Origin of the sequence: Mammaliicoccus fleurettii, assembly GCF_002018435.1 — a bacterium.
GTDB classification, from domain to species: Bacteria; Bacillota; Bacilli; order Staphylococcales; family Staphylococcaceae; genus Mammaliicoccus; species Mammaliicoccus fleurettii.
Genome location: NZ_MWJM01000004.1, coordinates 1 through 57,671, shown reverse-complemented (window position 1 = coordinate 57,671; position 57,671 = coordinate 1). Strand labels below are relative to the sequence as shown.

Genomic DNA, 57,671 nt, shown 5'->3' with positions numbered 1-57,671 from the left:
CATTAGAAAAGAAATTAACAATAAAAGCTCATAAATTCTCAGCTTCAGCAATTGAAGCAATCGAAGGTAAGGGCGGAACGCATGAGGTGATCTAATGTTTGAAACGATCGTTAGTTTTTTGAAGACTAAAGATATTCGTAACAAGATATTATTCACACTAGCAATGCTCGTTATATTTAAAGTTGGAACTTATATTCCAGCACCTGGTGTTAATCCAGAAGCTTTTAATCAAAATAAAGGTTCGCAAGGTATTACCGATTTGTTTAATACATTCGGTGGAGGTGCCTTGCAGAACTTCTCTATATTAGCAATGGGTATTATGCCTTATATTACTGCTTCAATCGTAATGCAATTATTACAAATGGATGTTGTACCTAAGTTTACTGAATGGGCTAAACAAGGTGAAGTTGGTCGTAAAAAGATTAATCAATTTACGCGTTACTTTACGATTGTTTTAGCATTCGTTCAAGGCTTAGGTATGTCGTATTCATTTAATAATATGCTGGGTGGTAATTTGATTCAAAATACTTCAGTGTTAAATTATTTGTTAATAGCATTAGTTTTAACCGCAGGAACAGCTTTCTTAATGTGGTTAGGTGAGCAGATAACTCAATTCGGAGTTGGTAATGGTATTTCTATTATTATCTTCGCTGGTATTTTATCTTCTATGCCAAACTCATTAATTCAATTTTACCAACAGAGTTTTGTTGGTGCAGATGATACAACTATGGCTTGGTTAAAAGCGGTTGGCTTATTTGTTGGAATGATCTTACTTACAGTCGGTGCAGTTTATGTACTTCAAGCTATTCGTAAAATTCCTATCCAATATGCTAAGCGTCAACAACAAGGTACTGGTGGTTCATTATCTGCAAATGCAACATATTTACCTTTGAAAGTTAATGCAGCTGGTGTAATTCCTGTAATATTTGCGATGGCATTTTTCATGCTTCCGAAGACATTAACATTGTTCTTCCCTGATCAAGATTGGGCGCAAACAGTTACGACTTACGCAGATCCATCTCATAATATCGGTATGATTGTTTATGTTATTTTAATTATAGCGTTCGCATACTTTTATGCATTTGTTCAGGTTAATCCTGAGAAAATGGCAGAAAACTTACAAAAACAAGGTAGTTATGTACCGGGTATTAGACCTGGAGAACAAACTAAAAAATACATCACTAGAGTGCTCTATCGTTTAACGTTTGTGGGATCAATATTCTTAGCTTTAATTTCTATTATTCCAATATTAGCTATTAAGTTAATGAGTTTGCCTCAAGCAATACAAGTTGGTGGTACAAGCTTACTAATCGTTATCGGTGTTGCAATTGAAACAATGAAGACTTTAGAAGCTCAACTCAATCAACGAGAATATAGAGGCTTTAGAAGACGATAAGCAAGTAGGAGGGTTTTAATGAACATCATTTTAATGGGTTTACCTGGTGCAGGTAAAGGAACTCAAGCGAGTGAAATTGTTAAGAAATACCCTATTCCTCATATCTCAACTGGTGATATGTTCCGTAAAGCTATCAAAGATGAGACTGACCTTGGTAAAGAGGCTAAATCTTACATGGATGGTGGGGAACTTGTTCCAGATGAAGTGACTATAGGTATCGTTAGAGAAAGACTAGCTGAAGAAGATGCAAAAAAAGGATTCTTGCTAGATGGTTTTCCTCGTACAGTAGAACAAGCTGATGCATTAAATGAAATCTTAAGTGAATTAGACCGCAAAGTAGATGCTGTTATTAACATTGAAGTTGCTGAAGAAGAACTTATGAATCGTTTAACTGGCAGACGTATTTGTGAAGTATGTGGCACAACGTATCATTTAGTATTTAATCCACCAAAAGTTGAAGGTGTTTGTGATCTAGACGGAGGTAAATTATACCAACGTGAAGATGATAACCCTGAAACAGTAGCAAATCGTTTAAGTGTTAACGTTAAACAAACAAAACCACTTTTAGATTTCTATGAAAATCAAGGTGTCCTTAAAAACATCGATGGTTCTCGACAAATTGATAATGTTACTGAAGATGTTATTCAAATTCTTGAATCATTATAGTAATGACGCTTTCACCCCGAATTCGCCTAACTTTAGGTGGTTCTTGAACGCGTGAATGCGTTCAATTTTAAGAATCAAGATAGTATTTAGGTTTTTGAAATACAATCGGAGTGATTACGAGAAGCGATAAGTATTTGAAGTGTTGTCGAATGCAAATCTTAAGTATTAAATCATCCCAATTTTATAAACCTGTGCTTATTCTATGTGATTTAATCACCTAAAGTATGTCTCTAATTTTGGACCAGGTTTTATAACATGAAATACATCCGTATTTCACGAGAATGAATAGAAAAAGGGGGAAATGATCATGGCTAAACAAGATGTAATCGAATTAGAAGGTACTGTATTAGATACTTTACCAAACGCTATGTTTAAAGTAGAATTAGAAAATGGACATGAAATTTTAGCACACGTTAGTGGTAAAATCCGTATGAACTATATTAGAATTCTACCTGGCGACAAAGTAACAGTTGAAATGTCTCCGTATGACCTAACACGCGGAAGAATCACTTATCGTTATAAATAATCGTCACTCCAAATACAAGGAGGTATACAAAGATGAAAGTAAGACCATCAGTAAAACCAATTTGCGAAAAATGTAAAGTAATTCGTCGTAAAGGTAAAGTAATGGTGATTTGTGAAAATCCAAAACACAAACAAAAACAAGGCTAATAAAAGAGAGGTGTAAATAAATGGCTCGTATTGCAGGTATTGACGTACCACGTGAGAAACGCGTAGTAATTTCGTTAACTTACGTATATGGTATCGGAAAAACAACAGCACAAAAAATTCTTAAAGAAGCAAATGTATCTGAAAGCACACGTGTTCGTGATTTAACTGATGACGAATTAGGTCGTATCCGTGAAGTTGTAGATGGTTACAAAGTTGAAGGGGACCTTCGTCGTGAAAGAAACTTAAACATCAAACGTTTAATGGAAATCGCTTCATATCGTGGAATTCGCCACCGTCGTGGTTTACCAGTTCGTGGTCAAAACACTAAGAACAATGCGCGTACGCGTAAAGGACCAGTTAAAACAGTAGCGAACAAGAAAAAATAATAAGTAAAGGAGGCACATATAAATGGCACGTAAACAAGTATCTCGTAAACGTAAAGTGAAAAAGAATATTGAAAGTGGAATGGCTCACATTCGCTCAACATTCAACAATACAATCGTAACGATCACTGATGAGTTTGGTAATGCATTATCATGGTCTTCAGCAGGTGCGTTAGGATTCAAAGGTTCAAAAAAATCAACTCCTTTTGCAGCTCAAATGGCTTCAGAAACAGCTTCAAAAGCTGCTATGGAACATGGTTTGAAAACTGTAGAAGTTACAGTTAAAGGTCCTGGCCCAGGTCGTGAATCAGCGATCCGTGCGTTACAATCTGCTGGATTAGAAATTACAGCTATCAGAGACGTAACACCAGTTCCTCATAACGGATGTCGTCCACCAAAACGTCGTCGTGTATAATTTTTGTTAGTTCTAACGTTCAAGAGTCACTGGATAGAAATTAATAAAGTTTAATCGACGTTTATAAGGAGGATATATTTAAATGATTGAAATCGAAAAACCTAGAATTGAAACAATAGAAGTTAGTGATGATTCTACATTCGGTAAGTTCGTTGTTGAACCGCTAGAACGTGGTTATGGTACAACACTAGGCAACTCCTTACGTCGTATCCTATTATCTTCATTACCAGGTGCGGCAGTTAAAAATATCGAAATTGAAGGTGTTCTTCACGAATTCTCAGCAGTTGAAAATGTAGTTGAGGATGTTACAACTATCATTATGAACATCAAGAAATTAGCTCTTAAAATATATTCAGAAGAAGACAAAACACTGGAAATCGATATTAAAGATGAAGGTGAAGTTACTGCGAAAGATATCATGCATGATAGTGATGTTGAAATTTTAAATCCAGATTTAAAAATTGCAACTGTTTCTAAAGGTGGACACCTAAAGATGCGCTTAATTGCTAATAAAGGTCGCGGATATGCTTTAGCTGAAAAAAATAACACAAGTGATTTGCCAATTGGTGTCGTTCCAATTGATTCACTTTATTCTCCAGTAAATCGTGTTAACTACACAGTTGAAAATACGCGTGTAGGGCAAAGTAGTGATTATGATAAATTAACACTTGATGTTTGGACAGATGGATCTTTATCTCCTCAAGAAGCAGTTTCTTTAGGTGCTAAAATCATGACTGAACACTTAAACATTTTTGTTAATTTAACTGATGAAGCACAAAATGCTGAAATCATGATTGAAAAAGAAGAAGATCAAAAAGAAAAAGTACTTGAAATGTCTATTGAAGAATTAGATTTATCAGTACGTTCTTATAATTGTCTAAAACGTGCAGGTATTAACTCTGTACAAGAATTAGCAGACAAATCTGAGGCAGATATGATGAAAGTTAGAAACTTAGGTCGTAAGTCTCTTGAAGAAGTTAAATATAAATTAGAAGATCTTGGTCTTGGTTTAAGAAAAGAAGACTAATAAAGGAGGTTAATTCATGGGTTACAGAAAATTAGGTCGTACTTCTGATCAACGTAAAGCAATGTTACGTGACTTAGCTACTCAACTTATCGTTTCTGAACGCATTGAGACTACAGAAGCTCGTGCAAAAGAACTACGTAAAGTTGTTGATAACTTAATTACTTTAGGTAAAAAAGGTGATTTAGCTTCACGTCGTAGAGCAGCTGAAACTTTACGTGACGTTAAAATCTTAGAAGATGACAAAACAATTACAGTATTACAAAAATTATTCAATGATGTTGCGCCACGCTATGAAGAGCGTCAAGGTGGATATACTCGTATCATGAAAGTTGGTCCACGTCGCGGTGACGGTGCTGAATCAGTAATTATTGAATTAGTATAATTTATTCTTTATTGAAGTGGCGTAAGTCACTTCAATCATTCTTTATAAATACAGTTTATTTAACACACACAAAGCAAATGAGTGCAATGATAATGTTTACCACACATAGATATTGTCTAGCTCAGAGTACTCCACCACATTTGAATGACTTATCGCGTGAACTCGTCTATGGTGGAGTGCGCGCTTTTTTATTTTCAAATCCGTTTATACGGATTTTTTTTATGCATAAATTTATCTGCTATAACTCATCATACTTTTGAGGCAATTAATGATTACATTTTCGTATGTATGCTGTAAAATAAAGAAGTAATTAACTTGTTGAAGGATGAATTTAAATGGTGCAGGAAAAAATTATTAGGTTCGCTAATGTTACATTTAAATATGATGAAAATGAACCAGCTGCACTACGCGATGTTACATTTGATATCGAAAAAGGTAAGTGGACGTCAATTGTGGGGCATAATGGTTCAGGGAAATCTACAATTGCTAAATTATTGATGGGTATTAATCAAAAATATATTGGCAACATTAATGTAGGTGAACTAACACTTTCTGAAGACTCAATAGATGAAGTCAGAAAACATATTGGTATAGTCTTTCAAAATCCAGATAATCAATTTATTGGTTCTACAGTAGAATATGACGTTGCTTTCGGTATGGAAAATCAAAGTGTTGAGTATGACATCATGCATCAAACTGTTGACTTAGTATTAAATGAAGTCGATATGACTGATATGAAGTCCTTTGAGCCGAGTCATTTATCTGGTGGTCAAAAACAACGAGTAGCGATTGCTGGTATTTTGGCAATGTCTCCAGATATTATGATTCTTGATGAGGCTACAGCTATGTTAGATCCTGAAGGAAAAGAAAGTATCATGAATTTAATTAAATCTATTCAAGATCAACATCAGTTAACTGTAATATCTATCACACATGATTTGGAAGAGGCTATCAATGCAGATGAAATTATCGTAATGAATAAAGGTCAAGTATATAAACAAGATGTGCCACAAGAAATATTTAAAGACGGCGCATATTTAAATGAAATTGGATTAGACTTGCCTTTCTCAATGAGAATGAATTATTTGTTGCATAACAACTATAAATTCACGACTTTTGAACAGTTGGTGAATCGTCTATGAAAATAATCTTTGATAATGTAACTTATGATTATAGTATAAAAACACCGTTTCAATATAGAGCTTTAAAAAACATTTCAACAACATTCGATAAATCTAAATTTTATGCAATAGTGGGCCAAACCGGTTCTGGTAAATCAACATTGATTCAACATTTAAATGCTATTTTAAAGCCGACTGAAGGACAACTTATAATTGATGATACGATTATTACTAAAAAGACAAAGTCTAAAAAGTTAGCGCCAGTTCGTAAGAAGGTTGGTATCGTATTTCAATTTGCTGAACACCAATTATTTGAAGATACAGTAGAAAAGGATATTATATTTGGTCCTCTTAACTATGGAATAGAAAAAGAAGCTGCTATTAATAAAGCTGAAGAATTAATAGATTTATTAGGAATGGAAAGAAGTATTTTAAAGAGATCTCCTTTTGAGCTCTCAGGAGGCCAAAAGAGAAGGATTGCAATCGCAGGTGTATTAGCTATGGAACCTGAGATACTTGTCCTTGACGAGCCTACAGTTGGCTTAGATCCAAGAGGACAACATGACATGATGGAATTGTTTAATGAAATTCATCAAACTCTAGGTATTACAATAATACTCATTTCTCATCAAATGGATATTGTACTTAAGTATGCAGATGAGGTTAAAGTTATAAAAGCTGGTGAAATAGTAGCAGAGGATAAACCTGTTAATATATTTATGAATCAAGAACTACTTAATCAAACTCACCTGCAAGCGCCTAAAATTATTCAACTTCAAAGAGCAGTTGAAAATAAATACAATATGAAGTTTGATCAGATAGCAACTTCTGAAGAGATGTTTAAAGATATGTATGAAAAGCAGGTGAAACGTTATGACTGATAAAATGATAATTGGTCGTTATATACCTGGAGATACAATCATTCATCGTTTAGATTCTAGAATGAAAATGATATACGTATTTTTATTTATGGTATTAATTTTCTTTTGTAACACTTGGGCTTCATATGCATTTATGCTCTTGTCTGTATTCGTTATTATGTATTTATCTAAAATAAGATTTTGGTTTCTTATTAAAGGTTTAACTCCGGTTATGATTTTATTTATTTTTACATTTATTATGCATTTAATTGTAACTAAAGGTGGACCTGTTGTCTTAGATTTAAAGATATTTACAATTGAAGAGAACGGTATTAAGCAAGGTGCGTTTATTGTATTAAGACTTGTATTATTAGTGATGATTTCAACAATTATGACATTAACTACAAGTCCTATAAGCTTAACAGACGCTATAGAATCTATGCTAAGACCACTTAAAAAAATAAAGTTTCCAGTACATGAATTAGCTATGATGATGTCTATATCACTAAGATTTATTCCAACTTTAATGGATGAATTAGATAGAATTATTAAAGCTCAAACTTCAAGAGGATCAGATGTAACAGCAGGAAGTATTTTTAGTAGACTAAAAGCTATTATACCTTTATTGATACCGATGTTTATTTCAGCGTTTAAAAGAGCTGATGATTTAGCAGTGGCCATGGAATCTAGAGGCTATAATGCTTCCAATCAACGAACAACATATCGTAAACTAAAATGGAAATTACGAGATAGCCTTGCATTAGCAACTATTCTACTAATAGCCATATTATTATATTTATTAAGGAATTGAGGTGCAAACTTTGAGGATGTTAGTTAAAATTTCATATCACGGTGGTCAGTTTATGGGATTTCAAGTTCAACATCATGAGCGTACCGTGCAATATGAATTTGAAAGAATTCTAAAGAGAATGCATCAGACATTTGTTAGAATACACCCTTCAAGTAGAACAGATAAAGGTGTTCATGCAATCGAACAATATTTTCATTTTGATACACATTTAAATATCGCGCCAGATAGATGGATGTATGCTTTTAATTCTGCATTGCCTAAAGATATATATGTACAAAGTGTCGAACAAATTAAAGATGATTTTCATTGTAGATATGATTGTGTAGGTAAGAAATATCGGTACAAAGTGTATATAGACGAAGCAAAACATATATTTGAACATGATACAAAAGTTCAACAAAAGAAACCGGTAAATATACAAGAGATGAAAGAAGCAGCAAAACACTTTTTAGGAACACATGATTTCACAAGTTTTTGTTCTCAAAAAACGGAAGTGCAAAATAAAATTCGTACAATCTATCAAAGTGAAATAAACGAAACACAAGATGGGTTTGAATTTGTCGTAACTGGGTCGGGTTTTCTTTATAACATGGTCCGTGTGATGGTTGCCTATCTAATACTTGTAGGTGAAGAAAAGAGAAGCGGCAACGAAATTCATACTTTACTTGAAGAGCGCGATAGAAAAAAAATACCCCATACAGCTCCAGCACATGGACTGTATTTAGAAAAAATATATTTAGACAAAGAAGAACTAATTAATGAATTTGGAAGAAATATCGAAATATATAATAAAAATTCATCAGAAAATGTTTAAAACCAATTGACAAAAAGCTAAATAAATTATATTATAGTTAACGGTATTGTTTTATATCCACCACCACGATAAGCCCCGGAATCTTATTGTGTTTTAAGATATAGAAGCAGGAATCAGATAACGGAATTTAAGATGTATGTTTTTTTCTTTGGTACAGGTTAATTCATACATCTTAACCAAGAACTTTTTTAAATTTTAGGAGGACACTACAATGCGTCAAACATTTATGGCTAATGAAGCAAACATCGATCGCAAATGGTATGTTGTTGATGCTGAAGGACAAACGTTAGGTCGTTTATCATCAGAAATCGCAACAATCTTACGCGGTAAACATAAAGTAACTTATACACCACACGTTGATACAGGAGATAACGTTATTATTATTAACGCTGAAAAAATCTACTTATCAGGTAACAAAGAACAAGATAAAATTTACTACCGTCACTCAAATCACCCAGGTGGAATCAAATCAGTTTCTGCTGGTGAATTAAAAGAGAAAAACCCAATTCGTTTATTAGAAACATCTATTAAAGGTATGTTACCTAAAAATAAACTTGGTGAAAAACAAGGTAAAAAATTATTCGTATATGCTGGTGCAGAGCATCCACATGCTGCACAACAACCTGAAAACTACGAGTTACGTGGTTAATTAAGAGGAGGATACTACATTGGCACAAGTTGAATATCAAGGCACAGGTCGTCGTAAAAATTCAGTAGCACGTGTACGTTTAGTACCTGGTGAAGGTAACGTAACAATTAACAAACGTGACGTACGTGACTACTTACCATTTGAATCATTAATTTTAGATTTAAACCAACCATTTGATGTAACTGAAACTAAAGGAAACTATGATGTTTTAGTTAACGTACAAGGTGGAGGTTTCACAGGACAAGCACAAGCTATCCGTCACGGAATTGCACGTGCATTGTTAGAAGCAGATCCAGAATACCGTGGTTCTTTAAAACGCGCTGGATTACTTACTCGTGACCCACGTATGAAAGAACGTAAGAAACCTGGTCTTAAAGGTGCTCGTCGTTCACCACAATTCTCAAAACGTTAATATTATTTCAAATATATCATCGTTTTGGACGATTATATGGTGGAAATTGGTGTAATAATCAATTAATCATCTATATATTAAGAAAAGCATCAGCATAATTGCTGGTGCTTTTTTATTTAATATTAAATAATATTCTAAGTTATACGTACAGAAATTATCTCGAATTTATAGCATATACATACGCTATATAATTTGCAAGATCACCTACACGTTTTCGATGAATATTTTCTTTTTCGTCTCCTAAATCAGAATTAATTTTGAAGACATTAAACCAATCTACATCGAGATTTTTTGACTCAAATAGTCTCTTAATAATGTTTAGCTTTACAAGTAGTCCATCATGAATAGCACTTCTGTTTTTATCACGATCAATTCTTTGTTGTTTGCTTAACAATAACCAGCTACTTCTTTCTTTTGTATACTCAGAACATGCATTGATAAGGTCATTCCAATATTCCATTTCTTCAGAATTATTTAAATCTATATCTTGAACAATAGTGCTATAAATTTTCTCGCTTTCTTCAAAAGATAAAACATCTTTATCTTTTGTTAAATAAGTTGGTATCAAATTATTCTTCCCCCTTTAAATATTCATTCTTTTAGAACTAATATATTAATATTATACATTAAAAATGTTTAGTGAAATTAAAGTTTATCAATTAAATAAAGTCTATTTTTAATTAATTCAGTTTGTGGTAATGTTAATGGAGTGATAAACAGTATATTTTCTTTTACTTCTTTATAGTTAAAGAAGTATATATAACGACCGTTAAACTCAATAACTTGTTTATTAACTAAAAGTGATTTATGCCAAGATTGATTAGGTTCAAGTTTAGATGTTGGTACAATCAAAATATTATCTTGAAAGTAAAAGTTAAATTCACTTGAAAAATTGTCGTCAGTTAGAGTTTTGAAGTTTTCTCGTGAAATAGGTATCTGTTCAAATTCTTGTGTATGTGCATCGAATCTATTAGTAATTTTATTTATACCAAAAGCAAATGTAATATTATCCATAGGTAACCTCCAAGTAATTTGATATTATTACTTTAATGAATTTAATAAATCTAATGCATCAGCATCTTGCTGGTGTTTTTTTTCGGGCATTAATTCTAAATAATAATTTTGTGTTGTTAATATTGAACTATGTCCTAAACGTTTTGAGATATAGTCTAACCTCAAATTATCGTTTGAAAACAAAAATGATGCATGTGTATCACGTAATCCATGAAAAGTTGTATGTTCAATTTTAAGTTCATCAAGCATTTTAGCCAATATTTCAGATTGCTTAAAACCGTTTCTTCCAAAGATATAGCCATTATTTTTCTCTTGAACTGTTATTAAAAGATCATGGACTTCTTTATTGATACTAACATCGCGTTTAGAGTGCTTTGTTTTTAATAGTATATCATCACTATGAGGACTTATTGAGCGTTTAATACGTATACCATATTCATAAATATCCTCTTTCTTAATTCCTAGTAATTCGCCTCGACGTGCACCTGTTTCTAATGCAAGAAGTACTAAAATATGAAAATCATTTTTCGGATTGTTAAGCAAGTAAGATCGTAGCCTTTTAAAATCTGTTATAGATAGTGCTTTATTTCTTTTGTCTAATTCTTTACCTCTAGTTTTTACAAGTCCAGCAAAGTCAGATGAAAGTAACCCACGACCATATGCATAACGTAGGGAAGTTCTAATTTTTAATAGTACCTCAGTAGTAGTTTTTCTTGAATGAGTTTTACCGTATTCATCTATCTTCATTTGGACAACAATATCATTTAAATCACTTAACTTTGTATCTCTAAATAATTGTTTTACAATAGGTATCGTTCTAGTATAGTTTATAAATGTAGCAGGTCTAACATCATTCTTTTTAACTAAATGAACCCAGTTTTCAAAAAAGGTAGCAAATGATTCATTCCTACTAGCCAGATCAACTCCATTTCCTTTAGCAATTTCATTTTGCATTGCCCAACGTTTTGCTTCTGTAAGTGTTTTAAATGTCTTTGAAATACGATTGTTTATACCATTTTTATAGTTAGATATTTGTACTCTGTATGATTTACCTCGTTTTGTTATTGTTGCCATAATAGTAATACCTCAATTCTTAATTTATTGATTGTTCAAGAATGAAGTTTTCCAATTCTTTTATTGTGTATCGTTCATGCTTTCCAACCATAAATCTTTTTAATTTATCTGAACTTCGAATGTATTTATCAAATGATTTTGGATCTACACCTAAAAATTTTGATGCTTGCTCTCTTGTTAATAAAAAAGGTAATTTTAAATCTTCCATAAAATCACTCCTTTAATTTTATCAATGTTATAATTTGATTTTTTTGTATTTGACTTTGTTATTAACTAGCTTTCCGTTTATATATGCTTTCGAATTGTAACTTGTTTCATAAACCACATGTTGATTTTCAAAAAGCTTTTCATCAGATAAGACTTTAATTTCTTCAATTTTTTTCAAGTTTCTTGAAGAGTAATATGATTTAGTACCCATACTTTCAAGTAATTCTTGTGCAATTCCTTTTTCCATATATTTAGCTACATACCTTCCAGCATTAGAGGAATCATCTATTTCATGTATTTTATTAATCCTAACTGAGCCATGTCCCCATATTTCCAATAATTTATTATGAGGTACAAAAGGAAAACTAAATAACATCATGTGTACATGCCAAGCACCACGCTTTTGCTTTTCTAATACTGCAATGTATTTTATTAATCGCTTTTTAGTACCTAGTACTTGATAATTTAATCTGGTTACGAATTTATCAAACATTTTATTAAAAAGAAGTCTGTCAGTTATATTTTCTTTAGTAGTAAGAGTTAAGAAACTGGTTTTATTATCAAAATTTATATCAACTAAACGTATAAGTTTCCATTTAGCTTGTTGACGTGTTTTTGCTAATCTTTTTAATTTTAAATCTTTTTCATCACTGTTTAATTCATCAAATTGCAAATTGCTTTTTTTCTTCTTTTTATTACTAACTTTAAAATCAGATACAATAGGGTATTCATATTCATAAATTTCAATATATGAACTTGTACGGATTATTTTTTTGTTATACGTCATATAAATAATCCTCCAATTCTAGAAACGTATGTCTATATATTAAATAAACAGGAGGGCAGAGCCCTCCATACTTCTAAATCATGATTACCTATGCAACGCTCCGCTAACACGCTTCCAGCTTGCCGGCTGTTGCCGTCAGTTTGCATAGGGGTACATAATAAGAAGTATTTATTTTGTTTTGGACAAAACGTCAGAACAACTAAACCATAAATTACCATTGAATTGCCCAATTTGAAGATCCTTTAGTATAACGGGTATTGTTTTATTATTTTTTAAATCATTTACTGATAGAGTAGGGTTTAAATTTTTGACTTTAATATTTATCATCTCCATAAAAAAAGGGGACTCGTCATCTTGAATGCTTATGTTAAGTTTATAAGCATCTAATTTTCCTGTTTCATGATGTAATACTTCCGTATATCCTTTAACAGCTACAAAGTCATTACCTAAAGCTTCTGCATTTAAAAAATCGTTTAATTTAATCATTTATATAATCCTCATTTCATAATTTAATATGTTTATTTTTCAGCAAGCTGACTGCCCTTATCACTCGGCAGACTCCGTGATGATCTACTTTTTTATTCATTCGATAAACCGTTGAATGAATAAAAAGAGTAGATTTAATTGTTTTATACCTCTGGAATATATTTCTTCAATTCCTCTATAAAATCATATTGCGCTGTATCAATAAGTGGACTTTCGTAATACTGTGCTTGTTCTTTGCCACTGCCATGTAAGTAAAGGAGTCCAGCACCTTTCACCTCAATTGGAATAGTTACATCTGGGGTAGCAGAACCAAACATCATACGTAGACCTTCTGAACTGTTAAAACCTAGTGAGACTCTTAGAGAAAAGTTATCTCTTAATTCTGTACTTAAGTTATTAGCATTGATTTGTTGGCCAGCTATTAATATAAAACACCCAGCTTGGCGACCTAATAAGATGATTTGCTTGATTCCGTCCATAACTTCGTTGATAAGTTCTTTAGATTTTTTATCAGTACCATAAGCTTGAAATGCACCTATCTCATCAAACAAAATCCATAATGGCTTAAAACCATGAGTTTCATAGTTTGAACCATAGGTGAAATTATTATTCATATATTCATATCTTTTTTTCATTTCTTCAACGGCTTCACGTATTACACGGGCTATATTGTTGGGAGTGGTTGCAACATATTTATCGCCGAAATAATTTGATAATGAGCCTAAATCTGAGTTCTTAGGATCACATAAGTAGGTAGTAGATCTTTGCCTTTTGAATTCTATTAACAAGAAACTCATAAACATGCTCTTACCACTCCCAGTGCCACCAGAAATTAAAATGTGAGGTGATTTAGCTGGGTTATATGTCACACCATAACCAAGATTAATATCATTAGAATTATTGTATGTTGTCTCTTGAGTAGTGACATTTAATCTTTGTGGTTTATTTATTCTAAAGTGATAATCAGTTGAATTATGGCGTATTATCTTTTCATAAATAGGTAAATCCAATAAACCTTGTAATTCAACCTCTATATTTTGTAGTTTGTTATCAAAATAATTTCCAGACATCAAAGCTTGAATGACTATTTCATCATTTGTAATAGAATAAGAAAATCTTGATGAAGTAATAATCCCATTAGAATCCTCATTAAATAACTTGTTGTTTATGATGAACTCTAATAATTCATGGTGTATAAAATACTTGTTATTATACTTATCCTTGATAGAACTAATAAATTTGAAATGTTTTACAAACAAAATAATTCCTATAATCCATAGTACAAATGTAAATATAGCGTTATCCAGCATGAATGAAATAATAAATATACCAAGAATGAGATATAGAATTATTAACCTAAGGTATTTAATGTAATTAGGTAGAGATAAGAATATGAGATCTTTTTGATACATACTAATTATTGGCAATTTATCTTTTTTAAAAAAATAAAGTAATTTATACATAGAAATTACCTAGTAAATCGATTCTTAATTTTTATTAATTCGATTTTAAAGAAGTAATATAGAGTAACGATTAATGATATTGATGAAACAGTATAGATGAATATATTATTTGTAATAACAGATACTGATACATAGCAAAGTAGTGCAGTGATTACTAATGACATCCAAAATTTTAAGTGTATATTCATTTAATAGACCTCCAAGTTAAATTGATATTGAAGCACTTAAAATTGCATGGTCTGGATAACCAACTTGTTCTTTGTAATCTGAATTGTTGATAAAACCCCAATCATATTTTAAGTCGCTTACTTCAGACACAGCATTCGTTATAATGTGATCTAGTTTACAATAAGTATTTGAATTTCCTTTCCATGAATATGATTCATTAGGTGTATGCACTATAAAGTTTTTGGACTCAAAATCTTTTTTCATTAAATAATAATTATAGTATTCTCTAGCTACACCTTTATACGTTTTATCAATATCATATTCGCTATGTTTTCCGTTATTAAAATCACCAAGTATTAGTGTGTAACCCTCTAGTTTAGAGGTGAAATCAATCAATTTCTTTAACTGATTTCTACGATCAATAAAATCTTTATTAATTTTATTTTGATTTTTAGAATAACCACCAATTTTAATGCGAGTGCCTATTATATTCATGTCATTTATTTTTAAATGTAATAGATTTGGAAGTGTGTTTACATTATCGAAATAATTAATATGAATTTCACTAGAAATCAGTTCATTCTTTACAGCAATTAATATTTGATTAGAATTAATGTCGTATTTTGAAGTACGTACTGAATAATGCTCATTTATTAAGCTGAGAATTAAATCTTGATAATTATCTGATTCATAAAATTCAGTTAAAACAATTATGTCTAAATTTCTTTTCATCAATTCTTCAAAGACTAAAGCAGGTATATTTGTATTTTGTGAACCTGCTCTTTGGTTGATATTCCAACAGCCAATATTTATAGATTTTTTATTCATAATTTTCTCCTTTAAAGATAGGTGGGTTTCCCCACCTAATTTTTATACTCTGTTTGCAAAATAGCAGTAATATGAACCACGTACTGGAGAGACTTGTTTATAAATAACTTTGTCTAAAGTTTCTTTAGGTGTTAAACCAGTAGGAAGTATAACATTGTAAAAGTCGTTTCTGTTTTTAACATATGGTCTTAAAGATTGAATGGTTGATTTAATCATTTTAATCACCTCCTTAAATATCACTTAAATAGTATATAGTTGATAGTAATAGTGGTAAAAAAAATCGATGAAATTAATCAACAATTTTTTTAAAGTCCAATAAGTCACTTTCTCTATTCGTTATATATAAATATGTTTTATTGTCATCTAATTGTCTTCTATTTAAAAAACCTTTGTTAAACATAGTGAGTAATAATCTAGCTACATTAGGTGCTTGCCATTCTAAATATTGAGCTATTTCTTTAGATGATCTCTCTTTTTCAAAACAAAAGAATACTACTCGTACTTCTGATTTGCTTAAATTATTGTTTCTTAATAAATTATCAATTAGTAAAAAATTATCCATGACTTAAATTCACTCCTGTATATCAACTGAACACTATCAACCTGATAGTAATAATATATTAATCCTCTCTACCTGTCAATAAATTTAGTGAAAATTTTAATAATATTAATTTACAGAGCATCTAAAATTATTAGATATTCTAAGATTTGATTAATACTATATTCACTTCAAAACTAACTAATTCAACTTTAAAATAGATTTATAATATACACTAGGGAGAAAAAAGCTTAAATTCTTATTAGAACTCATTTTATTAATTATATAATGTATATCTAACAGTTATAATTTGTTAAAATTAATCCATAGGTATATTTAGATGTTTTTAATCCACTACATTATGTATACATAAAATTATATTATTGATTGAAATAACAGATAAGGAGAAATTTAAAATGGTTGTTGATGAAAAAGATATTATTATAGATTATATTTCAGGGGTTAGTTTAAAAGCGACGCCAGAAGAAATTGAATCAGTCCAAGTATTTTCGAAGATATTAGTAGAAGATTATGGTTACCCTAAAACACATATTCAAACAAGACCGCAGTTTCGTGTTAAAAGTAGACCTTCCGATACTAAAAAAAATTATCCAGTCGATATAGCAGTCTTTAACGATAAAGAAAAAAATGATAGTAATTTAGAGATAATAGTTGAATGTAAGAAAAAAACTAGAAAAGATGGATTATCGCAATTAAAAAATTATCTAACTTTTTCAACAGCATATTTAGGAGTATGGTTTAATGGTGATGAGAAATTATTTTTAAGAAAATATGAAAAAGATGGGAAAGTTATTTTTGCAGAAATTCCTAATATCCCTAAATATGGACAGCGAATTGAAGATGTAGGACTTTTTAAACGTAAAGATTTAAAGCCTGCTATCAATTTAAAATCTATATTTAAAACTGTTAGAAATTATTTAGCAGGAAATGTAATAGGAGCAACAAGAGATGAAGTATTAGCACAGCAACTTATTAATTTGATATTTTGTAAAATCTATGATGAAAAATTTACAAAACCAGAAGATATTGTAAAGTTCAGAAGTGGAATAGATGAAAAACCCGCTGAAGTAGCAGATAGAATACATGATTTATTCCAGTTAGTTAAAAGGAATTATGATGATGTGTTAGATTTTAACGAAGAAATTACTTTAGATAGTAAATCACTTCATTATGTTGTCGGGGAGTTACAACAGTTTTCGTTAATGGACTCTAATAGAGATGCAATAGGCGATGCATTTGAAGTATTTATAGGACATGCCTTAAAAGGTGGTCAAGGACAATTTTTTACGCCGAGAAATGTTATTAAAATGATAATAGAAATTTTAGATCCATCTATTAATGATAAAATACTAGATCCAGCATGTGGAAGTGGTGGATTTCTTGTTGAATCTCTTAGGTACATATGGAAAAAAGTTGAGATCGAAGGAAGAGAGCTAAACTGGCCTGACTATGAAATAGAAATTGAAAAACAAAAAGTTGCAATAAAAAATATTAGGGGAATCGATAAAGATTACTTTTTAAGTAAAGTGGCTAAAGCTTATATGGCATTATTAGGTGATGGACGTGGAGGTGTATATTGTGAAAATAGTTTGGGAGAATTTAGTAGTTGGCAAAGTAAAACCAGAAATGAAATAAAACCTGAGACTTTAGATGTAATAGTTACAAATCCTCCATTTGGATCAAAAATTCCTATTACAGGTACTGAACTATTAAGACAATATAGTTTTGGGCATATATGGAAATATGATAAAAAAGAAATGAATTGGGAAAAAGGAAAATTAAAAGAAAGTGAATCACCACAAATCTTATTTATTGAGAGATGTTTACAATTACTTAAACCTGGAGGAAAACTAGGAATCGTTCTACCTGATGGCATTTTAGGTAATGACAAATTAGGGTATATTAGAGAATATTTATTAAAAAATGCAAAGTTAATGGCTGTAATAGATGTACCAATTGAAACTTTTATGCCACACACAAGTACTAAAACAAGTGTGATAATTCTTAGGAAATTGTATGTAAATGAAAGTAATGATCAAAATTACAATGTTTTTATGGCTATTGCAGAAACTTGTGGACACACTAGACGAGGAGTTTTAACTGAAGACGATGATATATTAGATGTTCCAAGAATTTATAAAGAATGGATAGCGAATAATGAATAAAATAATCACTGTACCTGTTAATGATGTGAAGTTAGAAAATAGATTTAACCCAAAGTATTTTCATTTCTATGAAAGTAAAAAAGAAATGAAAAAATCCAGTAAATTAAAATTTGAAGAATTCGGAAATAAAGAATATATTAATGTTCTATCAGATGGGATTCATTCTGCAGTAACTCTTCAAAAAGAAGGAGAAATAAAATATCTTTATGTAAAAAATATTACAGAGGGTTTTATTGATACAACAGATAATATTTACCTTGCCCCTTCCGATTTAATGAAAAACTTATCTAAAAAACTTGAACCAAAAGATGTGTTATTGACGGTGGTTGGTAGATTAGGTGAATCAGCAATGATATCAGATTATATGAAAGGTATTATCAGCTTACCGAGAAATATCGCCTTTATGAAAACTAATTCAAATTTATTAAAACCAGAATTCCTAACTTGTTTTTTACTTTCAAGATTTGCTAAAGAACAGAGTATAATGTCTGGTGGTGGTAATATACAAGGTCTATTATCATTGACAAAACTAAAAAAATTTATTTTTCCTGTACCATCAATGGAGGTTCAAAAAAGGTTTGCAGATATGTATAATGAGACATTACATTATCAAAACGAAATATTGCAAAATATCGAATCAGCTAAGAGATTATTAAGAGATACATTAAGTAACGTTAGAAATACTAGTGATAACAAATTAGGCTATAGTGTAGATATTAATGAAATAAAAGAGAACTCAATATGGACTCCTACCTTATATAATAAAAACACGTCTCAACTATTAGAAAACTATAAAAATAATTTTGAAACTTTTACTATTCAAGAGCTGTCAGAATCTATTAAAAAGGGAAATGAAGTTGGAAGTATAAATTATAAAGATTACTTATCAAAAGGAAAAGAAGATATTCCTTTTATTAGAACGTCTGATATTCAGAATTATGAAATTTCCTCATTCCCATCATATTATGTAAATTACGATTTAAGAGATGAGTTAAATCAAGATTTTCATACTGGAGATATTATTGTAAATAATGATGGAAGAATTGGTTATACCGCTATAATTACTAGTAAAGATGAGGGAGTTTTTCAAAGCCATGTTCATAGAATTAGACTTAGAAATGATTACAAACATTTGAGAAACTATATATATATATGTTTATTGTGTGAAGATATTGGTGGAGTTCAATTCGAAAAAAATACGGTAGTACAAACTACAATTCCTACATTAGCATCAAGATTGAAAAATTTTGTAATACCTATAGTTGATAGCGAAACAATTACAATTATTAATGAAAAAGTCGAAGCAAGTCTTAAAGCTATTGTATTAAAACATAATAAAATCAAACAAATAAAAAAAGAAATAAATGAATTATTAGCTTATGATTAATATTAAGAATGAATTTTATAAAGTATGGTGTAACGTGGTGAAAGTTAAATCCTTTTATAAGTATTCTCGCCCTCTCAAAGCCAAGATATTGTTATAATGATATTGATGTAAAAAGCAATAAAGGGTTTTATAAGGATAAAAATAATTGATTTATTTCTCAAAACGTTAGGCTGCAGCTGTTGCAAGTTTACTTGCTTACAGATGGAGTCCGCAAATTGCACAAGCAATTTGTGTTCAATTGAAAATACGTTTAAAGCACTTCTCGATTTATTCGAGGAGTGCTTTTTTGTATGTACTTTTATAGCGTCACTCTATGTAGGTATCATTAAAATATTAAAATTAAATAATGATGTATAATACAAGTGAGATATACATAGGAGGCTATAAATGAATATTTATCATACAGATGTTTTCTTATACAATAACGAAGGTGGTAATCCTTGTCCTGTCATTTTAGATGCAGATGATATGTCTTTTGATGCAATGATAAATGTCGCTAAAGAGTATAATGTTGAAGTTGGTTTTGTGCTGAAAAGTAGTGATGCATCATGCGATTACCAATTTAAATACTTTGTACCTAAAAGAGAAATGGAAATGTGTGTGCATGCTACGATAGCATGTGTCACGGTTCTAAAAGAAGAAAGACTATTAAATAAAGACCATTTATTAGTCGAAACTTTATCTGGAACGTTGAGTATTGACGTTATCGGAGACGACTCTGATTTTAAAGTACAAGTAAAACAAGGTGAAGCGAAAATAGGTAATAATAATATTGATAAGTCAGTAATTGCAAAAGCATTAAATATTTCAGAAAATGAAGTCTCAAACAATCCAATAAAAAATGTTTCAACATCTAGATTTAAAACGATTATTGAATTAAATGATATTGAAATATTAAATAATTTAAATCCTCAATTTGATTATTTATGGGAAGTATGTGATCAAATTGGTTCAACAGGATTTTATCCATTTGTTCGAGTAGATGAAGGCATATATCATGCAAGGCAATTTCCTAACAATAATGGATATAACGAAGATCCAGCAACAGGTGTTGCAGCATCAGCATTAGGGATATATATAGAACAAGTACTTAATCATAAATATGATGAAATTACTATTTACCAAGGATTTGCGATGAACAGACCAAGCAAAATATTAGTAGTTCCAAAAGGGAATTCAAACTGCGTAGTTGGACAAGCGGTTATCAGGTAGGGTAAGTGATGAATAATAATGTATTTATCGAAAAACAATAACTTTTATTGATAAACAATAAATAAGATGTTACAATTTTATTGAATAACGATAAAAGGAGAGGAAAATATGAATACGACCAATAAATATGAAAAAAGAAATTACTGGTTTATACTAGTTACAATGATATTAAGTATTGCAATTTTAGTTGTGAATCTAGTTGCCTTTTTTAAAAAAGTACCTTTAGATACAGTTTTTGATATGAAAAATGGTGTGTTTTTCTATTTGATATGCTTTATTATTCAAACATTATTAGTTATTACATTTTTTATTATAGTTTTAAGATTTTTAAAGGTTATAAATAAAAAGGATTTCTTTAATTCAAGGAATTATAATAAGATATTCTTTTCTTCGATATTAATTATTGTATATGCTACTTTGAATTCTATGAAAGGGATTATAGATATTGATGTAACATATAAAGCGTTATTAAATACAGCGCCTTTTACGACTATTTTGTTATTGAATATTGCGTCAATGATGCTAAACTTTCTATCTATATACAATGAATCAGAATCCATTAAAAAGGAAAATGATTTAACTATTTGAGGGTGAGAAAATGATAAAAATCAAATTAGATGAAATTTTGAAACAAAGAAATGTATCTTTGACTGAACTCGCCCAATCTGTTGATATTACGATTGCTAACTTATCTATTCTGAAGACTGGTAAAGCAAAGGCTGTGAGATTTAGTACGCTAGAGGCGATATGTGAATATTTGGATTGCCAACCTGGTGATATTATAATTTATGAGAAAGATTCTGAATGAAATTTTATATTTGTATTTTTTGCACTTCATTTTTATATAGCGTATTCTTAAGGTATTAAATGAATGTAGGTGATGTTTATGATAGAAAAGTTACATCAAGTTATGTTATATGTTGATAATCAAGAAAAAGCTATAGAATTTTGGAAAGATGTATTAAACTTTGTAGTTAAGTCTGAAGATGAGTTACCTGATGGGTTTAAATCTGTAGAGATAGCACCTAATGAACATGCTGAGACTTCGTTTGTATTATTTGATAAAGCATTTATTAAAAAGTACAGTCCTGAGGTTAGTATGGAGACACCGTCGTTAATGTTCAAAGCATCAAACTTTGATGAGTTGTACAAGTCGTTAAACGAACAAGGATTAACAGGTCATGATATCATTGAAATGCCTGAGGGTAGAGTATTCAACTTTCATGACAAGCAAGGTAATTACTTTGCTATAACAGAATAAGCTGGAGGGAATTTACATGTTAGAACAACAGTTCCAAATTTCATATAATATGCTATCAAATATTATTAAAGACGTTGATGAGAAACAAGCAGATTTTCAGTTAGAATTGGCTAAAAATAATATTAAATGGCAACTTGGTCATTTAATTATGGCGAATGAGTCATTCGTATTTGGTAGTAAAGAAGAAGGAAATATACTTGGTGAAAAATTAGGTAAATCATTCTCACCGGGCACTTCACCAGAAAGTTTCACGGGTGTTGAACCAACTTTCCAGGAATTGAAAGGTATTTTAAATCAACAGTTAGAAAGAATATTAAATGCTTTAGATGTTCAAATGGATAAATCAAGAAAAGAACCATTAGCAAATATGACTACATTTGGTGAAACAATTTCATTTGCTATTACGCATACAAATTATCATATCGGTCAAATTAATTTAATGGAAACAATGTTAACTAAATTAGATCAAGGCGTATAAAAAATAGAAAAGAGGCTGTGACATTTATTGTCGCAGCCTCTTGTTATATTATAGGCAGTAGATTTCTGTGTAACTTCTATTATAGGCATGCTTTTTAAAGAAGTTGGTATAAAAAGACGGTGCATTAAAAGCAGTTCCTAGCAAAATTGCTTATAAGGGGTGCATTAAAAGTAGTTCCCAGCAAAATTGCTTATAAGAGGTGCATTAAAAGTAGTTCCCAGCAAAATTGCTGATAAGAGATGTATTAAAAGCAGTTCCCAGCAAAATTGCTGATAAGAGGTGTATTAAAAGCAGTTCTCAGCAAAATTGCTTATAAATCAGTCCATATGCACATAACTTGAGTGAATTGTAACTTTTGATATGATTGTTACACTAAAAAAGAAAGAGCCTTAAACACTAATTTGTTTTAGGCTCTTTCTCATTTTTCTTTGAACATTCGAAACATAAGAGTGTTTTATCTTCTTGTACGACGCCTTCAATAAAGCCACTATGACAATAAATATTTGAATTGCATGCTTTACATTTTCCGACAAATTCTTTTTCCATTTAATCACACCTTAAAATTCTATTTTTGTTCTTAAAAATGATATGATAATTATATATAGACTAACATATTTTTTATTGGAGTGATTGAAATGGCTTTAGAAATGAAATCGAATTGCGAAAAATGTGGTTATGAATTTCATAGTAAGAGTAACGCATTTATCTGTGTGAAGGAACATACATTTTGTAGAGAATGTGCGGAAAATTTATTTTACGTATGTCCTGAATGTAATGGTGAACTTGTTGTACGTCCTAAAGTTCAAGCTGATGAAAATAAAATAATTAGAGATAGATAATATATAGATGAGGTGATGTATTGAATATTTCTATTTTAAATGTAGAGGATGTAAATAAAATAGTTCCAATATTTGATGAATATCGCGTTTATTTTGATCAACAATCTAATATAGATGCTGCTTATGATTTTTTGTATAATAACTTATCTAATAATGATGCTGTTATTTTTGTTGCTGAAGATGAAGAAGGTGTAATTGGATTTTTACAATTATATTCGATGCTGTCTTCGATGAAAATGTCAGAAATGTTGATTATAAATGATTTATATTTAACAGATGCAGCTAGAGGTAAACACATAGGAGAGCAGTTAATGCATCAAGCATTTAAATATGGTAAAGATAGTGGCTATGAGACAATATATTTAGAAACTGAAAAATCTAACATCGGTGGTAATCGGTTATATACGAAACTTGGCATGCAAGTCGACGATGAGCACAATTATTATAGTAAAGAATTATAAAATTAAGGTGAGAGGTGAATTTTAAATGAAAGCAATTGGATTTAAAAGAACTTTTGATTTGAAAGAATCAAATGAATTTGAAGAGCTTGATTTACCTATTCCCAAAGCTAACGGACGAGATATATTAGTAAACGTGAAATCAGTTAGTATTAATCCAGTAGATACAAAATCAAGAGTTACCAATGAAGGTGAATTTAAAATATTGGGTTATGATGCTGTAGGTGTTGTTGAAGCGGTAGGAGATAAAGTTGAATTGTTTCATGTAGGTGATGAAGTATATTATTCAGGTTCAAACATGCGTCAAGGATCTAATGCAGAATATCAATTAGTTGATGAGAGGCTTGTAGGTATTAAACCTGAATATTTATCTTACGCCGAAACAGCAGCATTACCTTTAACAGCAATTACATCATTTGAAGCACTTATTGAAGGATTAAGTATATCGACTAATCCAGAAGATAATAAAGATAAAAAGTTACTCATAATAAATGGTGCTGGAGGAGTAGGGTCAATTGCTACTCAAATTGCTAAAGACCTTGGATTAACTGTTATAACGACAGCATCAAGAAAAGAAACGAGAAGATGGTCTGAAAAAATGGGGGCTGATATTGTATTAAATCATAAACACCATTTACCAGACGAATTAAAAGCACATAAAATCAATGAAGTAGATTATATATTTAATACGCATAGTAGTGATGCTTACTTTAATGTAATGGCAGAAATGATTAAGCCTAGAGGTAGAATCGTTGCGCTTGTTAACTTTATGAACAATGTTAATTTAAACTTATTAAAAGATAAAAGTGTAACATTCTCATTTGAATTTATGTTTACAAGACCAAAATACGAAACAGAAGATATGAAAGCACATCATGAATATTTAAGAAAACTGACATATTTACTTGATAGAGGAACAATCAAAACAACCTTCCATACTAAATTAAAAGGACTAAGCGTAGAAAGTATAACAGAAGCGCATAGATTAATTGAAGAAGGCAAAAGTATTGGAAAAATTGTAATAGAATATTAGAGATATGTACGTTTTATCTGATATCTATATATGTTTAAAAAATAGCCATTTGCAACGATTTTGTAAAGTGCGGACGCCTGAGGGAATAGTATGCGTGAGAGACTACAGGCTCGAGCCATACCCCTAGGCAAGCATGCACGTACAAAATCGTAATATTATATAAAAAATAAGCATATCACTGTAATACTGAAGAAATCAGTTTAGTGATATGCTTATTTATTTTGAGTTAGGATTCATGTCCTAACTTTTTTAAATACATATTAATAGTCGTTTTCGTTTGCTAGACGTCTCAAGTGTGGATACTTAGAACGTACTACATATACTAGAAGTGTAAGAGCTGCGAAAACAATCGCAATAAGTCCTATTATTAGCATTGATTGTCCATACGATACATCACTTGTGAAGTTAAAGATATTTTCTCTTAAAGCTTTAATGACATAACTCATTGGCGAGAATGGATGTAAGTCTTGGAAGATCTTACCTGATAATTGTATTGGGAAAGTTCCTTCACTAGAACCTAATTGTAGTATCAGTAAAATGATTGCTAAGAATTTACCAATATTACCAAGTACTACAGTTAAGAACGTTACAATCATATATGCTGCGATACTCCATAATAGTAAGGTTAAAGTAAAGTAACCCGGATTAGCTATTTCAATTTCAAATCCGTATAAGCACAATATAGTTAATACTAAGGCGGATCCAATAGCTTGCATCATAAATATAGTAAACTTACTTAACCACCATTTAAATCCAGTTGATTCTCCAATTCGTTTGTCGATAGGGTATACTGCTGAGAAAGCAACTGCTCCAACATATAAACTCAATGAAAGGATATATGGTGCGAAACTTTGACCATAGTTGTCTACTTCGGTTAAATCATCTTCGTTTGAAACAACAGGACTGTTTATCGCTTTAACATTTTTCTCGTTAAAGTTTTGGTCTTCTGATTGTTTGATTGCTTTATCAATATTTTGCTTTAATTTATCATTATTTTGTTGTAAATCATTTAAACCTTGAGATACTTGCATACTTCCTTGTAAAAGTTGCTGTCCTTCTGCTCCAGCCATTGGTGCTAACTGTTCTAATCCAGATTCAACTTGTTTATTTCCATCGATAAGTTGTGACTCTGCATCTGACATTTGGCCTAGCGCTTTAGAAGTATCTTTATAACCATCTGTAAGCTTGTTTATACCTTTAAATGATTCGGAAATATATTTTTCACGAACAGAAGAACTTAAATTGTCTTCAACTGCTGTTACAGCTTTAGAGGCAATTTGAGAGCCTGTGTAACTATATCCTGGATTAGTCTTTACATTAAAGTCGATTTTTTTAGGATTCTTGTCTAACATTGAACCAGCATGTTTAGTAGTATCAGAAGGAATTGAAATAACTGCGAAAGAATTGCCTTCTTCTAAATGTTTATCTGCAGTTTCTTGGTTAACAAATTCCCATTTGAATTTATCGTTGTCTTTTAAATTATCTTCTACATCGTTACCTATATTTGTTTTCTTACCATTTACTTCTCCGCCATTATCGTTATTAACGACAGATATTTTTAACTGATCTGTCTTGCCATAAGGATCCCATAAAGAGCCTACGAAAACAGAACTATAAATAAGTGGTATTAGCATGATTGCAATTAAGGAAACAAGTAAGAATTTATGTGTCCACAGATTTTTTATATCATCAAACATGTTTAGCATCGTCCTTTCCTGTTATAAGATTATTAGCTTTCTCAAGTTGTTTAACAAATGTGATGATTTCTTTATCTGAGAAATGAGAAGAAAGTTTACGATTAAATGTTTCATAAATAATATCTTCAGTACGGATAACAAGCTTCATTCCTTTTTCAGTTAACAGAACGGACTTCTCTCTTTTATCTTCACCTTGTTCAATTGAAATAAGTTCGAGGTTTTTTAATTTGTTTATTCTATTTGATATAGCTGTTTTAAAAACACCTTGTTTAGAAGCGATAAAACCATAAGTACATTTAGGAAAATCTTTAATTATTTTTAAAGTTTGATATTGTTCTTTAGAAATAACTTCATCTAATCCAGTATTATTTAAAATTTTACCTACTTCACTATGAATATTAATAATAGATTCTTGAAATAAGTTAAATGCCTTTTTTAATTCGTGTTCCATTTTAGTACACCTCCTGTACTTAATACAAAGAATATAGTACACCCTATGTACTATAAAAGCAAGAGTTTTAATTAAATTGAATTATATTTGAAGTTTTACCCATATTGTTAACGCTTACTTCCATATTCGTTTTATAATAGAAATGTAGAATTGATAACTCAACGGGAGGTTATTTTATGAAAAAGTTAATGAAAGAAAAGACGAATTTTGTTGCTGACATGCTTAAAGGTATTGAAGTAATGGATAACTCAGTTGAAATTATAAGTGATAATGTCGTTGTTCGAAAAAAAGTTAAAGCAAGTGGCGTCGCTTTAGTTTCTGGTGGTGGATCGGGTCATGAACCGGCACATGCTGGTTTTGTTGCTGAAGGAATGTTAGATGCTGCTGTTTGCGGTGAGGTATTTACTTCGCCAACACCAGATAAAATTCTAGATGCAATTAAACATGTTGCTACAGATGATGGCGTCCTACTGATTATTAAAAATTATGCTGGAGATGTCATGAATTTTGAAATGGCTCAAGAAATGGCGGAAATGGAAGGTATTTCATGTCAGTCTGTAATAGTCCGTGATGATATTTCTATAGATAATGAACAAGATAGAAGAGGTGTCGCAGGTACTGTTTTAGTCCACAAATATGCTGGATACTTATCTGATAATGGATATAATTTAACTGAAATTAAAGAAAAAGTAGAAGCGTTTATTGAAAGTATTAGAACGATTGGTATGGCCATTTATCCTTGTTTAGTGCCAACTACTGGTCTATATGGGTTTGATTTAGATGACAATCAGATGGAAATTGGTATTGGTATTCATGGTGAAAGAGGTATATATCAAGAAAAAATAGAAACGGTTGATGAAATTATAAATAGATTAATGCATGAACTTGAAAAAGAAATTTCTGATAAGTCGTTAATCGTTATGATTAATGGAATGGGTGCGACTCCAGATTCAGAACTTGCGATAATTGCGCATTATTTCAACGAATATGCATCAAATAATCAACTTGAAATCAAAAAATACTTTGTTGGAAATTATATGACAGCACTTGATATGCAAGGCTTTTCTATTACACTTGTTCCTTATCAAGAAGAACTAGAAGAGGCATTTAATGCACCAACTGAAAGTAAATATTTTAAATAGGAGGCATTTTTAATGAATGCAGAAACACTATTGAAGAATCTTAAGGATTTAAAAAATACATTTGAAGCGGAAGAACAAAATTTAACTAATTTAGATAGAGCAATTGGTGATGGAGACCATGGTGTTAATATGTTAAGAGGTTTTAAAGCGGTAGATGAGAAAGTGACTGGAGAAACAATCAGTGATGTCTTAAAATCTACAGGCATGACACTAATGAGTTCTGTAGGAGGTGCGTCAGGTCCACTCTATGGCTTCAGCTTTGTTAAAATGGCTGGACTCGATCATGATGAAATGACTCAAGACAATTTAATAGAATATATCAATACATTTAAAGAAGCTATTGCTACAAGAGGAAAAGTAACAGGCGGAGAAAAGACAATGTATGATGTAATATTAAAATCTTCAGAACATCTAGACAATGGGAATAAATTAACTGAAGAAAATTTACAACAATTTGCTGAAGATACTAAAGACTTAGAAGCAACTAAAGGTAGAGCTTCTTATTTTAAAAAGGATTCAATTGGTCATATGGATCCAGGTGCACAAAGTATGGTTTATGTATTAAAAGCTTTAAGTAAGGATGTGTAAAAATGGCTACTATAGGAATTGTTAGTCACAGTAAAGATATTGCACAAGGTGTTAAAGATTTATTAGAACAAATGTCTCCGAACGTAACAGTTATTGCAAGAGGTGGTACGAATGAAGGAGAAATTGGGACGAGTATCGACACTGTAAATGAAATTATTAATGAACTAACAGAAGATGCTATGATATTTTATGATATAGGTTCATCTGAAATGAATCTTGAGATGGCATTAGATTTATATGATGGACCTTACAAGTTATATAAAGTTGATGGTCCAATCGTTGAAGGTTCATTTTTAGCAAGTGTATCCTTATCAACAGGTGCGACATTAGAAGAAGCGATTGATAGTATCAAGAGAGAATTTTCGTAAAGCGCTTTAATTATTTACGAATTAATAAATATTAAATGATATAATTGCTCTACTAATGATTTTAACAAGGTGGAGAAATTGGAATGAAGATATCGAACAAGAAATTATATGAAAAAGTTGCAGATGTCATCATATTGGATATTAATGAAGGACGTTTAAATATAGGAGATCGTTTACCATCTATTAAAGCTTTATCTGAGAGCTTTGGAGTAGGTCAAGCAACTATAAGAGAATCCTTAAATGCATTAAGAGCTATGGGTTTTGTAGACATCAAACATGGACAAGGAACATTTATTATAGAAAGAGAAGAACCGCAATTTAACTTTGAAGCAATAAGTGGAAATGCTAAAGACATTGAAAATTTATTAGAAGTAAGAAATATAGTAGAAGTAGGCGTTGCAAGATTAGCTGCTAAAAATAGAACTGATGAAGATTTATTAGCTATAGAATCTGCATTGAAAGATATGCAATTAGCAATAAACGAAAATGAATTAGGTGAAGCATCTGACTTGAAATTTCATCTTGCCATTGCTGATGCAGCAAAAAATGATATCTTAAAGCAATTGTTATTAAACGTTTCCGATATTATGAGACATACGATGAAAGAAACAAGAAAAATTTACTTATATACTAAAAGTAAATCAATAGAAAAATTGTATAACGAACATAAAGAAATCTTTGAAGCAATCAAAAGCAAAAATGCTAAACTAGCACAAAGTAAAATGACATTTCATTTAGAAGAAGTGGAGAAAGTTGTACTAAATAACATTAGACACTCGGATAGTTGACTAATGGTAGGAGAGCTTAGGACATAAATACCCATTCTTAAATAAAAAGAGCTAATCCATATTTTCGGATTAGCTCTTTTTTCTTTATTTATAAAATCTACGATTTTGTACGTGCATGCTTGCCTAGGGTATGGTTCGAGCCTGTAGTCTCTCACGCATACTATTCCCTCAGGCGTCAGCACTTTACAAAATCGTGACAAAATATCCATTCTTATACAAAAAAATAAAGCACTTTCGTATAATTTAATTAATAACCACAAAAAATAAATTAACGAGGTGCTTTATGTATAAAAATTATAACATGTCTCAATTAACGCTACCACTAGATATTGAAGTTTTAATTCCAAAAAATGATATTGCGTATTTTGTAAATCAAATTGTAGAAACGATACCTAATGAAGAATTCTACGAATTTACTCACGCTCGTGGTGCATCCTCATATCATCCTAAATTAATGTTAAAGATTATACTCTATTCATATACACAATCTGTTTTCTTTGGAAGAAGAATTGAAAGACTTCGATTAACTTGTGACTTAATCTACAACTTGGCAAAACTCTTTGATTAACTAGTGACTTAATCTACAACTTGGCAAAACACTTCGATTAACTAGTGACTTAATCTACAATTTAGCTAAACTCTTAGATTAACTAGTGACTTAATCTACAACTTGGCCGAACACTTCGATTAACTAGTGACTTAATCTACAATTTAGATAAACTCTTCGATTAACTTCCTAATTAATCTACAACTTAGCAAAACTCTTAGATTAACTAATGACTTAATCTACAACTTGGCCGAACTCTTCGATTAACTAGTGACTTAATCTACAACTTGTTCAAACTCTTCGATTAACTAATGACTTAATCTACAACTTGGCCGAACTCTTCGATTAACTAGTGACTTAATCTACAACTCAGCCGAACTCTTCGATTAACTCCTAACTTAATCTACATCTTATTTCATTTTTTTTAAAATTATTTATGTGCCATTCTCTTTTAGTCATAGGACATTTATGTCTAAGCCTTTAACTTTTTAATTGTAAAAATAATAAAAGCGATAAGCTTCAGGAGGCTTATCGCTTTAGGGTGTGTAACCCCATCCGTTCCATTTCATAATCATATATAAAGACTTCTTACAGTTAATAATAAATTGCATGATGTTTTTTCAAATATGAAGTACATTTATTACAACTTATCATCTGTTTATAGTATAAAGTCATCAGTATAGATTATCAACGTAAATTCAAAAAAAAGATACGTCAAATTTACACTTAATTTAGTTGTAAATAGAGTCTTGTAAGTAGCAGTAGTATAACATTTATAAAAAATATCAGAAATTTCAAAAATCAATGTTTTATTTATGATATACTATTTCTAATTTAGTTATGGGAGGATAATTTATGAGCCAAACAAAACAAAAAACGTCTATTGTTAATAAATTTCTGAATTTAATAGAAAAAGCAGGTAATAGATTACCTGATCCAAGTATTCTTTTCTTCTTTTTATGTGCTGGATTAATTTTTCTTTCATGGTTTATTTCATTATTTAATATCAAAGTAGAGAATCCAGGAACAGGGAAGACTGTAGAAGTAACAAGTCTTATTTCTAGAGAAGGGTTTGGGAAAATTATTAGCGAGTCTATAACAAATTTTTCTGAATTTCCAGCATTAGGCTTAGTATTAGCTGTAATGATAGGAATAGGTGTTGCTGAGAAGTCAGGGTATTTTGATAAGCTAATGGTTCAAGTCGTACTAAAAGCACCTAGAAAAATCATTGTTCCTATTATTATATTTGTAGGCATTATAGGTAATGCTGCAGGAGACGCTGCACCAGTGGTTTTACCACCTTTAACAGCACTAGTATTTATAAAGTTAGGTTACCATCCAATAGCTGGACTTGCCATGGCATACGCCTCAGCACTTGGGGCATTTGCAGCGAATTTAACTTTAGGAATGAGTGATGCATTAGTATATGCATTTACTAAACCTGCAGCTGAATTAATTGATAAAGATATTAATTTAAATGTGGCGATGAACTGGTACTTTATTGCAGCTTCAACAATTGTTTTACTTCCTGCAATTTATTATGTAAGTATGAAAATTGTTATTCCAAGACTCGGTACATATCATCCAAATGATGATTCAAATGAGGATGAATCAAATAATGAAATTACTACAAAAGAAAGAAAGGCTTTAAAATTTGCTAATATCAGTTTTCTAATTGTGATAGGAGTATTACTAGCTTTATCTATACCTGAGAATGGATGGTTAAGAAATTCTGATACTGGTAGTTTAATTGAAAAATCTCCTTTAATGGATGGCGTAGGAATTGTTATTCTTGTTGTATTTTTTGTTCCAGGATTTGTTTATGGCATTGTTTCAGGAAAAATTGGAAACACTAAAGATTTAGGTAAAATGTTATCTGACTCAATGTCGACTATGGGAAGCTTCATTGTAATTGTCTTCTTTGCTGCACAATTACTTGCTTACTTGGAGTGGAGTAACTTAGGTATTGTTATATCGGTAAAAGGAGCTGAATTACTACAAGGTCAGAATGGCGTTGTATTAATTATCGGATTTATTATATTGAGTAGTTTAATTAATTTATTAATTGGCAGTGCTTCCGCCAAATGGGCAATATTAGCACCCATTTTTATACCGATGTTTATGTTGTTGGGGTACCATCCAGCATTCACTCAGATGGTATATCGAATAGGGGATTCTATTACTAATCCAATAACACCTATGATGCCATACCTACCATTATTACTTTCATATGCTCAAAAATATGATAAAAACATGAAATTAGGAACGCTAATCTCTAGTTTGATGCCTTATTCAATTGTCTTGGCAATTGTTTGGCCGATATTTATGATTATTTGGTACTTATTAGGTATACCTTTTGGACCAGGTGGAGATATTTACTTTAATAAATAAGATTATTACAAAAGAATTAAATGCTAGATATAATAATTCTATTTAATGTATATTTGTATGATGAGTATTCCATAAAATACTGTCGGTATGGTACAATCTTCATTGGTACATCTATATCATTTGAAATGAAAAATAAGCATTATATAATATATAACAACAAATAGAAAAGGATGATTGAATGTCTCCGTTAATGTTAAAGCCTGTCTTTAAAGAACGCATATGGGGCGGTAGAAATTTAGAAAAAATGGGATATAACCTTCCAGACGGACAAATTGGTGAATGTTGGGGAATATCTGCGCATCAGAATGGGCCAAATGTAATTGCGAATGGTTTGTATGAAGGTAAAACTTTGGACCAAGTTTGGTCAGAACACCCAGAGCTTTTCGGAAATCCTTCTGAAGAAAAGTTTCCATTACTTACTAAAATTCTAGATGCTAATGATAAATTGTCAGTTCAAGTACATCCTGATGATACATATGCCTCAGAACATGAAAATGGTGAGTTTGGAAAGACTGAATGCTGGTATATCATTGATGCAAAAGAAGATGCAGAAATCATATATGGTACATATGCTAATACAAAGCAACAATTAGAAGAATTTATAAAGAATGAGGATTGGAATCATCTATTTAAACGTGTCAAAGTTGAAACAGGGGATTTCTTTTATGTTCCAAGTGGCACTGTACATGCTATAGGAAGCGGAATCATGATTTTGGAAACACAACAAAATTCTGATACAACATATAGAATTTATGACTATGATCGCATTGGTCAAGATGGTGAAAAAAGAGAACTTCATTTAGATAAGAGTATTGACGTTATTACAGTAGGATCTCAAAGTCCGAATGTACCGCCTAAAAAAATCGATGATGAAGAACAAAAAGGCATATTACTAGTGGAAAGCGAATTCTTTACAGTTGCTAAATGGCAAATTAACGGGACATTCAATTTTAGAAAACCAAGAGATTATTGCTTAGTTAGTGTCATTGAAGGTAATGGAGAAATTATTACAGATGGAAATGTGTTTGAAGTTGTTAAAGGTGATCATTTAATTTTGACTGCTGATGACTTAGATAATCATATTAACGGACAATTAGAAGTTATCGTTAGCTATGTTTAGAATGGAGAAATTAAAATGAAGAAATTTTTATATTTATCATTAGCTTGTGCTGTTATAGCAGGACTTGGATTATTCTTTGGATTGCCAAAATATCCTACTCCAGTAATACCATTTATTATTGCTTTAATAGGCTTAATCTTAGCTATCTCTACAGTTAAAGATAAAGAGATTTCAGCTGGTCTAAAGTTAGGAGGCATCCTAGTAAATTTGATGCCAACTTTAGCAGGACTATCATTAATTCTTTAAATTAATAGGAAAAAAGCAGTTGGCAAAATGTAAATTTGTCAGCTGCTTTTGTATGAATATGTTTAAATTGAACTATTTATTATAAGTGTTATATTTTATTTAATTTTTAAATTATTAATCTTTAAAAGTAATATACTATTATAGGGTTAATGGAAATGAAATATAACTGTAATACAAACTGTTGGTATTAAAGTGTATAATTAGAAAGAATTAATACAATATAAAAAATGAAACAAGACGGGGGTAAGTTATTTTGAAGAAAAAGACAATAGCGGCATTTGTTGGTGCTTCTGTAGCAGTAGCAGTATCTTCACAGCAGGCTGAGGCAGCAACTTATAAAGTTAAAAGTGGAGATTCTTTGTGGCTTATTGCTGACAAACATAATACTTCAATTTCGAAAATTAAAAGTTTAAATAAATTAAGCTCAAATATTATTTTCCCAAATCAAGTATTACAAGTACCTGGGTCATCAAGTACATCGAATTCTAACACTGGATCTACTTCAACTACATCAACGACATATTATACAGTCAAATCGGGAGATTCATTATCTGCTATTGCAGGCAAATATGGTACATCATACCAAAAGATTATGTCATTAAATGGAATGAGAAATACTATTATTTATCCAGGACAAAGAATTAAAGTTAATGGAACAGCAACTTCTGGAAGTGGTTCGAATAATAGTGGATCGTCAAATACTTCAGGTAGCACATCTACTTATACAGTTAAATCAGGAGATTCATTATCTGCTATTGCAGCTAGATATGGCACTTCATACCAAAAGATTATGTCTTTAAATGGATTATCAAACTTCATTATTTATCCAGGACAAAAATTAAAAGTAAGTGGTACAGCATCAAACTCAGGTGGTAACACAACTTCTAATAATAACAGTGGTTATGTGCCACCAACGTTTAGCCATCAAAATTTGTATGACTGGGGTCAATGTACTTGGCATGTCTTTAACCGTCGTAAAGCTATTGGTAAACCAATTAGTACTTACTGGTGGAATGCTAATAACTGGGCAAGTGCTGCAGCAAAAGATGGTTATAGAGTAAATCGTACACCTGCTGTAGGATCAATCTTACAATCATCTGCTGGATATTACGGTCATGTATCATTTGTTGAGCGTTTAAATTCAAATGGTAGCATTCAAGTTTCAGAAATGAACTTTGCATCATCACCAGGTATAACAACTTATAGAACAATACCTGCTTCACAAGTATCTAGCTATAATTTTATACATTAAATACTCAAAACTGGGACACTTTGATGTCTCAGTTTTTATTTGTGTAAACATAGACATGAGTGTGAATGTCTTATACAATGTTAATATTAATATGTTGTTAAAAAAGTAAATACAAAGTGCGTTTTTTCATAGAAAATAAAATCATGACATCATAACAATTTTGATTATGACAATCGATAATTATTGATATTAAGGAGTATACATATGTCTGAAGAAAGAAACTACTTTTGGTTAAATTGTGGATATAATAGATGGAATCATACAGAACCATTAGAAGGTCAAATAGCAGTATTTGAATCAGGAGCAAGCTTTAATCCTAATCAAGGATATCATGCTTTTAAAACTGCAAAACCTGGAGATAAAGTAATTTACTATCAAGTTCAAAATCAAGTAGGATTGTTAGGATTTGGAGAAATTGTTCATGTTCAATCAGGTGGCAATCAAAAGGTTAGCATCCACTTTAAATTCGAACAATCTTTAACGATGTTATCTATCGAGTATTTAAAGAGAAGTGAACAATTAGAACTAAGAATTAAACAAATTACAGATCAATTGTTTAATCGTATTTCTAAAGAAGAGTTCGAACTAATTATTGGGTTAGGACAAGGTGCTATTAAGATTCCTAGATATTTCCTATTATCTGAAGAAATCCAATTTGAAGAAAATGAAACTTATACAATATTTACGCATACTGTAAATGGAATTAAAAGAAATGGTTACATCTATTACACTCAGCTAGAAATAGGTGATCAGATTGTATTCTTAAATAGAAATGCTAATCACTCAATAATTGGAATAGGTGAAGTATCTGATAGTATACATAAATTACCACCACAGCCAGGTAGAACAGATTCTACATGTATTACAGTTAAGTATCATAAAGATATTAATCCTGTAAGTGTTGGAGATTTAAATAAACATCAAGCCTTAAAAAAATTATACTTCTTACAAGAAAATTCCAAACAATCAATTGCGAATTTAACTAAAGCACAATATGATGCAATGATAGATATGAGCAATGGGACGTATGAACAAAGTTCAAATCAACAGTACGAAATGTCAGTACCACGTGAGCAAGAAAATGAACATAAAAAAGATAAGCCTATTATTCTTATGCTTTGTGATAATAAAGAAGATGGTTTGAAAAAAGCTAAACATTATGTTGAGCGTGAACTTGCTAAAGGTATTTATACTGTAGGACACCCAGATTTTACAGAAGAAATGTTATATGGAAGATACTTGCCAAACGAAAGTGGTGCATTGTATTACAGAGAAGGATTCATCACAGGTCATATTACAAGTTCTGAAAGAGAATGGCTCGTTATTGACCAGTTTGAAAGAATAGATCCAGAAATATTCCAATTATTCTTAAATGTGTTAGATGGTAATGAAATGACAATACCTAGATATAATCACGAAGGAAAAATGGTGAAATGGAGTTTAGAAAAAGACTCATTCTATCATCATAATCCAAAGTGGCGAATGATAGGATTGTGCTACGGTTCAATAGAAGATATTAAAGAACAATATTCACATCAATTTTTAAAACATTGTAGAGTATTACATGTAGGTTAATAAGTATGAAGAGCTATGGATATAAATCCTAAATCAAAATAAATAAGCATATCACTAAACTGATTTTTTAAAGTTTACAGTGATATGCTTATTTTTTTATCTTACGATTTTGTACGTGCATGCTTGCCTAGGGGTATGGCTCGAGCCTGTAGTCTCTCACACATACTATTCCCTCAGGCGTCAGCACTTACAAAATCGTTGGAATATCTATTTTTATATAATCTTGCGATTTTGTACGTGCATGCTTGCCTAGGGTATGGTTCGAGCCTGTAGTCTCTCACACATACTTTTCCCTCAGGCGTCAGCACTTACAAAATCGTTGGAATATCTATTTTTATTCAAAAAATGAACACTCCTTATCAGCAATTTTTATAGAACCTGCTTATACTGTATCTCATATCAGCAATTTTGGTAGAAGCTGCTGATACTGTATCTCATATCAGCAATTTTGGTAGAACTTGCTTATAACGCACCTCTTATCAGCAATTTTGCTGAAATTTGCTGATACTACACCACTCCATTTATTTAATATTTATCAATTTGGGTTTATTATTTACCGAATATTCTGTAAGATAAGAATATGATTACGTAAATTTTTATCAATAAAATAGCGAAGGGGTCATTTTATGGAGAAAATCGTAGCATTTTCTGATTGGTTATGGGGGTATCCAATCGTAACACTTTTATTATTATCTAGTTTATTTTTAACGTTATATTTAGGCTTTATTCAATTTAGACATTTCGGATATATGATGAAACAAACGTTTGGAAGTATTAACAAAGAGCCAAAGGGTGAGGGAACAATCACACCAAGACAAGCTTTAACATCTGCATTGTCTTCTACGGTTGGTGCAGCGAATATTGTCGGTGTTCCTACTGCTATTATGATGGGTGGTCCTGGTGCTGTATTTTGGATGATGGTTATTGCATTTTTAGGTATGGCTTTAAAATATAGTGAAAACGTATTAGGTATTCATTATCGTGAAAAGAATGATAAGGGAGAATATGTAGGTGGACCAACTCATTACATGAAAAAAGGTTTCAAAAATAAAAAAGTTGGACTCATATTCTCTTTCGTATTCGCATTTGCTTTAATGATCGAACTTATTCCAAGTATTATGGTACAAGGGAATTCAGCAGCAAGTGCGGTTGAAGATACATTCAATATTGATATGGGTATTACTGGTATATTTTTAGCTGTAGTAGCAGCAATGGTTGTATTCGGAGGTATTAAGCGTATTGCAACATTTACAGAAATGATAGTACCTATAATGGTTGGCTTATACTGTATTATGGGCTTCATTATCATTATCATTAATATTCAACATGTACCGAGCGTTATCGCTTTAGTAGTTGAAAAAGCATTTAATCCTGATGCTGCTTTAGGTGGTAGTTTTGGTGCAGCACTTGCAACTACTGTTCGTTGGGGCTTTGCTAGAGGTATTTACTCTAATGAAGCAGGTTTAGGTACTTCACCAATTGCACATGCTGCTGCAAAAACAGACCATCCTGTAAGACAAGCGTTCTGGAGTGTAAGTGAGATCGTTGTAGATACTTTAATTATTTGTAGTACAACTGCATTTGTTGTACTTGTTACAGACGTATGGAAAGATGACGATGCGAAAGGACAATCTGCTGCGTTAACTGCAAGAGCGTTTAATAGTGCTTTTGGTACTTTTGGAAGTTGGATAGTTTCTATTTCAATGGTATTCTTCGTCTTCTCAACAATAATAGTTGTTATATATTATGGATCTAGAATGGCAGAATACTTATTTGGACTAACAGCTGGATTCATAATGAAAATCATTTATGTATTATCAATTGCACTTGGGGCATTTGGTGCAGGTACACAATTATGGAACTTATTAGATATTGCTTTAGCATGTATACTAATTCCAAATATAATTGCAGTTGTCATATTAGCTCCTAAAGTAAAAGAGTTAACTAAAGAATTCTTTACAGGTAAGGAATTTTATTTGAAAGATAAAAAAGGTAAATAGTATGATTCATTTAATTTAATACAGTAAAAAGATTATAACCAAAAGTGTTATAATCTTTTTTTATTTTAAAAATAAACGTTCATATATAGAATTTGTGAGTAACTCATAACGGTTGGCAAATTGACCACTAAAAAATACATAAAATGTCAAATATTTTATTAAATTCCATATTGATGTTATTTAATTTTGTGTTAAAATTATTTTAAGATAATTTAATTAACTATTAATTAGGAGGTCCAGACTATGAAGACTCAATCTTATTCAGAGGCAATCACAGCATGTTCCGAATTCTTTGACTACCAAAATAAAATTGATAATATCTTTTTAGTTATTGAACAGAAGTATGGTCTAAAGAAACACGAATTTTTCTTCTTAATGAAGTTGAATGAAGTGGAAGAGGTACATCTTAAAGATGCAATCGAAAAAGGTTATATAAAACAAAATAAATCGGCTCGTGCTATAAAGAGACTATTTGAGAAAAAATATATATTAAAAAATCGATTAAAATCTGATGAAAGAGCTGTTATAATACGTTTTAATGATGAATATAAAGAAGAGTTTAATATAATAATGAAAGAAGTATTGTTAATGCTTAAAGAAGATTAATAATGATGTACTTACATGGACCTATAAATTTATTGTAGGTCCATGTAAATATAGTGTTGAATAAATAAAAATAAAATAATACAATTGGAAATGTAAGCGCTTTAATTACCAAGGAGGTTTCTCGATGGAAAATGAGTCTTTATCTAAGAATAATATAAGTTTCATTTGGGCAGTTGTTCCTTTTTTGTTTATGATTATTAGTATGCTGTTTACAGTAGTTGTATTAGAACAAGCGCCACATATTCCACTTATGATAGGTACTGCAATAGCAGCGATCGTAGCTTTTTATCATGGCTTTAGTTGGAAAGAAATAGAAGAAATGATGTATAAAGGTATAAGATTAGCTTTACCTGCTATTGTCATTATAATTTTAGTAGGATTAATTATCGGAGCATGGATAGGTGGGGGTATAGTAGCCACAATGATTTATTATGGCTTAAAATTAATAACACCTTCTTTATTTTTAGTAACGATAACTGTTATATGTGCAATTGTTTCATTAGCAATAGGTAGTAGTTGGTCAACAATGGCAACAGTAGGTGTAGCTGGAATGGGTATAGGTTTGAGTATGGATATACCTGCTGGCATGATAGCTGGTGCTATTATTTCAGGATCTTACTTTGGCGATAAAATGAGTCCTCTATCAGACACTACAAACTTAGCAGCTGGTTTAACGGGTACAGATTTATTTGAGCATATAAAACATATGTTTTATACAACCGTACCTGCAGTAATCATTTCATTAATTGTATTTTTTATTTTAGGACAACAATTTTCAGTTTCTAATATGGATCAAGGAAAAATTGATGGTATTAACTCTGAAATGTTAGATAACTTCACGATTTCACCTTGGCTATTAATAGTGCCAGTTATCGTTATAATTTTAGTTGCATTAAAAGTACCAGCAATTCCTGCACTTGTAGTAGGTATTATATTAGGTTTCTTATCACAAATCTTTATACAAGGTGGAAGTCTTCATGATAGTGTTCAAACACTACAGACAGGGTATGTACTCGATTCTAAAAATGATTTAGTAAAAGAATTATTTAATAGAGGTGGATTAGAATCCATGTTCTATACCATTTCGATGACGATTGTTGCAATGACATTCGGAGGTATTCTTGAATATTCAGGTATGTTGAAATCGATTATCACGCAAATATTGAAAGTAGCCAAAGGAACTGGCGGTCTTATTGCATCAGTTATTGTTTCGTGTATAGGAACAAATGCTTCATGTTCAGAACAATACATATCGATTGTAGTTCCATCAAGAATGTATATCAAAACATTCTTAGATAGAAGATTACATCCTAAAAACTTATCTAGAGCATTAGAAGATGGTGGTACTGTTACTTCGGTATTCTTCTTATGGAATACATGTGGTGTATTTATCGCACAAACATTGAATGTAAATGTATTAGAATATGGTTTGTATGCAGTGTTCAATTATACAGTTCCAGTTATATCGATAATATTTGGATACATAGGATTTAAGGTCATTTCTATTAACGAAGAAGAATATAAAGAATTTAGTAAAGCTACATAAATAGAAACCGAGACGATACAATTCGTCTCGGTTTTATTTGTAATAATGAAGTGTTACTTTTAAAGAAATAGATATAGGAGTGAATGATATGGCTATTGTTTATTATGATGGTGATTGTGGATATTGTAACAGAGCGGTTATGTGGTTAATTGGTCATAAGATTTCTTCTAGATTTCAGTTTGCTCAATTAGAAGGAGAATATGGAAAGAATTTAGCTAATGTAAGACCAGATTTGAAAAATATAGATTCTATTGTAGTTGTGGATGGTAAAGATGTATATATTAAATCAGATGCAGTTATACATTTATTAAAAAATATTAAAAATTATCAATTACTTGGATGGTCGTTAAAATTTGTTCCGAGATTTATTAGAAATGCAGGATATGACTTATTTGCTAAAATTCGACATAGTTTACAATTTAAAAATGAATGTAAGTTGCCAACAATTGAAGAAAGAAAATATTTTTTAGATTGATATTGCATAAATAATTAGAGCGTGGTATCCTTTTGTGTAAACGGTTACACAAAAGGAAGTTGAAGTATGGCAACAATTAAACAAGTTGCTCAATATGCAGGAGTATCGGTTGCAACTGTATCTAGAGCATTAAACAAAAGTGGTTATGTTAAAAAAGAAACTCAAGATAAAATTGATAAAGCAATTCAAGATTTAAATTATAGTCCAAATGAAACAGCAAGGACATTATACAAACGCAAGTCTAAAATGATTGGTTTGTTACTTCCTGATATTAGTAATCCATTTTTTACAGTAGTTGCAAGAGGTGTTGAAGACGAAGCAATGGCTAAGGGCTATCATATTATTTTAGGCAATGGTGATAGTAATGATGAGAAAGAGCTTGCGTACTTAAACACTTTTAATGTACATAATTGTAGTGGCATTATAGCATCACAACTTTCAAGCAAGGAAACATTTGATTCTTTTAAATCTTATAATATGCCATTTGTATTATTAGATCGTGTATATGAAGATCACGAATTTGTAGAAACGAACCATCTTAAAGGCGGACAGCTTCAAGCTGAAGTGATAATTAAAGGAAAAGCTAAATCAGTTCTCATTTTAGAACAAAATTTAAATTATAAATCATTTAGAGAAAGATTTAATGGAGCTAAATCAGTATTGGATCACGCTAAAGTAAATTACATATCTGCAAATGAGCTAGAACTATCTGACGATGAATTAATTAATATGATTAAAGAATATAGTATAGATAGTATAATTTGTAGTAATGATGTTGGTGCATTTAAAGTAATGAGCATACTGTATAACTATAATTACAATGTACCAAATGATATACAAGTTGTAGGTTATGACGATATACCTTTATCAATTACGTATTCGCCAAGTTTAACTACGATACATCAACCTGCATATTTAATTGGTAAAAAGGCATGTCAGCAATTGATAAAGCAATTAGAAGGTAAAAAAAGAGAACATCATCAAGTATTAGATGTAACTTTAGTAGAAAGACAATCAACAAGGAGAGATTAATATGAAGAAGATAACAGTAATTGGTAGTATGTCTATAGATTTAGTCGTTTCAGCTTCTAAAAGACCAGGTAAAGGTGAAACAATCTTAGGAGACGATTTCTTTACAACACCAGGAGGAAAAGGCGCTAATCAAGCAGTTGCAGCAGCAAGATTAGGTGAAAAAGTACAAATGGTAGGTAGAATTGGTGAAGATGATTTTGGTAAAGAAATATATGGAAATTTAAAAAATAATCATGTTATTGTGGATGGTGTGGAACCCGTTACACATGTTCCATCTGGTACTGCACATATTACTTTATCAGAGCAAGACAATAGTATTATAGTTGTTCCTTCAGCAAATAATGAAGTAACGCCTGATTTTGTAAAGAAACATTTAGAAGCTTTAACTGAAGGAGATATTGTATTGCTACAACAAGAGATACCGAGTGAAACGGTTGAATATGTCGTAGAATTTTGTTCAGAAAATGGTTTAGTTTCAATATTAAATCCAGCCCCTTATAGAGAAATCAATAAATCGATTATCGAAAAAGTTGATTATTTAACTCCAAATGAAACAGAAAGTGATGAAATGTTCAAAGGTGATTTAGATGATGCACTTTCAGCTTATCCTATGAAATTGATTGTAACTTTAGGTGATAAAGGTGCTGTTTATCATAATGGTAAAGAAAAAGTTCAAGTAGATGGATTTAAACGTGATGTAAAAGATACAACAGGTGCTGGCGATACATTTAACGGTGCGTTTGCTGTTGCATTACAGAAAGAATACAACTTAGAAAAAGCTTTAGCGTTTGCTAATTTAGCAGCAAGTTATTCAGTTACGGGCATGGGTGCTCAAGGTGGAATGCCAACGTTAGAAGATATTAAAGGAGAATGGAATGTATAAAACAGGGATATTAAACAGCGAAATATCAAAAGTATTAAGTGATCTTGGACATACTGATCGAATTGTAATAGCAGATTGTGGATTACCTATACCAAAAGGCGTACGTAAAATAGATTTAGCACTGTCTTTTGGTGTACCAAGTTTTGAAAGCGTTTACGAACTGGTATTAGAACATATGGCAGTACAAAAAATGATTTTTGCAGAAGAAATTAAATCTGATAATCCAGAGCTTTTAAAAAAAGTTAATCAAAGTGATGTAGAAAAAGAATATATATCACATGAGAAGTTTAAAGAAATGACACGAAATACAGTTGCTATTATTCGAACAGGAGAAGCAACACCATTTGCAAATGTCATTTTAGAAAGTGATGTTTTATTTTAAAGGAGGGGTTCTATGTTAGAAATGGCTGGAATACATAAAGCGTTTGGCCAAAATAAAGTATTAACTGGTGTAGACTTTAATCTTAAAGAAGCTTCTGTCCATGCACTTATGGGAGAAAATGGTGCTGGAAAATCTACATTGATGAAAATTCTTGTAGGTATTCATGCAAAAGATAAAGGTGAAATTAAATTTCAAAATAAGAACGTAGAATATAAAGATGCGCAAATGTCAGAAGATGCAGGTATTACATTTATTCACCAAGAGCTAAATATTTGGCCAGAATTAACTGTACTTGAAAACTTATTTATCGGTAAGGAAATGAAAAATAAGTTTGGCATTTTAAATGAGAAAAAGATGAAAAAAGAAGCTTTAAAAGTATTTGAAAAATTGAATTTCAACATTTCATTAAAGAAAGTTGCTGGCAAATGTTCTATTGGTGAACAACAAATGATTGAAATTGCTAAAGCTTTAATGACAAATGCAAAAATAATTATCATGGATGAACCAACAGCCGCCTTGACGGATAAAGAAATCACACAATTATTTAAACTCATTAAGACACTACAAAAGCAAGGTGTTTCATTTGTATATATTTCTCATAGAATGGCAGAAATATTTGAGATTTCAGATGAAATAACAGTGATGAGAGATGGTAAAACCGTATTGTATAAAGAGACTAAAGATACAAATTATGATGAAATTGTTAAGTCAATGGTGGGCAGAGATTTAACTGAACAATTTCCAAAAAGAACTGTGACACCAGGTGAAACTGTTATGGAAGTGAAGTCACTCAGTAATGATGTACAAGGTATTAAAGATATATCGTTTTCATTGAAACAAGGTGAAATACTTGGGTTTAGTGGTTTAATGGGTGCTGGAAGAACAGAAATTATGAGAAGTCTATTCGGAATAGATAAAGGCCATAAAGATATTGAAATTAAAGGCAAATCCGTTTCCATAAAAACACCGGAAGATGCAATGAAACACGGTTTAGGTTTAATTACAGAAAATAGAAAAGACGAAGGATTAATTCTAGATTTCTCAATTGAACATAATATGGTATTACCGTCATTGAAAAGTTTTTCAAATAAAGGCTTTATTAAAGAGCAATCAACACATGTATTTGCAGACCAAATTAGTAAAAGACTAAATATTAAGACTGATCGCAAAGCACTTGTTTCATCACTTTCAGGTGGTAATCAACAAAAAGTCGTGTTAGCAAAATGGATTGGCACAGGAGCTCAAATATTGATTTTAGATGAACCGACTAGAGGTATTGATGTTGGTGCGAAAAGAGAAATTTATCAACTGATGAATGAATTAACTGAACGTGGTGTTTCAATTATTATGATATCTTCAGAACTTCCTGAAGTAATCGGTATGAGTGATCGCGTGATTGTTGTTCAAGAGGGTAGCATTAAAGGTGAAGTTGAACACGAATATATTACAGAAGAAAATATTATGACGTTAGCTACAGGAGGGGAATTACATGCAACAAATCACAGCTAAGACATCTTTTGTCGAAAAAATCATTCCATTTATAGGACTTATCTTATTAATAGTAGTAATTAGTATTATGAACTCAGCATTTTTAGATTTATCTAACCTATTGAACTTATTACGACAAGTTTCTATTAACGGGTTAATAGCATTTGGTATGACATTTGTTATTCTAACTGGTGGAATTGACTTATCTGTCGGTTCTATACTTGCTTTATCAAGTGCTTTCACAGCCATTTTAATTACAAGCGGTTTAGATCCAATAGTTGCACTCATAGTTGGGGTGCTAGGTGGATTCTTATTAGGTGTATTTAATGGAATATTAGTAACATTCGGTAGCATGGCACCATTTATTGCAACACTTGCTACTATGACTATATTTAGAGGCTTAACGCTCGTTGTAACAGATGGTAATCCAATAACAAGTTTAGGCGACAGTTATATGTTCCAACTGTTTGGTAAAGGTTACTTTTTCGGAATTCCAGTACCAGCAGTCACAATGATCATTGTATTTATCGTATTAGCAATTATTTTACAAAAGACAACATTCGGTAGACATACATATGCTATCGGGGGGAATGAAGTAGCTTCAAAAATTTCTGGTATTAAAGTAAATAGAGTGAAAATTTTAATCTATGGTATTTCAGGTTTAATGTCAGCATTAGCTGGTGCAATTTTAACTTCACGTTTAAATTCAGCTCAACCAACTGCAGGTACATCATACGAATTAGATGCTATTGCTGCAGTGGTATTAGGCGGAACTTCTTTAACTGGAGGTAAAGGTCGTATCGTAGGAACACTAATTGGTGTGCTTATTATTGGTGTACTTAATAATGGATTAAATTTACTAGGTGTATCATCGTTCTATCAACAAGTTGTAAAAGGTATTGTTATTTTAATAGCAGTCTTAATCGATAGAAAAAAATAATCAATTAAAGTGAGGAGAAACAAATGAAGAAAATTTTAATCCTGTTAATGACTACCATATTATTTTTATCAGCATGTTCACTTGAATCACCATTGAAAAAAGGTAATCAAGGAAAGACAAATAAAAAGAAATCAGAAGTTACAATTGGGGTAAGTGTTTCAACATTGAATAATCCATTCTTTGTTTCTATTAAAGATGGTATTGAAAAAGAAGCGAAGAAACAAGGTATGAAAGTTAAAGTAGTAGATGCTAGAGATGATTCAGCTAAGCAAACTAATGATATAGAAGATTTAGTTCAGCAACAAGTTGACTATTTAGTTGTCAATCCAACTGATTCAAGTGCTATTTCAAGTTCAGTGCAATCAGCTAACAATGAAGGTATTCCAGTAATTACTTTAGACAGATCTGTTGATAAAGGAGATGTCGCTACATTTATCGCTTCTGATAATGTAGAAGGTGGTAAAATGGGTGGTCAATTTATTCTAGATGAACTTGGTAAAAAGGCTAAAGTAGCTGAATTAGAAGGTGTACCAGGAGCTAGTGCAACAAGAGAAAGAGGTAAAGGTTTCCATGATGTAGCAGACAAATCACTTGATGTTATTGCTAAGCAAAGTGCTAAATTTGATCGTGCAGAAGGATTGAATGTAACTCAAAATATTTTACAAGCACATCCAGATGTAGAAGTAATTTTCTCACATAATGATGAAATGGCGCTTGGTGCAATAGAAGCTATTGGAGATAAAGATATCATTGTCGTTGGATTTGATGGTAATGAAGATGCAATGAAATCAATTAAAAGTGGTAAACTTGATGCTACAGTCGCACAACAACCAGATAAAATGGGTAAAGCTTCTGTAGACTCTATCATCAAACTGATGGATGGTAAGAAAGTCGACAAAGAAATTAAAGTACCACTAACACTTGAAAAAGCTAAATAAATGTTTATCCATTTGGAAAGAAGGTATTAGCCTAATAAAGGTTATACCTTCTTTTTTTCTCTCTTTTCCTTATTTATAATAATTATAAATAACTAGGTATAAAACGTTGACAGATTATAATGATTATAATATAATAATTATTGTAATCAAGGATATTAATTTTAGAGGAGTGGAAATTAATGACAAACAATAAAGAAGTAATCGAAGTATTAAACAAACAAGTAGCAGAGTGGACAGTATTATATACTAAACTCCACAATTATCATTGGTATGTTAAAGGACCAAACTTCTTCTCACTACATGCAAAATTTGAAGAATTATATAATGAAGCAAGCGTATATATAGACGACTTAGCTGAGCGTATATTAGCAATACAAGGTAATCCAATAGCAACATTGAAAGAAGCATTAGAATGGTCAGTAATTGAAGAAGCTGAGAAAAACTTAACAGCTAATCAAATGGTTGAACAATTATCTAAAGACTTTACAACAGTAATTGCACAACTAGAAGAAGGCATCCAATTAGCAGAAAAATTAGACGATGACATGACAGGTGATATGTTATTAGCTATGGTAACAAGTCTTGAAAAACATAACTGGATGTTAAAATCATTCTTAGGTTAATCATTAATAAAATCGTATATTAGTTAAAAGAGTGTATTCAAAAAGCTGAGACAAATTAATTGTCTCAGCTTTTTTTATAGGTCATATATATTCACACAAGTCGAAAGAAGTGTGACTAAGAGTAGTCATATTCACACAAGTCGAGAGAAGTGTAAACAAGGATATCCATATTCACACAAGTCGAAAGAAGTGTAAGCAAGGATAGTCATATTCACACAAGCTGGAAGAAGTGTAATCAAAGATAGCCATATTCACACAAGTCGAAAGAAGTGTAAGCAAAGATAGCCATATTCACACAAGCCGGAAGAAGTGTGACTAAGAGTAGTCATATTCACACAAGTCGAAAGAAGTGTAATCAAAGATAGCCATATTCACACAAGCCGGAAGAAGTGTGACTAAGAGTAGCCATATTCACACAAGTCGAGAGAAGTGTAAGCAAGGATATCCATATTCACACAAGTCGAAAGAAGTGTAAACAAGGATAGCCATATTCACACAAGTTGAGAGAAGTGTAAGCAAGGGCATCCATATTCACACAAGTCGAAAGAAGTGTGAATGTCTTATATAAGACATTCTTGGTCCACTCTTTTTCATTACATATTTTGTAACCGCATTCAATTGAAATGAAAATTATAAAAAACAGTGATATCATTAATAGAATAATAATTTTTTATACAGGGGGGATAACATGGAGGAGCTCTATGAAGCTTTAAAGAAACATATGGATGATGGTCGTGTTTCTAAAGAAGTTGCTGATCTTTCAAGTTATAGTTTTGATGCTTCTTTCGGAGAGTTTATGCCTGATATTATTTGTCAGCCTATGTCTACGGAGGAAGTTGTTCATATTGTTAAATTGTGTAATCGATATGATGTCCCAATTTATCCAAGAGGAAGTGGTACGAGCTTGAGTGGGGGTCCGCTTGCTGTATATGGTGGTATTGTGCTCGATTTCTCAAGGTGGGACAATGAAATAACAGTTTATGAGAATGACTTAATGATGGAAGTTTCACCAGGTGTTATAACTGAAAAGATTCATAAAGTAGCTGAATCGTATGGGCTAATGTATCCACCTGATCCTTCAAGTTCTAGAGTATCTACAATCGGTGGAAATTTAGCTGAAAATGCTGGTGGACCGAGATGTTTAAAATACGGTGTAACGAAAGATTACGTTGTAGGATTAGAAGTCGTAACGGCAAATGGAGATGTGATTCATTGTGGGGGTCGTACTGTAAAAAATGTAACAGGCTATGATATGACTAAATTAATTGTAGGTTCGGAAGGAACACTAGGTATTATTACTAAAGCTACTTTACAACTAATTCCTAAACCGATAGATACTAAGACAGCTATGCTGCAGTTTGATGATTTTATTACATCTGGAAAAGCTGTTTCTAAAATTTTAAGATCTGGTATATTACCTTCTAAAATTGAGATAATGGACAAATATTGTGTTGATGCAGTTTTATCAACACATCCAATTGAGAATGTAACTGCTGATTCTGAATCAGTATTATTAGTAGAATTGGATGGACATCCTTTAGCTTTAGAAGCAGAGATGAGAATAATTGAAGAAACGTGTGCAGAATTACCTGGATGTAAGGTGCTCATTGCGCAAAATGAGAAACAAGCATCAGAATTATGGGAAGTGAGAAAGCTTGTATCACCTGCGATTGTAAAATTTGGTCCTACTAAAATTAGCGAAGATACGAGCGTACCAGTTAGCCAAATACCTGCATTTTTTGAAGAAATAGAAAGAATAAGACAAACTTATGATTTAAATTTAGTTGTATTTGGTCATGCCGGTGATGGTAACTTACACCCAAATATTATTACTGATAAACGCAAACCTGAAGAAATGAAACGTGCTGAAGAAGCAGTTGCTGAAATATTTAAAGCTGCATTAAAATTAGGTGGCACATTAAGTGGAGAACATGGCATTGGATTATTTAAAAAACCGTTTATGTACAATGAATTTGATGAAGCGGGTATGAAATTTATGAAAGATGTAAAAGAAGCATTAGATCCAAATAATCGTTTGAATCCAGGCAAAATATTCCCAGACGAGAATGAAAGGTTTGTGTTAGTCCATGACGATTAATTTAATTGATAAATTGGAATATGATGCGACTTTTGATTGTGTTCAGTGTGGATTTTGTTTACCATCTTGTCCTACATATTTAACGATGAAAGAAGAAAAACATTCGCCACGCGGCAGAATTAATTTAGTTAAGTATGCTGTAGAAGGAAAAGCAGAGTTAAAAGATTTAGAAGAAGCTATAGATTTATGCTTAGGATGTAGACAATGTGAAACGGTTTGTCCAACTAATGTACAGTATGGTGATATTTATGAATCTGCGGTTGAAGTATTAAGAGAAAACAGAAATAAAAAATTAGACACTCAATTAATGTCTATATTTTTAGAACGTAATTATATGTTAGACGCCATGTATAAAGGTTTGAAATTGTATCATTCACCATTAATATCTACAATTATAAGTAAGACAAAAGCATTGGATGTATTGCCTGAAAGACTAGGAAAAATGGCATCGATATTACCACCCGTTAAAAAAGAAAAGACTAATATACAAAATCCATTTAGAACTAAGAAAACGACAGTTGGATTCTTTAGAGGTTGTATGATGGATGCATTTTTCTCAAATATTAATGATTTAGCAATAAAAATATTAGAAGCACATGATATTCAAGTTGTAGAAATTAAACAGCAAACATGCTGTGGCGCACTTCAACATCATGCAGGTGAAATGGAAAAATCAAAAAAATTAGCTAAACTAAATATAGAAGCACTTGAAAAATATGATGTAGATTATTATGTAAATGCTATTGGAGGTTGTGGGGCATCTTTAATAGAATATGATCATTTATTGAGCAATGATGAAGAGTGGAAAGATAGAGCAGAAGTATTTGTTAATAAAGTAAGAGATATATCTGTCATTTTAGATGATATTGAGTTGAATTTAGATGTACCAATCCATACTAGAGCAACTTATCAACCATCATGTCACTTACAAAACGTTCAACATGTATTTAATGAACCAGAGAAAATTATTCAGCAAATTAAAGGACTAGAATATAAAATTTTACCAGAAAAAGATATTTGTTGTGGTTCTGCAGGTATATATAATATTGTAAATTATGAAGCATCAATGGAAATATTAGATAGAAAAATGACGCATGTTGCAGAAGTAGAACCGCAATTAATTATTACATCTAATCCAGGATGTCACCTACAAATGTTGTTAGGTGTAAAAAATGAAGGATTAGAAGAAAAAATTAAAGTAAAACATATCGTAGAAGTCGTAGCAGAAGCATGCGGCATAAAATAAAAGTGGCTGAGACAATTAATTTGTCCAGCCACTTTTATTTATTATTCAGCTATTTCTAAAGCAACTTCCATCATTTGTGTGAAAGAGTTTTGTCTTTCTTCTGCAGTTGTAGCTTCGTCTCTTAGTAAATGATCACTTACTGTAAAGATACCTAAAGCTTTTTTACCTGCTGCTGCTGCGTTTACATATAATCCAGCAGATTCCATTTCTACACCTAGGATACCTAATCTAGACCATTTGCTCGTTACTTCTGTATCAGCATTGTAGAAAATGTCACTTGATAAAATATTTCCAACATGAGTTGTTGCACCGATTTCGTCTGCTTTGTTTTTAGCATTTGCAACTAATCCGAAATCTGCAATTGGAGCGAAATAACCAGGAATGTTGAATTGATCAACATAGTGTGAATTAGTAGAAGCGCCTTGAGCAATAATAATATCATATAAGTTGATATCTTCTTGCATCGCACCACATGAACCAATTCTAATAATTGTATCTACATCAAAGAAATTATATAGTTCGTATGAATAAATACCAATTGAAGCAATTCCCATACCTGAACCCATTACAGATACTTCTTTTCCTTTATAAGTTCCTGTGTAACCTAACATGTTTCTTACATCATTAAATTGTTCAACATTTTCTAAGAAATTTTCAGCGATAAATTTAGCACGTAATGGATCCCCTGGCATTAGTACTGTTTTTGCAATTTTCACACCATTTGGTTGAATATGTGGTGTCCCTTGAGTCATAACTATCTTCTCCTTCTAATATAAAAGTTTTTTCATTTTAAAGATAACATTTGTTTCAATTTTTTGCGAATTTTTGTACGATAAGAGTGAAAGAAAGTGGTGAATAGGGATGGATTTACAAAAGAATAAAGATAGTATCAAAATTGCAAAGCTCTATTATCAAGAAGGAATGAGTCAAGAAGCAATAGCTAAAAAGATGGATATTTCAAGACCTACAGTATCAAGATTATTAAATCATGCGAAAGATCATGGATTTGTAACGGTTAAGATAGATGACCCATATGAAGATGCTGAAAGTTTAGCCTCACTCATAAAGTCGAAATATAATTTAAAGGATTGTATCGTTCAACATGCATCATACAATGATTATTTAAATATACAAAGTGCAATTGGTAAAAGAACTGCAGAATATTTAACTCAAATTGTGAAAAGTGGAGATAAAATTGGCATTAGTTGGGGTAAAACGATGTATCAAGTGTCTCAATATTTAGAGCAAAGTCATTTGAAAGATATAGGCATCATACAGTTGAAAGGGGGAATCAGCTTTTCACACGTAGATACGCGAAGTCATCAAATACTTGAAAGATTTGCACAAGCTTATAATGCGACTCCACGTGATTTACCATTACCTGTAATATTTGATGTCAAAGAAGTGAAAGATATGGTTGAAAAAGATAGACACATCAAATCAATTTTAGAACAAGGTAGACAAGTTGACATAGCTATTTTCACAGTTGGAACTGTGAGAGATTCATCCCTATTATTTAAACTTGGATTTTTAAATGAAGAAGAGAAAACAAGACTCAAGAAGTCAGCAGTAGGAGATATATGTTCAAGGTTTTATAACAATACAGGTGAAGTTGCTGATGAAGCAATTAACAATAGAACAATTGGTATAGGTCTTGATGCATTGAAAGAAATTGAAAATACTGTATTGGTTGCTGGGGGTGAGCATAAAATAGAATCAATTAGAGGTGCACTTGAAGGTCAATTAAGCAATATTTTGATTACTGATCAATACACTGCACAAGCATTAATAGATTGATGAACAAATTTTCTCTTATCGTTTTACAAATGTTCACATGTCATTTATAATGAAATTAATATAAAAATATTAGGAGGACTTAATATGTCATTAGCTAAATATATCGATCACACAGCTTTAAAACCAGATACAACTATGGAACAAATTGATGCTTTATTAGAAGAAGCAAAGGAACATGGTTTCAAATCAGTATGTGTTAATCCAACTCATGTTGCACATGCCAAAGAAGTGCTAGAAGGTTCAGATGTACTCGTTTGTACAGTAATTGGATTCCCACTTGGTGCTACTACTAGTGAAGTGAAAGCTTTCGAAACAGAAGATGCAATTAAAAAAGGTGCTAACGAAGTAGATATGGTTATTAACATTGGTGCATTGAAAGATGGCAGAGATGAAGATGTTAAAAAAGATATTGAAAGTGTAGTTTCAGCAGCTAATGGTGTAACAACTAAAGTTATTATTGAAACGTCTTTATTAACAGAAGCAGAAAAAGTTAGAGCTTGTGAATTAGCAGTAGCAGCAGGTGCTGACTTTGTAAAAACATCAACTGGTTTCTCAACTGGCGGTGCAACTGCAGAAGATATTAAATTGATGAGAGAAACAGTAGGTCCAGATTTAGGTGTTAAAGCTTCAGGTGGTATCCGTTCATACGAAGATGTGAAAACTATGATTGATAATGGTGCAACACGTATAGGTGCTTCAGCTGGTGTGAAAATTTTAAAAGGTGAAACATCAGATTCAGACTATTAATATAAAGGGTACTATATAGTACCTTTTATATTTTGAAACATACGTAAGCGTATTCATTTATAAACAGGAGGGTAATAACTATGAGAATGGTAGACATAATTGCAAAGAAACGTGACGGGAACGAATTATCTAAAGAAGAAATCAAGTTTTTTATTAAAGGGTATACTTCGGGAGAAATACCTGATTATCAAGCATCAAGTTTAGCAATGGCAATTTATTTTCAAGATATGACAGATGATGAACGTGCTAATTTAACGATGGAAATGGTTGAATCAGGCGATCAAATTGATTTATCAGAAATTGAAGGCATCAAAGTTGATAAGCATTCTACAGGCGGTGTAGGTGATACGACTACACTTGTGTTAGCACCATTAGTAGCAGCACTTGATGTACCAGTAGCTAAAATGAGTGGACGCGGTTTAGGACACACTGGTGGTACAATCGATAAGTTAGAAGCAGTTGAAGGTTTCCATGTAGAAATAACTGAACAAGAGTTTATCAATTTAGTAAATAAAGATAAAGTTGCAGTTATCGGGCAAACAGGTAATTTAACACCAGCAGATAAAAAACTTTACGGATTAAGAGATGTAACTGGAACAGTTAACTCTATTCCACTAATCGCTTCATCAATAATGAGTAAAAAAATTGCTGCTGGAGCAGATGCTATTGTACTAGATGTTAAAACTGGTGCTGGTGCTTTTATGAAGACAATTGAAGATTCAGAATTACTTGCGCATGCAATGGTCAAAATCGGAAATAACGTAGGCAGAAATACAATGGCAATTATTTCAGATATGAGTCAACCGTTAGGAAGAGCAATTGGTAATGGATTAGAAGTGAAAGAAGCAATTGAAACATTAAAAGGCGAAGGTCCAGAAGACTTAACTGAACTTGTATTAACTTTAGGTTCACAAATGGTTGTATTAGGTAATAAAGCAGAAACTTTAGAAGAAGCGAGAGAAAAGCTGTTAGAAGTAATTAAAAATGGTAAAGCTTTAGAGAAGTTTAAAGTCTTCCTTGAAAACCAAGGTGGAGACGGTTCAGTTGTTGATGACTTATCTAAATTACCACAAGCTCAATACAAATTTGAAGTTGAAGCTAAAGAAGCGGGTTATGTATCTCATATTGTAGCTGATGAAATTGGAGTTGCTTCAATGCTTTTAGGTGCAGGAAGAGCAACAAAGGATGATATAATTGACTTGGCAGTCGGTTTAGTATTAAATAAAAAAGTTGGAGATAAAGTTGAAAAAGGTGAATCATTAGTAACTATTTATGCAAATAATAAAGATGTTAAAGCTGTAGAGTCTAAAATTTTAGAAAACATCACAATTTCTGATGAACAAGTTCAACCAACTTTAATCCATAAAGTGATTACAGACTAGGAGTGAGTCAAATGACAAACCGTTTTAAACGTATTCATTTAATTGTAATGGATTCAGTAGGAATAGGTGAAGCACCAGATGCTAAAGCCTTTGGTGATGAAGGTTCACATACATTAAAACATACACTAGAAGGTTTTAATGAAAATTTACCAAACTTAGAAAAATTAGGACTAGGTAATATCGCTAAATTACCAGTTGTTAATAAAGTAGATCATCCAGAAGCTTTTTATACTAAATTAAGTGAAGCTTCTGTTGGTAAAGACACAATGACAGGACATTGGGAAATCATGGGGCTAAATATCGATAAACCATTTAAAGTTTATCCAGAAGGTTTTCCGGAAGAATTAGTAAAAGAAATTGAAACAATGACAGGTAGAAAAGTTGTTGCTAATAAACCTGCATCAGGTACAGAAATTATTGATGAATATGGTAAACATCAAATGGAAACAGGAGACTTAATTGTTTATACTTCAGCAGACCCAGTATTACAAATTGCAGCTCATGAAGATATTATTCCATTAGAAGAGTTATACGATATTTGTGAAAAAGTTAGAGAATTAACAAAAGATCCTAAATATTTAATAGGTAGAATTATAGCTCGACCATATGTAGGAGAGCCAGGTAATTTCACAAGAACATCTAATAGACATGACTATGCATTGAAACCATTTGGAGAAACAGTTATGAACACTTTAAAAGATGCTAATTATGATGTTATAGCTATTGGTAAAATCAATGATATATATGATGGTGAAGGTGTTACGAAAGCTATTAGAACAAAAGATAACATGGATGGCATGGATAAATTAATTGAAGTAGTTAAAAGTGATTTCACTGGAATCAGTTTCTTAAACTTAGTTGATTTTGATGCATTATATGGTCATAGAAGAAATAAAGAAGGTTATGCTCAAGCAATTAAAGATTTTGATAACCGACTTGAAGAATTACAATCTGTATTAAATGAAGATGATTTAGTAGTCATCACTGCAGACCATGGTAATGATCCAACTGCACCTGGTACAGATCATACACGTGAATATGTTCCATTATTAATGTTTAGCCCAAGTATAAATGATTATCGTGAATTATCAGGAGACACAACATTCAGTTCAATCGGAGCAACAATTGCTGATAACTTTAAAGTAACTTTACCTAAATTTGGCAAAAGTTATTTAAAAGAGATGGGTATTGAATAATGTCCTTGTTTAGACGATTATTTGGGATAGTATTTACTTTTGCTGGTGTTATGCACTTTGTAAGATCAAAAGGTTTTGAAGCAATTGTACCTCATTTCCTGCCATTAAAAAGATTGGTTGTTTGGGTGTCAGGCGTAATAGAAATAGTATTTGGGTTACAATTAATATTGAAAAAGCCAAGTGAACTTACTAAAAAACTAATCGAATGGTTTTTAGTAGCAGTATTCCCAGCAAATGTTTATATGGCACAAAAAAATATTCCTTTAAACGGTAAGACATTACCAAAATGGGCATTGTGGGGCAGATTACCTTTACAATATGTATTAATTAAATTAGTAAGAAAAATGTAATATTAGAAGTAGATTTTATTATAAAATGGAGCTTGGGCATATATCCTAACTCAAAATAAATAAGCATATCACTTAACTGAATTCTTCAGTTTTATAGTGATATGCTTATTTTTTTTTATTACGATTTTGTAAAGTTCATGCTTGCTTAGGGGTATGGCTCGAGCCTGTAGTCTCTCACGCATACTATTCCCTCAGGCGTCAGCACTTACAAAATCGTTGGAAATATCTATTTTATACATATTCTTTCTGCTGTTATATTTATAAGTGTTACGTTAAAAGCAATTCCATGTAAAATTGCTGATAAGGGGTGCGTAAAAAGCAATTCTAAGTAAAATTGCTGATAAGGAGTGTGTTAAAAGTAATTCTAGGCAAAATTGCTGATAAGAGGTACGTTAAAAGCAATTCTAAGTAAAATTGCTGATAAGGGGTACGTTAAAAGCAATTCTAAGTAAAATTGCTGATAAGGGGTACGTTAAAAGCAGATTTAGGCAAAATTGCTGATAAGAGAGTCAAGTCCATAATTTTGTGTAATATCTTTAGATGTAATCAACCTTTGGTTTTTCTAGGGTATTAACAAAATATATCTGCTTGGTTTTTAGCTGATATATTTTGTTAATCTCTACTAATTTTTAAAAAAAATTAGTAGTAATTCTAAGTAATAAAAGGTCGTTTTGAACTATCAAAATTTTCTTGGATATCCATAAGTACAGCACCAATTAATCTAAAAGCAGAGTCTAAATTAGGGAAAGT

Annotated in this window: 67 protein-coding genes and 1 pseudogene (1 of these 68 running past the window's edge); 53 read left to right on the top strand and 15 right to left on the bottom strand. The window is 31.3% G+C overall.

Annotated features, from left to right (window positions below):
- From rplO to rpsI, 15 genes are all read left to right on the top strand, one after another.
- On the top strand, nt 1-95 hold the end of the coding sequence (gene rplO / locus B2G86_RS04530) for a 50S ribosomal protein L15 (protein WP_078356949.1). 346 nt of this gene lie to the left of the window's left edge; the window shows 95 of its 441 coding nt (coding positions 347-441); the start codon falls outside the window, past its left edge; its stop codon occupies nt 93-95.
- Nucleotides 95-1,396 (top strand): preprotein translocase subunit SecY, encoded by a 1,302-nt coding sequence (secY, locus tag B2G86_RS04525; RefSeq protein WP_078356948.1) that lies wholly within the window; start codon nt 95-97, stop codon nt 1,394-1,396. Before rplO ends, secY begins: the two co-directional genes overlap by 1 nt.
- 18 nt (nt 1,397-1,414) lie before the next feature.
- Nucleotides 1,415-2,062 carry an adenylate kinase gene (locus tag B2G86_RS04520; RefSeq protein ID WP_078356947.1) on the top strand — a complete coding sequence of 216 codons (648 nt, stop codon included), beginning with the start codon at nt 1,415-1,417 and terminating at the stop codon, nt 2,060-2,062.
- A 307-nt stretch (nt 2,063-2,369) separates the two neighbouring features.
- Nucleotides 2,370-2,588, top strand: a complete 219-nt coding sequence (infA, locus tag B2G86_RS04515; protein WP_001118443.1) for a translation initiation factor IF-1 — start codon at nt 2,370-2,372, stop codon at nt 2,586-2,588.
- Nucleotides 2,589-2,620: 32 nt separating this feature from the next.
- A complete protein-coding gene (gene rpmJ / locus B2G86_RS04510; protein ID WP_003156543.1) occupies nt 2,621-2,734 on the top strand; it encodes a 50S ribosomal protein L36 in 114 nt (37 codons plus the stop codon).
- Between the two features lie 20 nt (nt 2,735-2,754).
- A complete protein-coding gene (gene rpsM, locus B2G86_RS04505; protein ID WP_078356946.1) occupies nt 2,755-3,120 on the top strand; it encodes a 30S ribosomal protein S13 in 366 nt (121 codons plus the stop codon).
- Between the two features lie 22 nt (nt 3,121-3,142).
- Complete coding sequence (gene rpsK / locus B2G86_RS04500; protein ID WP_078356945.1) at nt 3,143-3,532, top strand: 30S ribosomal protein S11; 390 nt, start codon at nt 3,143-3,145, stop codon at nt 3,530-3,532.
- 82 nt (nt 3,533-3,614) lie between these two features.
- On the top strand, nt 3,615-4,559 hold the full coding sequence (locus tag B2G86_RS04495) for a DNA-directed RNA polymerase subunit alpha (RefSeq protein ID WP_078356944.1): 945 nt from the start codon (nt 3,615-3,617) through the stop codon (nt 4,557-4,559).
- Nucleotides 4,560-4,575: 16 nt separating this feature from the next.
- A complete protein-coding gene (gene rplQ / locus B2G86_RS04490; RefSeq protein ID WP_078356943.1) occupies nt 4,576-4,941 on the top strand; it encodes a 50S ribosomal protein L17 in 366 nt (121 codons plus the stop codon).
- A 335-nt stretch (nt 4,942-5,276) separates the two neighbouring features.
- Nucleotides 5,277-6,083, top strand: coding sequence for an energy-coupling factor transporter ATPase (locus B2G86_RS04485; RefSeq protein ID WP_078356942.1), 807 nt, complete (start codon nt 5,277-5,279; stop codon nt 6,081-6,083).
- Nucleotides 6,080-6,943, top strand: coding sequence for an energy-coupling factor transporter ATPase (locus tag B2G86_RS04480; RefSeq protein WP_078356941.1), 864 nt, complete (start codon nt 6,080-6,082; stop codon nt 6,941-6,943). Before B2G86_RS04485 ends, B2G86_RS04480 begins: the two co-directional genes overlap by 4 nt.
- The gene (locus B2G86_RS04475) at nt 6,936-7,733 is read left to right on the top strand and encodes an energy-coupling factor transporter transmembrane component T family protein (RefSeq protein ID WP_078356940.1); all 798 of its coding nucleotides are present in this window, start codon (nt 6,936-6,938) and stop codon (nt 7,731-7,733) included. The genes B2G86_RS04480 and B2G86_RS04475 overlap by 8 nt, the downstream gene beginning before the upstream one ends.
- Before the next feature lie 10 nt (nt 7,734-7,743).
- Nucleotides 7,744-8,547: a tRNA pseudouridine(38-40) synthase TruA gene (truA, locus tag B2G86_RS04470; RefSeq protein ID WP_078356939.1), complete on the top strand. Its 804-nt coding sequence runs from the start codon at nt 7,744-7,746 to the stop codon at nt 8,545-8,547.
- A 211-nt stretch (nt 8,548-8,758) separates the two neighbouring features.
- The gene (rplM, locus tag B2G86_RS04465) at nt 8,759-9,196 is read left to right on the top strand and encodes a 50S ribosomal protein L13 (protein ID WP_078356938.1); all 438 of its coding nucleotides are present in this window, start codon (nt 8,759-8,761) and stop codon (nt 9,194-9,196) included.
- Nucleotides 9,197-9,215: 19 nt separating this feature from the next.
- The gene (rpsI, locus tag B2G86_RS04460) at nt 9,216-9,608 is read left to right on the top strand and encodes a 30S ribosomal protein S9 (RefSeq protein WP_078356937.1); all 393 of its coding nucleotides are present in this window, start codon (nt 9,216-9,218) and stop codon (nt 9,606-9,608) included.
- 154 nt (nt 9,609-9,762) lie between these two features.
- On the opposite strand, the gene B2G86_RS04455 is transcribed toward rpsI, so the two are convergent.
- From B2G86_RS04455 to B2G86_RS04415, 11 genes are all read right to left on the bottom strand, one after another.
- On the bottom strand, nt 9,763-10,176 hold the full coding sequence (locus tag B2G86_RS04455; protein ID WP_078356936.1) for a hypothetical protein: 414 nt from the start codon (nt 10,174-10,176) through the stop codon (nt 9,763-9,765).
- A gap of 77 nt (nt 10,177-10,253) precedes the next feature.
- On the bottom strand, nt 10,254-10,622 hold the full coding sequence (locus tag B2G86_RS04450; protein ID WP_078356935.1) for a hypothetical protein: 369 nt from the start codon (nt 10,620-10,622) through the stop codon (nt 10,254-10,256).
- A 27-nt stretch (nt 10,623-10,649) separates the two neighbouring features.
- On the bottom strand, nt 10,650-11,696 hold the full coding sequence (locus B2G86_RS04445) for a tyrosine-type recombinase/integrase (RefSeq protein WP_078356934.1): 1,047 nt from the start codon (nt 11,694-11,696) through the stop codon (nt 10,650-10,652).
- A 19-nt stretch (nt 11,697-11,715) separates the two neighbouring features.
- A complete protein-coding gene (locus tag B2G86_RS04440; protein WP_003757092.1) occupies nt 11,716-11,904 on the bottom strand; it encodes a MerR family transcriptional regulator in 189 nt (62 codons plus the stop codon).
- Nucleotides 11,905-11,931: 27 nt separating this feature from the next.
- Nucleotides 11,932-12,690 carry a rolling circle replication-associated protein gene (locus B2G86_RS04435; RefSeq protein WP_078356933.1) on the bottom strand — a complete coding sequence of 253 codons (759 nt, stop codon included), beginning with the start codon at nt 12,688-12,690 and terminating at the stop codon, nt 11,932-11,934.
- 168 nt (nt 12,691-12,858) lie between these two features.
- The gene (locus B2G86_RS04430) at nt 12,859-13,176 is read right to left on the bottom strand and encodes a hypothetical protein (RefSeq protein ID WP_198931317.1); all 318 of its coding nucleotides are present in this window, start codon (nt 13,174-13,176) and stop codon (nt 12,859-12,861) included.
- A gap of 143 nt (nt 13,177-13,319) precedes the next feature.
- The gene (locus B2G86_RS04425) at nt 13,320-14,639 is read right to left on the bottom strand and encodes an FtsK/SpoIIIE domain-containing protein (protein ID WP_078356932.1); all 1,320 of its coding nucleotides are present in this window, start codon (nt 14,637-14,639) and stop codon (nt 13,320-13,322) included.
- A gap of 5 nt (nt 14,640-14,644) precedes the next feature.
- On the bottom strand, nt 14,645-14,827 hold the full coding sequence (locus tag B2G86_RS13135) for a hypothetical protein (protein ID WP_142242923.1): 183 nt from the start codon (nt 14,825-14,827) through the stop codon (nt 14,645-14,647).
- Between the two features lie 16 nt (nt 14,828-14,843).
- Nucleotides 14,844-15,635, bottom strand: a complete 792-nt coding sequence (locus B2G86_RS04420) for an endonuclease/exonuclease/phosphatase family protein (protein WP_078356931.1) — start codon at nt 15,633-15,635, stop codon at nt 14,844-14,846.
- Nucleotides 15,636-15,677: 42 nt separating this feature from the next.
- Complete coding sequence (locus B2G86_RS13295) at nt 15,678-15,851, bottom strand: hypothetical protein (protein WP_158079022.1); 174 nt, start codon at nt 15,849-15,851, stop codon at nt 15,678-15,680.
- A gap of 73 nt (nt 15,852-15,924) precedes the next feature.
- Nucleotides 15,925-16,197, bottom strand: coding sequence for a helix-turn-helix domain-containing protein (locus B2G86_RS04415; RefSeq protein WP_078356930.1), 273 nt, complete (start codon nt 16,195-16,197; stop codon nt 15,925-15,927).
- Between the two features lie 392 nt (nt 16,198-16,589).
- Here B2G86_RS04415 and B2G86_RS04410 point away from each other — a divergent pair, with 392 nt between their 5' ends.
- The 7 genes from B2G86_RS04410 to B2G86_RS04380 all read left to right on the top strand — a co-directional run bounded on the left by B2G86_RS04410 (nt 16,590) and on the right by B2G86_RS04380 (nt 22,697).
- Complete coding sequence (locus tag B2G86_RS04410; RefSeq protein WP_142242922.1) at nt 16,590-18,359, top strand: type I restriction-modification system subunit M; 1,770 nt, start codon at nt 16,590-16,592, stop codon at nt 18,357-18,359.
- Nucleotides 18,352-19,746 carry a restriction endonuclease subunit S gene (locus B2G86_RS04405; protein WP_078356929.1) on the top strand — a complete coding sequence of 465 codons (1,395 nt, stop codon included), beginning with the start codon at nt 18,352-18,354 and terminating at the stop codon, nt 19,744-19,746. Before B2G86_RS04410 ends, B2G86_RS04405 begins: the two co-directional genes overlap by 8 nt.
- Nucleotides 19,747-20,133: 387 nt before the next feature.
- Entirely contained in the window at nt 20,134-20,958 is an 825-nt protein-coding gene (locus B2G86_RS04400; RefSeq protein ID WP_078356928.1) for a PhzF family phenazine biosynthesis protein, read from the top strand.
- Between the two features lie 108 nt (nt 20,959-21,066).
- Entirely contained in the window at nt 21,067-21,546 is a 480-nt protein-coding gene (locus B2G86_RS04395; RefSeq protein ID WP_078356927.1) for a hypothetical protein, read from the top strand.
- Nucleotides 21,547-21,556: 10 nt separating this feature from the next.
- Entirely contained in the window at nt 21,557-21,766 is a 210-nt protein-coding gene (locus B2G86_RS04390) for a helix-turn-helix domain-containing protein (protein ID WP_078356926.1), read from the top strand.
- Nucleotides 21,767-21,847: 81 nt separating this feature from the next.
- Entirely contained in the window at nt 21,848-22,219 is a 372-nt protein-coding gene (locus tag B2G86_RS04385) for a VOC family protein (protein WP_078357091.1), read from the top strand.
- A gap of 16 nt (nt 22,220-22,235) precedes the next feature.
- Entirely contained in the window at nt 22,236-22,697 is a 462-nt protein-coding gene (locus B2G86_RS04380; protein ID WP_078356925.1) for a DinB family protein, read from the top strand.
- Between the two features lie 396 nt (nt 22,698-23,093).
- Here the strand turns inward: B2G86_RS04380 and B2G86_RS13370 are convergent, their stop codons facing one another.
- Entirely contained in the window at nt 23,094-23,243 is a 150-nt protein-coding gene (locus tag B2G86_RS13370) for a hypothetical protein (protein ID WP_198644277.1), read from the bottom strand.
- An 89-nt stretch (nt 23,244-23,332) separates the two neighbouring features.
- Between B2G86_RS13370 and B2G86_RS04375 the strand changes: the two genes are divergently transcribed.
- From B2G86_RS04375 to B2G86_RS04365, 3 genes are read left to right on the top strand one after another with little or no spacing between them, the layout of a single operon-like run.
- Nucleotides 23,333-23,536 (top strand): DUF1272 domain-containing protein, encoded by a 204-nt coding sequence (locus B2G86_RS04375; protein ID WP_078356924.1) that lies wholly within the window; start codon nt 23,333-23,335, stop codon nt 23,534-23,536.
- Between the two features lie 20 nt (nt 23,537-23,556).
- The gene (locus tag B2G86_RS04370) at nt 23,557-23,997 is read left to right on the top strand and encodes a GNAT family N-acetyltransferase (RefSeq protein WP_078356923.1); all 441 of its coding nucleotides are present in this window, start codon (nt 23,557-23,559) and stop codon (nt 23,995-23,997) included.
- A 25-nt stretch (nt 23,998-24,022) separates the two neighbouring features.
- Complete coding sequence (locus B2G86_RS04365; RefSeq protein WP_078356922.1) at nt 24,023-25,027, top strand: zinc-binding alcohol dehydrogenase family protein; 1,005 nt, start codon at nt 24,023-24,025, stop codon at nt 25,025-25,027.
- Between the two features lie 260 nt (nt 25,028-25,287).
- Here the strand turns inward: B2G86_RS04365 and B2G86_RS04360 are convergent, their stop codons facing one another.
- Both B2G86_RS04360 and B2G86_RS04355 read right to left on the bottom strand, forming a co-directional pair.
- Nucleotides 25,288-26,724 carry a YhgE/Pip domain-containing protein gene (locus B2G86_RS04360; protein ID WP_241837734.1) on the bottom strand — a complete coding sequence of 479 codons (1,437 nt, stop codon included), beginning with the start codon at nt 26,722-26,724 and terminating at the stop codon, nt 25,288-25,290.
- Nucleotides 26,717-27,175, bottom strand: coding sequence for a MarR family winged helix-turn-helix transcriptional regulator (locus B2G86_RS04355; RefSeq protein ID WP_078356920.1), 459 nt, complete (start codon nt 27,173-27,175; stop codon nt 26,717-26,719). Before B2G86_RS04355 ends, B2G86_RS04360 begins: the two co-directional genes overlap by 8 nt.
- Nucleotides 27,176-27,351: 176 nt before the next feature.
- Between B2G86_RS04355 and dhaK the strand changes: the two genes are divergently transcribed.
- The 23 genes and pseudogenes from dhaK to B2G86_RS04240 all read left to right on the top strand — a co-directional run bounded on the left by dhaK (nt 27,352) and on the right by B2G86_RS04240 (nt 51,449).
- Nucleotides 27,352-28,317, top strand: a complete 966-nt coding sequence (gene dhaK / locus B2G86_RS04350; RefSeq protein WP_078356919.1) for a dihydroxyacetone kinase subunit DhaK — start codon at nt 27,352-27,354, stop codon at nt 28,315-28,317.
- Nucleotides 28,318-28,329: 12 nt separating this feature from the next.
- Complete coding sequence (dhaL, locus tag B2G86_RS04345) at nt 28,330-28,905, top strand: dihydroxyacetone kinase subunit DhaL (protein WP_078356918.1); 576 nt, start codon at nt 28,330-28,332, stop codon at nt 28,903-28,905.
- A gap of 2 nt (nt 28,906-28,907) precedes the next feature.
- On the top strand, nt 28,908-29,273 hold the full coding sequence (dhaM, locus tag B2G86_RS04340) for a dihydroxyacetone kinase phosphoryl donor subunit DhaM (RefSeq protein ID WP_078356917.1): 366 nt from the start codon (nt 28,908-28,910) through the stop codon (nt 29,271-29,273).
- An 83-nt stretch (nt 29,274-29,356) separates the two neighbouring features.
- Complete coding sequence (locus B2G86_RS04335) at nt 29,357-30,061, top strand: FadR/GntR family transcriptional regulator (RefSeq protein WP_078356916.1); 705 nt, start codon at nt 29,357-29,359, stop codon at nt 30,059-30,061.
- A 283-nt stretch (nt 30,062-30,344) separates the two neighbouring features.
- A pseudogene (locus B2G86_RS04330) lies at nt 30,345-30,581 on the top strand (transposase); the annotation flags it as partial.
- 882 nt (nt 30,582-31,463) lie between these two features.
- Nucleotides 31,464-32,999, top strand: coding sequence for an AbgT family transporter (locus B2G86_RS04325; protein ID WP_078356914.1), 1,536 nt, complete (start codon nt 31,464-31,466; stop codon nt 32,997-32,999).
- 178 nt (nt 33,000-33,177) lie between these two features.
- Nucleotides 33,178-34,119 carry a mannose-6-phosphate isomerase, class I gene (gene manA / locus B2G86_RS04320; protein ID WP_078356913.1) on the top strand — a complete coding sequence of 314 codons (942 nt, stop codon included), beginning with the start codon at nt 33,178-33,180 and terminating at the stop codon, nt 34,117-34,119.
- 15 nt (nt 34,120-34,134) lie between these two features.
- Entirely contained in the window at nt 34,135-34,365 is a 231-nt protein-coding gene (locus B2G86_RS04315) for a hypothetical protein (RefSeq protein WP_078356912.1), read from the top strand.
- A 253-nt stretch (nt 34,366-34,618) separates the two neighbouring features.
- A complete protein-coding gene (locus tag B2G86_RS04310; protein WP_078356911.1) occupies nt 34,619-35,617 on the top strand; it encodes a LysM peptidoglycan-binding domain-containing protein in 999 nt (332 codons plus the stop codon).
- 204 nt (nt 35,618-35,821) lie between these two features.
- Nucleotides 35,822-37,192, top strand: coding sequence for an EVE domain-containing protein (locus tag B2G86_RS04305; RefSeq protein WP_078356910.1), 1,371 nt, complete (start codon nt 35,822-35,824; stop codon nt 37,190-37,192).
- A 626-nt stretch (nt 37,193-37,818) separates the two neighbouring features.
- Nucleotides 37,819-39,192 (top strand): alanine/glycine:cation symporter family protein, encoded by a 1,374-nt coding sequence (locus B2G86_RS04300; RefSeq protein ID WP_078356909.1) that lies wholly within the window; start codon nt 37,819-37,821, stop codon nt 39,190-39,192.
- A gap of 243 nt (nt 39,193-39,435) precedes the next feature.
- On the top strand, nt 39,436-39,798 hold the full coding sequence (locus B2G86_RS04295; RefSeq protein WP_078356908.1) for a transcriptional regulator, SarA/Rot family: 363 nt from the start codon (nt 39,436-39,438) through the stop codon (nt 39,796-39,798).
- A gap of 124 nt (nt 39,799-39,922) precedes the next feature.
- Nucleotides 39,923-41,344 (top strand): Na+/H+ antiporter NhaC, encoded by a 1,422-nt coding sequence (gene nhaC, locus B2G86_RS04290; RefSeq protein ID WP_078356907.1) that lies wholly within the window; start codon nt 39,923-39,925, stop codon nt 41,342-41,344.
- Nucleotides 41,345-41,432: 88 nt separating this feature from the next.
- Nucleotides 41,433-41,819 carry a thiol-disulfide oxidoreductase DCC family protein gene (locus B2G86_RS04285; RefSeq protein WP_078356906.1) on the top strand — a complete coding sequence of 129 codons (387 nt, stop codon included), beginning with the start codon at nt 41,433-41,435 and terminating at the stop codon, nt 41,817-41,819.
- Nucleotides 41,820-41,885: 66 nt separating this feature from the next.
- On the top strand, nt 41,886-42,851 hold the full coding sequence (locus tag B2G86_RS04280) for a LacI family DNA-binding transcriptional regulator (RefSeq protein ID WP_078356905.1): 966 nt from the start codon (nt 41,886-41,888) through the stop codon (nt 42,849-42,851).
- A gap of 1 nt (nt 42,852) precedes the next feature.
- On the top strand, nt 42,853-43,734 hold the full coding sequence (rbsK, locus tag B2G86_RS04275; RefSeq protein ID WP_078356904.1) for a ribokinase: 882 nt from the start codon (nt 42,853-42,855) through the stop codon (nt 43,732-43,734).
- Nucleotides 43,727-44,116, top strand: a complete 390-nt coding sequence (gene rbsD, locus B2G86_RS04270) for a D-ribose pyranase (protein ID WP_078356903.1) — start codon at nt 43,727-43,729, stop codon at nt 44,114-44,116. Before rbsK ends, rbsD begins: the two co-directional genes overlap by 8 nt.
- A 12-nt stretch (nt 44,117-44,128) precedes the next feature.
- Nucleotides 44,129-45,625 (top strand): sugar ABC transporter ATP-binding protein, encoded by a 1,497-nt coding sequence (locus B2G86_RS04265; RefSeq protein ID WP_078356902.1) that lies wholly within the window; start codon nt 44,129-44,131, stop codon nt 45,623-45,625.
- Entirely contained in the window at nt 45,606-46,544 is a 939-nt protein-coding gene (locus B2G86_RS04260) for an ABC transporter permease (protein WP_078356901.1), read from the top strand. The genes B2G86_RS04265 and B2G86_RS04260 overlap by 20 nt, the downstream gene beginning before the upstream one ends.
- 23 nt (nt 46,545-46,567) lie before the next feature.
- Nucleotides 46,568-47,482 carry a D-ribose ABC transporter substrate-binding protein gene (locus B2G86_RS04255; RefSeq protein WP_078356900.1) on the top strand — a complete coding sequence of 305 codons (915 nt, stop codon included), beginning with the start codon at nt 46,568-46,570 and terminating at the stop codon, nt 47,480-47,482.
- Nucleotides 47,483-47,661: 179 nt separating this feature from the next.
- The gene (locus B2G86_RS04250) at nt 47,662-48,105 is read left to right on the top strand and encodes a Dps family protein (RefSeq protein WP_078356899.1); all 444 of its coding nucleotides are present in this window, start codon (nt 47,662-47,664) and stop codon (nt 48,103-48,105) included.
- 688 nt (nt 48,106-48,793) lie between these two features.
- Nucleotides 48,794-50,203, top strand: coding sequence for an FAD-binding oxidoreductase (locus tag B2G86_RS04245; RefSeq protein WP_078356898.1), 1,410 nt, complete (start codon nt 48,794-48,796; stop codon nt 50,201-50,203).
- Nucleotides 50,193-51,449 carry a (Fe-S)-binding protein gene (locus tag B2G86_RS04240; protein WP_078356897.1) on the top strand — a complete coding sequence of 419 codons (1,257 nt, stop codon included), beginning with the start codon at nt 50,193-50,195 and terminating at the stop codon, nt 51,447-51,449. The genes B2G86_RS04245 and B2G86_RS04240 overlap by 11 nt, the downstream gene beginning before the upstream one ends.
- A gap of 41 nt (nt 51,450-51,490) precedes the next feature.
- On the opposite strand, the gene deoD is transcribed toward B2G86_RS04240, so the two are convergent.
- A complete protein-coding gene (gene deoD / locus B2G86_RS04235) occupies nt 51,491-52,201 on the bottom strand; it encodes a purine-nucleoside phosphorylase (protein ID WP_078356896.1) in 711 nt (236 codons plus the stop codon).
- 109 nt (nt 52,202-52,310) lie between these two features.
- Here deoD and B2G86_RS04230 point away from each other — a divergent pair, with 109 nt between their 5' ends.
- The 5 genes from B2G86_RS04230 (at nt 52,311) to B2G86_RS04210 (ending at nt 56,921) form a co-directional block, all read left to right on the top strand.
- Nucleotides 52,311-53,246, top strand: coding sequence for a sugar-binding transcriptional regulator (locus tag B2G86_RS04230; RefSeq protein WP_078356895.1), 936 nt, complete (start codon nt 52,311-52,313; stop codon nt 53,244-53,246).
- 84 nt (nt 53,247-53,330) lie between these two features.
- Nucleotides 53,331-53,993: a deoxyribose-phosphate aldolase gene (gene deoC, locus B2G86_RS04225; protein ID WP_078356894.1), complete on the top strand. Its 663-nt coding sequence runs from the start codon at nt 53,331-53,333 to the stop codon at nt 53,991-53,993.
- Nucleotides 53,994-54,073: 80 nt separating this feature from the next.
- On the top strand, nt 54,074-55,375 hold the full coding sequence (locus tag B2G86_RS04220; RefSeq protein ID WP_078356893.1) for a pyrimidine-nucleoside phosphorylase: 1,302 nt from the start codon (nt 54,074-54,076) through the stop codon (nt 55,373-55,375).
- Between the two features lie 11 nt (nt 55,376-55,386).
- Nucleotides 55,387-56,571 (top strand): phosphopentomutase, encoded by a 1,185-nt coding sequence (deoB, locus tag B2G86_RS04215; RefSeq protein WP_078356892.1) that lies wholly within the window; start codon nt 55,387-55,389, stop codon nt 56,569-56,571.
- Nucleotides 56,571-56,921 carry a DoxX family protein gene (locus tag B2G86_RS04210; RefSeq protein WP_078356891.1) on the top strand — a complete coding sequence of 117 codons (351 nt, stop codon included), beginning with the start codon at nt 56,571-56,573 and terminating at the stop codon, nt 56,919-56,921. Before deoB ends, B2G86_RS04210 begins: the two co-directional genes overlap by 1 nt.
- Nucleotides 56,922-57,671 lie beyond the last annotated feature (750 nt).

Bases quoted from the DNA above. Each gene is read 5' to 3' on its own strand.
- B2G86_RS04305 (WP_078356910.1), top strand. From the start codon at position 35,822: ATGTCTGAAGAAAGAAACTACTTTTGGTTAAATTGTGGATATAATAGA.
- B2G86_RS04485 (WP_078356942.1), top strand. From the start codon at position 5,277: ATGGTGCAGGAAAAAATTATTAGGTTCGCTAATGTTACATTTAAATAT.
- deoC (WP_078356894.1), top strand. From the start codon at position 53,331: ATGTCATTAGCTAAATATATCGATCACACAGCTTTAAAACCAGATACA.
- B2G86_RS04410 (WP_142242922.1), top strand. From the start codon at position 16,590: ATGGTTGTTGATGAAAAAGATATTATTATAGATTATATTTCAGGGGTT.
- B2G86_RS04440 (WP_003757092.1), bottom strand. From the start codon at position 11,904: ATGGAAGATTTAAAATTACCTTTTTTATTAACAAGAGAGCAAGCATCA.
- B2G86_RS04435 (WP_078356933.1), bottom strand. From the start codon at position 12,690: ATGACGTATAACAAAAAAATAATCCGTACAAGTTCATATATTGAAATT.
- B2G86_RS04355 (WP_078356920.1), bottom strand. From the start codon at position 27,175: ATGGAACACGAATTAAAAAAGGCATTTAACTTATTTCAAGAATCTATT.
- B2G86_RS04260 (WP_078356901.1), top strand. From the start codon at position 45,606: ATGCAACAAATCACAGCTAAGACATCTTTTGTCGAAAAAATCATTCCA.
- B2G86_RS13370 (WP_198644277.1), bottom strand. From the start codon at position 23,243: ATGGAAAAAGAATTTGTCGGAAAATGTAAAGCATGCAATTCAAATATT.
- rpsK (WP_078356945.1), top strand. From the start codon at position 3,143: ATGGCACGTAAACAAGTATCTCGTAAACGTAAAGTGAAAAAGAATATT.
- B2G86_RS04415 (WP_078356930.1), bottom strand. From the start codon at position 16,197: ATGGATAATTTTTTACTAATTGATAATTTATTAAGAAACAATAATTTA.
- B2G86_RS04475 (WP_078356940.1), top strand. From the start codon at position 6,936: ATGACTGATAAAATGATAATTGGTCGTTATATACCTGGAGATACAATC.
- rplM (WP_078356938.1), top strand. From the start codon at position 8,759: ATGCGTCAAACATTTATGGCTAATGAAGCAAACATCGATCGCAAATGG.
- B2G86_RS13295 (WP_158079022.1), bottom strand. From the start codon at position 15,851: ATGATTAAATCAACCATTCAATCTTTAAGACCATATGTTAAAAACAGA.
- B2G86_RS04380 (WP_078356925.1), top strand. From the start codon at position 22,236: ATGTTAGAACAACAGTTCCAAATTTCATATAATATGCTATCAAATATT.
- dhaM (WP_078356917.1), top strand. From the start codon at position 28,908: ATGGCTACTATAGGAATTGTTAGTCACAGTAAAGATATTGCACAAGGT.
- rplQ (WP_078356943.1), top strand. From the start codon at position 4,576: ATGGGTTACAGAAAATTAGGTCGTACTTCTGATCAACGTAAAGCAATG.
- dhaL (WP_078356918.1), top strand. From the start codon at position 28,330: ATGAATGCAGAAACACTATTGAAGAATCTTAAGGATTTAAAAAATACA.
- B2G86_RS04230 (WP_078356895.1), top strand. From the start codon at position 52,311: ATGGATTTACAAAAGAATAAAGATAGTATCAAAATTGCAAAGCTCTAT.
- B2G86_RS13135 (WP_142242923.1), bottom strand. From the start codon at position 14,827: ATGAATATACACTTAAAATTTTGGATGTCATTAGTAATCACTGCACTA.
- B2G86_RS04360 (WP_241837734.1), bottom strand. From the start codon at position 26,724: ATGTTTGATGATATAAAAAATCTGTGGACACATAAATTCTTACTTGTT.
- B2G86_RS04425 (WP_078356932.1), bottom strand. From the start codon at position 14,639: ATGTATAAATTACTTTATTTTTTTAAAAAAGATAAATTGCCAATAATT.
- B2G86_RS04250 (WP_078356899.1), top strand. From the start codon at position 47,662: ATGACAAACAATAAAGAAGTAATCGAAGTATTAAACAAACAAGTAGCA.
- B2G86_RS04300 (WP_078356909.1), top strand. From the start codon at position 37,819: ATGGAGAAAATCGTAGCATTTTCTGATTGGTTATGGGGGTATCCAATC.
- secY (WP_078356948.1), top strand. From the start codon at position 95: ATGTTTGAAACGATCGTTAGTTTTTTGAAGACTAAAGATATTCGTAAC.
- B2G86_RS04420 (WP_078356931.1), bottom strand. From the start codon at position 15,635: ATGAATAAAAAATCTATAAATATTGGCTGTTGGAATATCAACCAAAGA.
- B2G86_RS04315 (WP_078356912.1), top strand. From the start codon at position 34,135: ATGAAGAAATTTTTATATTTATCATTAGCTTGTGCTGTTATAGCAGGA.
- B2G86_RS04255 (WP_078356900.1), top strand. From the start codon at position 46,568: ATGAAGAAAATTTTAATCCTGTTAATGACTACCATATTATTTTTATCA.
- B2G86_RS04240 (WP_078356897.1), top strand. From the start codon at position 50,193: ATGACGATTAATTTAATTGATAAATTGGAATATGATGCGACTTTTGAT.
- B2G86_RS04430 (WP_198931317.1), bottom strand. From the start codon at position 13,176: ATGATTAAATTAAACGATTTTTTAAATGCAGAAGCTTTAGGTAATGAC.
- B2G86_RS04450 (WP_078356935.1), bottom strand. From the start codon at position 10,622: ATGGATAATATTACATTTGCTTTTGGTATAAATAAAATTACTAATAGA.
- deoB (WP_078356892.1), top strand. From the start codon at position 55,387: ATGACAAACCGTTTTAAACGTATTCATTTAATTGTAATGGATTCAGTA.
- rpsM (WP_078356946.1), top strand. From the start codon at position 2,755: ATGGCTCGTATTGCAGGTATTGACGTACCACGTGAGAAACGCGTAGTA.
- B2G86_RS04400 (WP_078356928.1), top strand. From the start codon at position 20,134: ATGAATATTTATCATACAGATGTTTTCTTATACAATAACGAAGGTGGT.
- B2G86_RS04395 (WP_078356927.1), top strand. From the start codon at position 21,067: ATGAATACGACCAATAAATATGAAAAAAGAAATTACTGGTTTATACTA.
- B2G86_RS04365 (WP_078356922.1), top strand. From the start codon at position 24,023: ATGAAAGCAATTGGATTTAAAAGAACTTTTGATTTGAAAGAATCAAAT.
- deoD (WP_078356896.1), bottom strand. From the start codon at position 52,201: ATGACTCAAGGGACACCACATATTCAACCAAATGGTGTGAAAATTGCA.
- B2G86_RS04495 (WP_078356944.1), top strand. From the start codon at position 3,615: ATGATTGAAATCGAAAAACCTAGAATTGAAACAATAGAAGTTAGTGAT.
- manA (WP_078356913.1), top strand. From the start codon at position 33,178: ATGTCTCCGTTAATGTTAAAGCCTGTCTTTAAAGAACGCATATGGGGC.
- nhaC (WP_078356907.1), top strand. From the start codon at position 39,923: ATGGAAAATGAGTCTTTATCTAAGAATAATATAAGTTTCATTTGGGCA.
- B2G86_RS04280 (WP_078356905.1), top strand. From the start codon at position 41,886: ATGGCAACAATTAAACAAGTTGCTCAATATGCAGGAGTATCGGTTGCA.
- B2G86_RS04295 (WP_078356908.1), top strand. From the start codon at position 39,436: ATGAAGACTCAATCTTATTCAGAGGCAATCACAGCATGTTCCGAATTC.
- B2G86_RS04285 (WP_078356906.1), top strand. From the start codon at position 41,433: ATGGCTATTGTTTATTATGATGGTGATTGTGGATATTGTAACAGAGCG.
- rpmJ (WP_003156543.1), top strand. From the start codon at position 2,621: ATGAAAGTAAGACCATCAGTAAAACCAATTTGCGAAAAATGTAAAGTA.
- B2G86_RS04520 (WP_078356947.1), top strand. From the start codon at position 1,415: ATGAACATCATTTTAATGGGTTTACCTGGTGCAGGTAAAGGAACTCAA.
- B2G86_RS04245 (WP_078356898.1), top strand. From the start codon at position 48,794: ATGGAGGAGCTCTATGAAGCTTTAAAGAAACATATGGATGATGGTCGT.
- B2G86_RS04220 (WP_078356893.1), top strand. From the start codon at position 54,074: ATGAGAATGGTAGACATAATTGCAAAGAAACGTGACGGGAACGAATTA.
- infA (WP_001118443.1), top strand. From the start codon at position 2,370: ATGGCTAAACAAGATGTAATCGAATTAGAAGGTACTGTATTAGATACT.
- B2G86_RS04265 (WP_078356902.1), top strand. From the start codon at position 44,129: ATGTTAGAAATGGCTGGAATACATAAAGCGTTTGGCCAAAATAAAGTA.
- B2G86_RS04445 (WP_078356934.1), bottom strand. From the start codon at position 11,696: ATGGCAACAATAACAAAACGAGGTAAATCATACAGAGTACAAATATCT.
- dhaK (WP_078356919.1), top strand. From the start codon at position 27,352: ATGAAAAAGTTAATGAAAGAAAAGACGAATTTTGTTGCTGACATGCTT.
- B2G86_RS04335 (WP_078356916.1), top strand. From the start codon at position 29,357: ATGAAGATATCGAACAAGAAATTATATGAAAAAGTTGCAGATGTCATC.
- rbsD (WP_078356903.1), top strand. From the start codon at position 43,727: ATGTATAAAACAGGGATATTAAACAGCGAAATATCAAAAGTATTAAGT.
- B2G86_RS04405 (WP_078356929.1), top strand. From the start codon at position 18,352: ATGAATAAAATAATCACTGTACCTGTTAATGATGTGAAGTTAGAAAAT.
- B2G86_RS04325 (WP_078356914.1), top strand. From the start codon at position 31,464: ATGAGCCAAACAAAACAAAAAACGTCTATTGTTAATAAATTTCTGAAT.
- B2G86_RS04375 (WP_078356924.1), top strand. From the start codon at position 23,333: ATGGCTTTAGAAATGAAATCGAATTGCGAAAAATGTGGTTATGAATTT.
- B2G86_RS04480 (WP_078356941.1), top strand. From the start codon at position 6,080: ATGAAAATAATCTTTGATAATGTAACTTATGATTATAGTATAAAAACA.
- rbsK (WP_078356904.1), top strand. From the start codon at position 42,853: ATGAAGAAGATAACAGTAATTGGTAGTATGTCTATAGATTTAGTCGTT.
- B2G86_RS04210 (WP_078356891.1), top strand. From the start codon at position 56,571: ATGTCCTTGTTTAGACGATTATTTGGGATAGTATTTACTTTTGCTGGT.
- B2G86_RS04390 (WP_078356926.1), top strand. From the start codon at position 21,557: ATGATAAAAATCAAATTAGATGAAATTTTGAAACAAAGAAATGTATCT.